This window comes from Lentisalinibacter salinarum, assembly GCF_040706555.1.
GTDB lineage: Bacteria > Pseudomonadota > Gammaproteobacteria > Steroidobacterales > Woeseiaceae > Lentisalinibacter > Lentisalinibacter salinarum.
In genome coordinates, this window is the sequence record NZ_JAPDRH010000001.1 from 1 (window position 1) to 56,990 (window position 56,990).

The following is a 56,990-nucleotide window of genomic DNA, read 5'->3' on the forward strand; positions in this document are numbered from 1 at the left end:
CGACGGTTCCCCTGACGACGGAATGGCAGAGCTACAGCTACAACCTGACGGCGGTGGCCGACATCGGCACTGCCGAGAGTCGCGTGCTGTTCGATATGGGCGGTGTGACCAGCACCGTGAATATCGACGACGTCAGCCTGACCGAGGCGACCGGCGGCGGTGGCGGCGGTGGTGGCGGTGCTATCGGCGAGCTGGCTATCAACGGCGGCTTTGAGACCGGCGATTTCACCGGCTGGGAGACATCCGTGAATGGCGGGACGATCACGACGACGTCCGACAGCTCGGCCGGCAGTTTCGCCGCCAATCTCAATATCACCGCCGCAGGGAATCCGACACTGAAAGCGGCCAATCTGGCAGCGGGGTCCTTGACGCCTGGCCAGCAGGTCACGGTGTCCTTCGACTGGAAGGGCAGCGACGCGAATGGCGGCGTGGTTGATGTCAGGCTTTTCTCGGAGCTGAGTGGTGGCGGCGTCTCTGCGACGGAGATCATTCTCGAGGGCGCCGGGTTCCCGGCGGACTGGACTACCGTTGGGCCGCTGACAATCAATACCGGGCCTGATGTCAGTGGCGGGGTCACATTGCAGTTTACGGCGATCTGCGGAGCCGTTGCCGGATGCGTTTCGGACATCTACATCGACAACGTTTCCATCGTGGCCAACTGATGGCGGGGCAGGCAAAGAAAATGTATCGAGTCGACGTTCATCAAGAACTCAAACATCAAAGAGTAGTCGCTATGGCGAAATCGAGCTTCTTCAACCGTATGGCCGTCGTTGCCAGCTTGCTGGTGACCGTGCTGGTTCTTGCCGCGCCCGACGTGACTCACGCCCAGGCGAATAACGTCGAGACCTACAAGGACGAGAAGGGCTGGAAGCTCAAGGTCGACGGCGAGGACTTCTACGTCAAGGGCGTCGTCTGGGGCTATTCTCCCAGAGGCCAGAACTACAGCTACGGCCTGTTCAACGAATCCGACGACTTCATCCGAAAGGTGCTCGATTACGAGTTCGGCCTGATGAAGAAGATGGGCGTGAACACGATCCGCAGCTTCACGACGATCCCGCCGCGGTGGGTGGAGTACATCTACCGCGAGCACGGCATCATGAGCGTCGTCAATCCGCTGATGGGCCGCTATGGCTACACCGTCAACGGGAAATGGGTGCCATTTACGGATTACTCGGACCCGATCACGCGCGCCACGCTGAAGCGCGACATGCAGGAGTTCGTGCGCCGCTACAAAGACACCCCCGGTGTCCTGATGTTTGCGTTCGGCAACGAGAGCAACTACGGCCTGTCCTGGTCGAGTTTCGAGATCGAAAATCTGCCCGAAGGCGAGCAGAACACGGCCAAGGCGCGCTACCTGTACAGCCTGTTCGAGGAGGTGATCTCCGCCGGCAAATCCATCGCCCCGAATCACCCGTTCAGCATCGTCAACGGCGACATCCAGTACATCGACCTGATCGCCGAGCTGGTGCCGTCCCTCGACATACTGGGCAGCAACGTCTATCGCGGCACCAGTTTTACGGATCTGTGGCAGAGAGTCGACGAGAAGCTCGACCTGCCGGTGGTCTTCTTCGAGTTCGGCAGCGATGCCTTCAATGCACGCACGTTCCAGGAGGATCAGGTCGCGCAGGCCATGATCCTGAAGGAGCAGTGGCAGGAGATGTACCAGCAGGCCTACGGCAACGGTGGGGTCGGTAACTCGATCGGCGGCTACATCTTCGAGTGGCGCGACGAATGGTGGAAGTACCTGCAGACCGAGAATCTCGATATCCAGGATACGAATGCCTCCTGGTCGAACCAGGCTTACCTGTTCGACTGGACGCCGGACGGCAACAACATGAACGAGGAGTGGTTCGGCATCACGGCGCTCGGTACGCCCAATGCGGAAGGCGTCTACAAGGCGGTGCCGCGCATGGCCTACGACGTCATGAAGGAAGTGTTCTCGATGGACCCGTACGAGGCTTCCAGGAGCGACATCAACCGCATGTTCGCCACCATGGACGTGGACTACTACGAGTTGCGGGGTGACGTCCGCAGGGTGAAGGCCGCAGTCGTCGAGTCCGAACGCCGGCTCAGGTTCACCGGCGGCCGCTTCGAGGCGGAGTTCGTCACCCGGGGCGAGGAACAGCCCATCGAGGAGGAAGGTGAGAACGCCCTCGAGTTCAGTGACGGCCAGATGGTATTCCTCGACTTCGCTTTCAACCCGAACTCCAGGCTTGACGGCCAGTTCACCCTGAACGTGCTCGGCGACGTCGCCGACAAGCGGCCTCTCGAATTCACCTACGGCGACCGGGGCCTGGAACGCGAGATCGATGTGGCTACGGAAGAGATCGAGGGCATCCCCGTGTCCCCCGTGCGCATCGACGACGGTCGGCGCATCGAGGTCTACGACTTCAGCGCGCAGTATCGCGGCGATGATTTCGATCTCGAGGCCTTCTATCACACGCCCCGGTTCCACTGGGGCTACGAGGGCGATTTCTTCGGTCTCGTCGCGGAGGCCACCGACATCGCAGGTATCGACGTCTGGGATGCCAGCGCGCCCTCGGGTGTCGAGATAAAGGGCAAGGGCACATGGGAGGGACTCACGGTCCTCGCCGGCCCCGAGGTCTACTGGGGCGCAAACCCGAAGGCCATCCTCAAGTACGACTGGAACCTCGCGGACATGGACTGGACGTTCATCCACTCCGAAGACGTGGCGCGCCGCGGCGAGTCCGTAGGCGGAGCGGGGCAGACCGAACGTCAGTCCCGGCAGACGACGATCTACACGAAGAAGGAGTTCGCGAACGGCTGGGAGCTGGAACTCGGCGGTATCATGTCCGCGACCGAGAAGGTGGGCGAGACCTTCGATCGCTATGCGGCCGGCAACGTCTTTCTGGACGAGGTCGACTGGGATGACACCCTCGGATTCAAGGCCAAGCTGACCTTCCCGCTGCTCGGCACCCGGAGTTTCGTTTCCGCGGAGCATGCCGGCATCGTTGCCGACGCCGGCCAGTATCATACGGTCTACGGCGTTTCGGATCCGAGCAACCTGCCGTATTCCGGCCTGGGCAACAAGCGGGAATACATCGCGGGCATGCAGATGTTCTTCGGCAACCTGATGGTGTTTCCGCGGGTCCTGTATCGCGACAATCTGGTCCACGCCAATCCGCTCGTAGAGCCGGAGATCGTCGACGGCATCCTCTCCCCCGGTACCAACCCGCGTAACCGGGATGCGGATCCGTTTGCGGTCCTCGGCAATCGGGAAGCGCGCTCCGGCGAGATCTACTTCACCTGGGATCCGACCGGAGCGACGCCCTACTACGACTGGGACAACGAGTGGCGGGAAGATGCGCCGTTCGCCATCGACTTCGGCGGTACCTACACCGAGTTTCCGACCCCGACCGATTCCTACCGCTTCTTCTTCGCGCCCACGGAGTCCAACGCGGCGTTCGGCGAGGGCCTGCCCGCCGAGGACGTCTGGACGCTCTCGAGCCGGGTGACGATCAACACGCCGAACCGGACCCGCTACATCGTCAAGGGCATCCGGGGCTTTCAGCAGTCGACCGGCAGCCCGACCGGCGGTACCCGGGACTTCTGGGAACTGCACGGCAAGGTCATCTGGGGCGGCCGCCACATCCTGTCCGGCTACTTCATGAAGGACCGCTGGGGCCCGTACGACTTCTACCGGCAGTTCAACATCACGTTCCCGGAGCAGGCGAAGCTGGATTACTCTTACCTGCTGGGATCGGGATTCGGTGCGATCGCGGACCGGCAGTCCGAAGACCATGCGACGAAGATCGGCGTCCGTGCCCTGTACCGCGCCTTCGACGAGAACTCGGAGGCCGAGGAAGAGTTCCCGGGCAGCGACTACATCTTCAGCGTCAACGTCTACTTCATCTATCAGTTCTAGCGAAGTGCATGCACAGCCGAGGTAATATTGGAATGAGTGAGCTGAATCGACAAACTGCCAGGCCGGCTCGCGGCAAGCACCTGCTCCTTGCGCTGCTCGGTACGGCGGCGCTGGTCTCTGCCGGCTGCAACAGCGAGCGTGACGACGGCGATGGCGAGCTGATCAATACTATTGTCTTGCCGACGGACGTGGTCCTGGACCTCTATTGCGAGGACGTCGGTGTCCATCCGGAGACCTGTGTCCTGAATGACCCGGCGAATCCGTTCGCGACGACGACCATCATCGAGTTCGACGTCAACAATCCCGAGGCCGCCAACAAGTTCGAGTTGTTCAACTCGTTGCCCTTGGGGCCATCGGGTGCGAAGGCGCGCTTCTATTTCTGGGCTACCGCGCTGGCGCAGCGCCCGTCCGGCGAGAACCAGTTCTACACCGCGCTGGCATTGCACGAGTTGTTCGATGCGAACAGCAACTCGCTCGCACAGGACGAGCTGGTTCGCGAGCAGGCGCTCAAGGCCTATCGCTCCCTGCTGGACAATTTCTTCGGTTCGGTCACGGTGTTCGAGTGTTGCCCGGGCGCGAGTCCGGACGGCGAGCCCGTGCCGTTCTCGATACCGCTCAACGAACTCGCGGCGGACGCCCTGTACCGCACCGATGCCACGGGGTTCCGGCGTCTGGTCCCGGGCGATCCTATCCTCGTGCTCGAGCTGCTGCTGGATTGGGGCTATTCGTATCAGCCTGCCACGCCGCCCAACTTCGACAACGGGGTCGTGTCAGTCAACGAGGGCTGACCGGGGCGCGAGGTGCGCGGAAGACTCCTCCTAAAGGCCCTGCTGATCGCGGGGCCTTTTCTTTTCTGGAAGCCCGTCATGGCCGAAGCCGTTCCCGTCGAATTACGCCGGACCGAGCAGGGCTGGGAGCTGCTTCGCGGCGGCGAGCCGTATTTCATCCGCGGCGCCGGCGGCAACCACTCGCTGGAGCTGCTGGCGGCGGCCGGCGCCAATTCGGTGCGCACCTGGGGTGCCGAGGATCTCGAGCCCCTGCTCGACGAGGCGGACGCTCTCGGCCTCACCGTGACCGTCGGCATCTGGCTGGGCCACGAGCGCCACGGCTTCGACTACGGCGACCCGGAGCAGGTGGCCGGGCAGCGTGAGCGTGTGCGCGAGGCCGTGCTCCGCTACAAGGACCATCCGGCCGTCCTGCTCTGGGGGCTGGGCAACGAGATGGAAGGCTTCGACGAGGGCGACAATCCGGCTGTCTGGGCGGCCGTGAACGACGTCGCCGCCATGGTCAAGCGGCTGGACCCTCACCATCCGACCATGACGGTTACCACGTTCGTCCACGGCGAGCGTATCGAATGGGTCCACCACCGCAGCCCCGCCATCGACATTCATGGCGTCAATGCCTACGGCGGCGCGCCGCTGGTGCCGGGGCGGCTGCGCGAGGGCGGCGCGACGAAGCCCTTCATACTGACCGAGTTCGGCCCGGTCGGCCCGTGGGAGATGCCCACCACCGAATGGGGCGCTCCACTGGAGCAGACGAGTGCCGAGAAGGCAGTGAGCTACCGCGAGAGCTGGGAGCGGGGCATCGCGGCGGCTCCCGGACTGGCGGTGGGCGGCTATGCCTTCCTGTGGGGCCACAAGATGGAGGCCACCGGCACCTGGTTCGGCATGTTCCTGGAGGACGGCGCGAAGACGGCCGCCGTGGACGTCATGACCCAAATCTGGTCCGGCGAGCTGCCGGACGGCCTTGCCCCGCGGGCTGCCCCGCTGGAGGTCGCAGGTGTCACCCGCGTGAAACCGGGTGCTACGGTCGAGGTCCGCGCATCCGTCGAGGATCCGGAAGGCGGGGAGATCCGGGCGCGCTGGGAGCTGCGCCCCGATTCGTCCGACTACCTGACCGGTGGCGATTTCCGGCCTGACATGCCGGCGGTCGAAGGCGCCATCGAGGAAGGGGACGTGGATGGTGCGAGCGTGCGCATGCCCGAACAGCCGGGACCCTATCGCCTGTTTCTGTATGCCTACGACGAGGCCGGCCATGCGGCAACGGCAAACGTTCCGCTGCTCGTGGAGGGCGCGACGCGCACGTCGCTGCCGTTCCCGGTGTACGAGGACGGTCTGGAGGGTATGCCCTGGGTACCGTCCGGCTGGATGGGCGATATCGATGACCTGACGCTCGACGGCCGGCACGCCGACGAGGTCCGCGAGGGTGCACACAGCATCCGCCTGCGCTTCGAGAAGCCGTTCGGCTGGGTGGGCGTCGCCTGGCAGGACCCGCCGAACAACTGGGGTGATCAGGAAGGCGGCTACGATCTCCGCGGCGCCGGGGAGCTGGAACTCTGGGCACGGGGAGAGTACGGCGGGGAGAGAGTGAGCTTCGGCGTCGGGCTGCTGGAGGAGGACAAGGCGTACCCCGACTCGGCCATTCGCAAGGTGGACGACATCGTGCTGACCCGGGAGTGGCGTCGCTACACGGTGCCGCTGAAAGGAGCGGACCTCTCGAGCATCAAGACGGGATTCGTGGTGACGCTGGTCGGGCGGGCTACGCCGGTAACGGTCTACCTCGACGGCATCCGCTACGTCCGTTGACGTCGCCCGGGACTACCCCGAGGCCGACGCTCGCGACGGCGCCGGGCCGGTCGACTCGCGGATCTGCAGCGTCGAGGGGATGACCGTGGTCTCCGGATCGGGTTCCGGCTTGCCGAAACGGTTGATCAACTCGAGGGCGGCCTGCTCCGCCATCTTGGCCAACGGCTGGCGGATCGTCGTCAGCGCGGGATAGACCAGCCGGGCGAGCGCGCTGTCGTCGAAGCCCGCCACCGACAGCCTTCCGGGGACGTCGAGCCCCAGCCGGTAGGCCACGCGAATGACGCCCGCCGCCATGTCGTCATTGGCCGCGAAGATCGCGGTGGGCGGATCCTCGAGCGCCAGGAGCTGCTCCGCCGAAACCTCTCCCGATTCGATCGAATTGTCGCCCTGCATGATCAGCTCTTCGGCGTATTCCAGACCGCTCCGGGCGAGGCCGTCCCGGTACCCCGGCAATCTTCTGGCCACCGCCTTGTGGCGGCGGTCGCCGGCGATGAAAGCGATCCTCCGGTGTCCCAGCGAGGCGAGATAGCGGGTCATCTCCGCGCTGATCTCCCGGTCGTCGGTGGCGATGCAGAATTCGTCGTGGCTGCGGCTGCCCGGTGAGAGACGCACGAAGCGGCTGCCCGTGGCGGCGATCGCAGCGACGATGCGCGGCATGTTGGACAGCGGTGCCGCCAGCACGACGCCGTCGGGCTGGGTCTGCTCGATGAGCGAGCCGAGTTCTTTGCGCACGTCCTTGCGCCGGAGGTCGCAGGGATGGATCAGCAGCTCGTAATGGGCGGTCCGGCAGGCACGCAACGCCCCCTCCTGCAGCCGGATGACATAGCCCGCACTGGGAGCCTCGTAGGCGGCGGGGTCGTCATAAACCAGCACGATCAGCCTGGAGCGCTGGCTGGCGAGGCTGCGAGCCGAGAGGTTGGGACGGTAGTTGAGCTGCTCGATCGCCCGGTCGACCCTGTCGCGGGTCGACTGGCGGACGTTGGGTTCGCGGTTGACGACCCGCGATACCGTCTTGATGGAGACGCCGGCCAGTTCGGCGACGTCGTCGATGGTGGCTCTCGGCATCAGGTTGTCGCGGCTCCCGTTGTCGGCCGGCAGTGCGGGTGGGCCGGTCAGCGGCCGACGGCCCTGCCGACGTCTCCGCCGGCGTCGGGGACCAGGTCGGCGAACTGCGTCTGCATGACCAGTTTCGGCGTCCGCTCGACGGTGAACAGGCCCCAGTGCTTCTCCGGCTCCAGCGGATCCGGGGAGCCCTTCCACGGCTCGTCGAAGGCCTCGAAGACGAAGGCCAGGATCTCCTCCTCGGTGGTCCATTCGACCAGCTGCTCGTAGTAGCTGGCCTGCAGTTCCTCGGAGGCGTTGTGCGGCTCGATGCCCCGTCCGTTGGCCGCCGTCGGCCAGCCGGCCTCGGTGATCACCACCGGCTTGCCGGGATAATGATCGGCCACGGAATGGTAGTTCTGTTTCGTGTATTCCAGAGCGTCGTGGATGGAGCGGTACTCCCAGGCGGGATAGGTATGCACGGCGATGAAGTCCAGGGCCTCCGCCAGCGGCTCGAGCTTGTACGTCCACGGCACGTAGTTCTCGCAGAACGTCACAGGCTGCTCGATGCGGCTGCCCACGGTCGTGGCGTACTCGACCAGGCGGTCGACCGGCACCATGTGGTCGGTCCATTCGACGCTGGCCTCGTTGCCGACCGACACCGCGAGGACGCTGTCGCGATACTCCCTGGACAGCGCGACCAGCCGCTCCAGTTCCTGCTCGTTGCCGCGGCGATTGGCGGCGAGCGTCTGGTCGTCGAACTCGGCCCCCCACGGGCAATGGGGATTGCTCATCTCCGCCGCCATGTCGAGGCCGAGCATGACGTGGAAGTCTAGGCCCTCGTCCCGGATGACCTGCAGCACGGTCTCCGCGTGAGGGCTGCAGTCGTAGAGGCGGAGGAATCTCCAGTTACGCTGCAGTATCAGCAGATCCTCGCGGATCTGCTCGTAGGACGGATAGACCCGCTCTATCGGGCTCTGGCCCTCGCGGTAGCCGGAATAGCAGATCGCATTGCCGTGGGCCAGCCGTTGTCCCGACGGGTCGGCCATGAGGATTTTCAGTCTGTCAAACATACTTGGGGTTCCCGTCCTTGTCCCACAGCCCCCAGTAGGCGCCGACGTCGCCCTCCGAGTCCACCTTCCAGGCCTCGTCGAAACTGGAGAACCAGAAGACTTCGATGCCGTCTTCCTCCGCCCAGCGGCAGGTATCGATGAAGTACTTGATGGCGTTCTCGCGGGAGGGCACGGAGCCGCCGGTCGCCGTGCCGATGTTCGGCCAGCCGGTCTCGCTCACGATCACCCGCTTGCCGCCGCTGGTGCGCAGCGCACGCCGGTACATCTCCTTCATGTACAGGAGCGCGTACTCCGCCGGGCAGCCTTCCCAGAAGGGGTAGCAGTTCGCCAGTATCACGTCGCAGGCGGCCGCGAGCCGGGGATGGTCCTCGAACTCGAAGTAGGCGTCGACGTAGCCGACGTCGATCTCCGGCACTGCGGCCTTCACCCGCTCGAGATAGGCGATGAGCTGGTCCTCGGTCAGTTCGCCGCGCAGCAGCACCTCGTTGCCGATGCCCAGGATGTCGGCGTGGCCGGCGCTCGCGATGCCGATGGCGTTGGCCAGTTCGACCTCGTTCTTGTCCAGGTCTCCGTCGAGCCACGCGCCCACCATCGTGCGCAGGCCGAACTCCCGGGCGATCGCCGGGATCCGCTCGTTGCCGTCGGTGCAGGAGAAGGTGCGGATCCACTTCGTATACGGCGCGATGATCGCCAGCCGCTCGCGGATCTGGTCTTCGCCGACCCTGGTCCCGGGGCCCTGCCCCTCGACGTAGGGGCTGAACGACAGGCCGTGGATCTTCTGCTCGAGGATGCCGCGCACGAGCGCCTGCAGTTCGGCCTCCGACCAGTTCGCTACGTTGATTCCGGCCAGAGAGAGTTTTCTCTGATACAGGTTGGACATCGGGTGACCTCTCGAAGCTACAGAACGAGCAGAGTGTTCGGATTCACGGTGACCGTCAGCCGGCGGATCCGGCCGTCGCGACGGAACAGCGACGCGCTGTCCTCGGCCGACAGGCCGTTGGTCTCGTGCGACTGCTCGGTGCCGTCCCGGTAGGTGACGGTCAGGGACGGAGCCGCGCCGTTCGCCAGGCGGTAGACGACAGGGACCTGGCACCACGTGTAAGCCAGGCCGGCGTCGGGGATCGGCACGCTCGACCATGTGCCGTCGACAGCCAGGTAGCGGAGCGTATCGGGCGAGTCGGCGAACTCGCGCCGGCGCAGCAGCCGCGGTTCGAACCGGGCGCAGCCCTCGGCGACACGCACGCCCAGTTCGCCGAAGCGCGCCAGTATCCCCTCCTTCACCTGGCCGGTCATGCCGGGCTGGCGTGCACCGCCGTAGCGCGGCGTGTGCGAATAGGGGTCGGCGGGGAATGCACCGTAGGCCGCCGGCGTCTTGTTGAAGCCGAGCCCCGCCCGCACCCGGTAGTATTCGCTGCCCAGGCGCAGCAGAGCCGCCTCGTCGGCGCCGCCGTCCAGCGCGGAGAAGAAATTCTCCTGCACGGCCAGGAGCAGCTTCGACACCATGTGCCAGTAGATGCAGCCGAGGCCTTCGAAGCCGAACATCGTGCCGGAACGCCCGGTGAAGAACTGGTGGCCGAAAGTCTTCTCGAACAGCGCCCGCAGCGGCTCGCGGGCATCCTCCACCTCCCTGCCCCGGGTGCGCGCCAGGTCGTCCAGTTCCGCGAGCAGATCGCCCTCGTTCGCGAACTCGGCGCTGAAGCGGTAGCAGCCGTCGGCATCCTTCAGGACGATGCGCCGGTCGCCCTCGGCCAGCAGCCGGCCGAGCAGTGGGATGTGTGCGATCTCCTGCTCCGGTATGCGGTTCTTCTCGAGGAACGCGGGCAGCCGGCGGTCCGGATACAGCATGAAGCTGTCCTGGTCCGCGCGATAGACGTCGCTGGCGAACAGCGACTCCAGTATGTCGCAGGCCTCGTCCGGCCCGATCGCTCCCGAGCTGAGCGCGGCGACCTGACCTTCGAGCATCGGATAAAGCGTCTCGATACGGATCCCGTCCGCATCCTGCTCGAGGAGGTTGTAGGCGTGGTAGAGGCCGTCCTCGCGGCGGTTGTTGCCGATGCTGTGGTCGGCCACGGCGAGCACGTCGGCCAGCAGCTGCTCCATCTGACTCATGGGCCTGGTCTCGCTGGCGGACAGGCCTTCCTTGCCGTAGACGGCCTCACGATAGCGGCTCGCCGCCTGTCCGAGTTCCGTCAGGGCCTCGAGGCGCCGTCTGGCGCCGATCGCGCCCTCGTCCAGTGCCGCGCGCAGCCGGCTGAGCGCGGCCGCGGTCTCGTCCAGCCACGTGCAGACTTCCGCGGACAGCTCGCAGCGGCCGTCCTCGTCGCCGAGGAATTCCTGCAGGAAGCTGACATAGCGGCGCAGGTAATAGAGCGTCACCATGGAAAGCCCCTGGCCGACCAGGGCGTTATTCGCGTCGTTCCATTCCGGTCGCTGGGTATTCATCCAGATGCCGCCGTCAACGACCAGGTTGCCGAGTTTGGCGAGCAGCGGCACGATCAGCTTCTCGAGCAGCGTGACCAGGCGGACCTCGCCGTCGCCGTCGAGCACGAGTCGTGCGTCCGCCCCGATCTCAGCCTCCAGCCGCTCGATCTCCGCGGCGAGACGCTCGTCGTAGTCGATGGTGTTCTTGGGGTCCTGCAGCAGCGCCTCGAACGGCCGGATGCGGTAGGGCACGTTGGCGTAGGCGAAGACCGGCTCGTGCAGCAGCCGCGCGAGGCGAGCCGGATGGAAGCGGCTCGAGATCTCCAGCAGCTTCAGCAGGTAGATGATCTGATGGTCGCCCCAGTAGCCGATGTAGCTCCAGGGGTCGTCGGGGTCTTCCACCTCCCAGTCGATGCCGCCCTTCGTGATGCGGTAGGGGTTGTAACCGTCCATGGTGGAGGCGTTCACGAACTTCGCGATCATGTTCTCCACGAATTCCGGATAGCTGACCGCGAGTGCCTCCCAGTTCTGGAAGATGTCGCGCCAGTTGCCCTCGTACCACAGCACCGGGTAACCGTGCCGGTCCCTGAGGCGGATCGAGAAGTGGTTCCAAGGCCGGCTGGGATCGCCATGGCGTCGGCCGAAGGTGATGGGGAGGTACTCGTGGCACAGCCGCTCGAGCTGGCGGTCGTTGCGCTCGCGCACGGCGTCCAGCAGTCCGCGGAACGGCAGCTTGTCGGGCAGCCCGTCCAGCAGCTCGGCATTGCGCTCGTACACGCGTGAATTGAAACTCCGCACCGTCTCGCGGAAGTCGCGGCCGACCACCTCGTACTGGTGCGGGAAGTAGCCGCCGCGCAGCACATTGAACAGGACGTTGGCGTAGTGGTACTCGGTGACGGTCTCCTCCGCGGTCGCCTGCAAGGCGTCGCAGCTGGACATGATGCGGGCCAGCTCGTCCGACCCCCGCCGTACCGAGGCGTCGATCGAGGCTGCGAGACCGGGTCTGTGACCCAGCTGGCGCGAGAGCTCGACCACTTCCGCCTGGCTCTTCTCGACGTCGGCGACGATCTGCCAGGAGCGCGCCTCTCCGGGAGGCAGTTCCAGGGTCTGGTTGACGAAGAACGCTCCGCGTATCCCGCGCCTGTGGTCCTCGGGGCGGACCGCGCCTCCGTGGCGGAATGTCTCCACCTGTTCGGACGACACGAGGATGATCGGATCGTCCAGGCCCAGACAGAAGGCGACGTTGGCCTTGAGCGACTCGCAGGGTTCCGCCCGGTCGGTGATGCCGGAGTACAGCGTGAACAGCCCGAGTCCGGTCTCCGTGTCGAGTTCCGTCCACTTGTAGGCGTCGACGAGATTGCTGGAGTTCGTCTGCGCGAAGCGGGGAGTGCCTGCCGGGAGGATGTTCTGCAGGCCGTCCAGCAGCTCGACGGAGCGCTCGTGGCGGCCCCGATTCGCGAGCTCGCAGCGGCGGACGAAGCCGTGGGTGTCGCTCGTCTCCCAGGTGTAGCGGAAGACGAGTTCCAGGTCGTGGTTGACCTCCTCGAAGCACAGCCGGTTGCCGAGTACGTTCTTGTAGAGGTTGCGGCTGACGGCGAACTTCTCGTCCTGCTCCCGGTTGAAGGGCTCCCAGTGATGCAGCCGCCCGTCGGCCTCCACACGCAGGAAGGTCCGCGGGCCCGTGTGCAGCGTACTCTCGTGGATCTTGTCCACCGTGACGTAGGGGAAGAGCGCCGTGTCAGGCGACACCCGGCCCGCAGTAACGCCGCCCGTGGAGGAGGCGAACAGCCAGTGATCCACGTTCGAAACGACGGTGATGAAGAACGGGCGCATCCGGTCGACGTTGCGGATGGCGTAATGGCGTTCGTTGTCGAAGTCGACGAATTCGCCCTCGGCTTCGAGGCAATCGGTCGGCTCCATCTTCCAGGCAGTACTCAACAGTCTCTCTCCCGTCATTCCACGAGCAGCAGCGATCCGAACAACCCGGCGTCGATCCAGCCGCGGTCTTTCGGTCCGGTAGGCACCGACTCGGAGCCGATGAAGTTCTCCCGCAGCTCGCTGCCGTCGTTGTCGCAATAAGCCAGCATCAGGCCCATCTGCTTGCCCGTCTCGAGTTGCAGGGCTCGGTTGTCGTCGGCACCGTCCACGTAGTCGTCGCCGTAGATGCGGATGGCGACCTCCCAGACGACGCCGTCGGCCGTCTGTCTCCAGCGGCTCTCGACGTGGTGGGAATAGTCGCGCGGCTTGCGGTCCGTGCCGATGTCGATGGCCCGGTTGTCCAGCGAGAGGTGGTAGGCGAAGGCATTGTGGTTGTACTGATGCTCGCCGCCGGAGAAATCCTCGTCGACGAAGATCTCCAGGCAGTCGTCGTCCCAGTACTGCTCGAGCGGGTCACGGTGCGCGTCGAACAACACGTCGTCGCTTATCTCGGCCAGGATGTAGAGGCGCTCCGCCGTCCACACCACCTTGTACCGGCCGCGGAAGTCCTCGGGCGTGTATTCGTCTCCCAGCCACCGGTATTTCAGCTCCTGCCACTGCGCGCGGTCCCAGATCGCCTCGTCCCCGACGCCATCCACGACGGGAGCGGCCGTGGCGCGGGGCGCCCGGTACTCGGTCCTGTCCGCATAATGGGATGCCTCGGCGGCCGCCGTACTGGCCGCGAGGCATGCGCCGGCGATTGTCATGCCGCGCATGATTTGCGTGTTGATCATCTTGATCTCCGCGCGCTGGCGAGCGATCCGGCGTCGGGACGTTGTTCTGTCGTTCTTTCCGGTGCTGCTCGTTCTGCCCGGCCCGGTCGGCCCGGCACTCCCCCGGAGACCCGGGCGCTGCCCGGAGTCACCCCCGCTGGAGCACAGTATAGGGGATTTTGACAGCGCTGTCAGTACCGACGATGCGCTGGCTCAATCTGGCCCGCCAGGACGGGCCAGGGATCGGTGCAGGGGGGAGAGGCGCTAGAATCGGCTGTCGAGAATCCGGGTCTTGATCCGTTCGAACTCCTCGTCGGTGACGTAGCCGGCGTCACGGAGTTCGCCGAGTTCTCTCAGTTGCTCGAGGGTGCGGGATATCCGGTCGTCGTCAGCGGGCGGCAGAGGGGGAGGCGCCGCCGACGGGGCCGCCGCGGTCTCGCTACCAGCTGGCGCGGCACGGGGCGGGGGCTCCTGGCCCGTCCGGCTTGCGGAAGAATCTGCAGCCTGCGCCGGGGTCTCGGCCTCACCGGACTCACGCTCCTGGCGTCGGCGCTCCTCTTCCGCCCGGCGCTGCGCCTCCAGCTGAATACGTTCGTTCGCCAGACGGGCTCTCTCGGTCGCCGTGTCGGTGGACTGCGCGGATCCGTTTGACGCAACCAGTATTGTCAGCGCAATCAGGATGGCCAGCAGGGCCGGCCCGGGCAACGCTGATGTCCGCAATGCTGTCATGATCGCATCCTACCCCCGGATACCCGGGCCTGACTACCGCCGGCCTTGCCGCGCCGTTACCACCCGCTAGGACGATTCCGGCAGCGGGATGAACTCGTCGTCGCCCTCGATCCGGTCGAAGCGGCCCTCGCGCCAGTCGCGCTTCGCCTGCTCGATACGCTCTTTCGAACTCGAGACGAAGTTCCACCAGATGGTGCGCTCGCCCACCGGCTCGCCGCCGATCAGCATCAGGCGGGTGTCGGCGGCCGCTACGAGTTCCGCGGGCGCGCCGGTCCGGAACACGGCCATGAGGCCGGTCCCGTACTCCTCGCCGTCGACGGTGACGCTGCCGGAGACCACGTAGACGGCGCGGTCGGAGAACTCCGGCGGCAGAGCAAGCCGCTCTCCTGCGGGCATCAGGACGTCGGCGTACAGCGTCTTCGAATACGTGCGCACCGGCGATACGGCGCCGAAGGCTTCGCCCAGGATCAGTCGCAGGGTCGCGCCGCCCGCGGAGACTTCCGGCAGTTGGTCCGCCGGCGTGTGTGCGAAGGCGGGCGCGATCTCCTCCATCCCGTCCGGCAGGGCGATCCAGGACTGGATGCCGTGCATCGAGGCTTCCGTGTCCCGGTCGGAGCCGGCGCGCTCCGAATGCACGATGCCCCGGCCCGCGGTCATGAGGTTGACGGCGCCGGGCCGGATCGGCTGGGCGTAACCGAGGCTGTCCCGGTGCATGATCTCGCCGTCGAACAGGTAGGTGATGGTGGCGATGCCGATGTGCGGATGGGGCCGGACCTCGATGCCCTCGCCGGGCGGGAAGACCGCGGGGCCCATCTCGTCGAAGAAGATGAACGGGCCCACCATGCGCCGCTCCGAGGCGGGCAGGACTCGCCGGACGCTGAAGCCGCCCAGATCCCGGGGCCGTGGCGCGATCCGTAGCGTCACGGGACCTTGAGTCCGGGAGCAGACGGGGTCGAATGCCGGTTGCGTACTCATGTCGGGGTCTCCCGGAGCCGAGCGAGCTTCTATGGTGCCATGCCTCGGCCGGCCCGTCCGCAAAGGCCCGTATTAGCGCGGACCGTGCCTCGTGCTACCGTGCGTGAAAAGCGAGACGGAGGGCACGCCGTGACAGAGACCAAACTGCCGGAAGCGCTGCAGGCCATCAAGGACCGGGGCTACGTCGTCTGGAAGACCGACCCGCCGGCGGCGCTCGCCGCCAGGTTCATGAACAGCCCCATCGAAGTGGCGGAGATCCGCCACGTCCGCGTCTGGGGTCTGCAGGTGGATGACGAACGGGAGTTGCCCGGCCACGAACGCACCTCCATCCCGGACGAGGAGCTCTGGCAGGTGGAACTGGTCGCCGACGACGGCTCCAAGTACGAGGTGAGCGCGGCGACGGTGGAACCGGCGCCACCAGACACTCAATAGACGTTCGTGACCGCCTGGTTGTAGTTGACGGTGTCGATGCCGATACCTCCGCTCGCCGAGAAGGTCAGGCCCATGAAGTCGAGCGGGTAATAGCTGAACCAGGCGCCGCTGCCGACGTCGCCGACGCCGACGGGGATGGAGACGCTGGCGCCGCGGGCGTAGCCGCCGATGCCGCCGGCCGGCGCACTCCAGAGGCCGAGGGTGCCCGTGAATCCGACCGACACCGAGGCGCCGGTGGAGACGACCGTCGACATGTAGAAGCGGTAGTCGCCGTCCCAGTCCATGGCCAGTCCGGCTTCCTGGGCCGCGCCCGCGATCGCCTTGACCTCGGGAGCGCCGCCGAAGGTCAGCGTCTCGAAGCCGGACGCGCGGGACTGGTCGCGCAGGCGGGCGAAGCCCGGTGTCCGCATGATGATGCTGACGGCCCTGGGCCCGTCCTTGTCGAGGATCGCCCGCCGCAGGTCCCGGTTGCCGGCGAGTTCCAGCACGAACTGGCCGGCAACGACCTGCAGCGCCTGGTGCGCCTCCCGGCGCTCCTTCGCGAGCCGGACGACATCGTTCTTGCCGGCACCCGCCCCGCATACTCGGTCATAGGGCGGTCCCACCTGCTGCAGCGCCTTCGGAGGCGCGGCCTGCAGACTCAGGCCCGCGTCGCAGTAGAACTCCGTCCTGCAGCTCTGACCCGGGTTGAACGCGCCGAGAAAGGCGACCTTGCTCGAGCCCTCGGGGCAGGCGTAGCACCTGCCCTTGCTCTCGAAGGTGTCGGCCGGGCAGCCATAGGCCGAACGGACGAAGGTGGCGCTCACCTCCCGCTTGTCGAAGCCGAGCCCGCGCTCCTTGCAGGCCTTCGGTTTGTGGATCGGCGTCAGGGTGCGCTTGTAGCCATTCGGGCAGCGCCAGCACTCGCCCCCGTTATGGGGTGTGAAATACAGCTGCTTGCCCTTGCAGCCCCAGTTCTCAGCGTCCTTGACGAAGACGGCGTCGACCTTTTTCTCCTCGCCGCAGGGTTCCGCGCCGTCTTCACCGCACATGAGGTCCGGCGGGCCGAAGGAGTCGTTCATCGTGCTGTTGCGGCTGCGGGCCCAGGAGGAAGGGCCCGCCGTCTGTGCCGTCCCGGCCGGCGGCGCAGCCGGCTGGTAGACGGGCTGTTGAGCTGGCGGCGCGGCGGGTGGCGCGGGAGGCGGTGGATAGGGTTGCGCCTGCGGTTGATACGCCTGCTGTGGCGGAGCGGGCTGGTATGCGGGGGGTGCGGGCTGATAGGTGCCGGGGGCAGGACCCTGCGGAGCCGCAATTCCTGCCGCGGTCATCTCCTGGGCATACCACTGCGGGTTGTCCAGCTGCACGGGGATCAGCTTGTACTGGACCGGCATCAGCGCCGTCGTCACGGATACCGCGAGGCTTCGGTCCGGCTGCACGGTCGCCGTCAGCTGTCCCATCAAAGGCAGGTCGCTGCCCGTGTACTTGCCCGGCGCGGCCGGCGCGATATCGCGGAGCACCACCATGCCCGGCTCCACCTTCAGCACGAACATGTGCAGCCAGGGGTCGACGGCGTAGGCGCGGCCCCCCTCGATGCGGATCTTCTTGCGGATGGTATTCACCAGCCAGGTGCCGTCCAGCGGCATGGGCTGCGTGGCCGGTACCTGATCCGCGGTGGGCAGGAACGCCGGAATCTGCGGGATCTGCGGGGTCTGCGCCAGCACCGGCGCCGTCAGGGCTGCGAACAGCATGGCGGCGCACAAGCCGGTATTACGGGCCTTGCGGGGCGGGCGGCGGAGCAGTCGGTCTCCGCGAGGCGGCAGGAACGCCATCGTTGCCATGGTCTCTCTCCGTTTCATGGATCTCATGCCCCTAAGCAGGGGATGGCCGGAGAAACGATAAAGAGACCGGCTGTCAGTCGGGTTTTTTCTTTTCGCTCATGTACTTGCGCAGCCAGGCCCGAGCCAGACGCAGGTCCCGCCGGCTGGTCGGCTCGGAGACCCCCACCACCCGGGCGGCCTGCTCGTGGGTCAGGCCGCCGAAGTAGTGCAGCTCCAGAATGCGGGCCATGCGCTCGTCGAAACCGGCGAGCTTGGACAGGGCTTCGTCGAGGTCGAGCAGATCCTCGTCCGCGTCGCTGCCCACCGCGGACTCGTCGAGGGTGACGCGCAGGACATCGCCGCCGCGCTTGGCGGCGTTGCGGGCATTCGCGTGATTGACCAGCAGGCGGCGCATCATGCGTGCCGCCAGCGCGTAGAAGTGCGTCCGGTCCTGCCAGTCGGTATCCACGCCGATCAGCTTCTCGTAGGCCTCGTGCACGAGGGCCGTCGGCTGCAGCGTATGGCCCGCCGACTCGCTGCCGAACAGGCGCTGGGCTATCCGCCGCAGTTCCCCGTAGACCAGCGGCGTCAGCGACTCCAGGGCGGCCGCGTCACCATCGGCCCAGTCACGCAGGAGTTGCGTGATTTCTCCGGCATCGGGCGGCGAAGGCTCAGACACGGCGCGATCCGGGCTGCGTCAGGGCGAGAGGATGACGCCGAGGGCGTCGGGTTCGCGGCCGGTGGTCCAGCGCCGGACCACGCGCCACTCCCTCGTGTCGATCACGGCCACCTCGTCACCGCCGCTGACGGCCACGTAGGCGTATTTGCCGTCCGGGTGGATCTCCACGCCGATCGGCAGAGCCGCGCGGCCGAGCAAGGTGTCGCGGTACTCGGCGTTGGGTTCAGCCACCGTGAGCGTGGTCACCAGGTCGCGCTCCTCCACGTCGAAGACGGAGACGGTACCCGCCCGGGCATTCGTCACGAGGGCGTTGCGGCCATCGGGTGTGATGGCGATGCGGATCGGCACCCCGGCCGATTCGAGGGTGGCCAGTTTATCGAGGGAGACGGCATCGACGATGCTGATCGTGTCGGCGGCTCGATTGGTGACCCACACCTCGTTGCCCGCGCGGGCCACTGCTACGCCCTCGGCGCCGTCGCCGGTGCGGATGGAACCGGTCACCTTGCCCTTCGAGAGATCCACGCGCTCCAGCGTCCCCGCGGCGATATTCGTAACCCAGGCCAGTGAGCCGTCGGGAGAGACGGCCACCATATGAGCCGTGCCGGCGCCCACCGGGATGCGTTCGAGCACCTCACCGGCGCCGATGTCGACCACCAGCAGTTCAGCGGCTCCCTCGGCCGTGACCGCCAGCCGGTCATCATCGAGGAATGCCATGCCGTGGGGGCGGGTGTTCGTCCCGAGATCCACCACGCGCACCACCTCGCCGAGCCGAGAGTCGTACACGGTCAGGCTGTCGCCCGGTGCGTCCCGACGACCGTAATTGCTCACGACCGCGTGACGCCCGTCCGGGGAAACCTCGATCTCGTGCGGGCCCTCGCCGGAGTCGAACCAGGCTAGCCTCTCGCCGGACCCCGCATCGAGGACCCACACCGTGTCCGCGCTCTTGTTGCCCACCAGTAAAACGTCGGTCGCACCGGCCGCAGGCAACAGCAACGCGAGTGCAGGCCAGAGCAGGCTCCTGATTCTTTGCATCGCGCTCACTCCAGCGTCAGCAGATGGCGGCCGTAGGCAGCCACGTCGTCCCAGTCCGTGTAGTCGATGACGGCACTGCGGTCGGTGGGTCCGCCCGTGAACTTCATGATCATCTGGATCGCGATGGTGTCCAGCGGGCCCCAGGAGGGGTAATCCACCTTGCCGGCCAGTACCTTGAGATCCCGCGGCTGCCAGGGCGAGCGTTCGAGGAACTTCTGCATGTAGCGGTTGCCTTCCACCGTCGCTTTCTCCGGTGTGCGGGCCGTGACCGACACGTTGAAGAAGCTGTGCGGTTTGGCTTCGAGCGCTTCCTTGTGTCCCCGGATGAAATCGAACACCTCGTCGTCATAGCTGCCGTAGTAGACGGGGGCGCCAAGCGCCAGCACGTCGGGTGTGTCGAGATCCGCTCCCTCGTGGAGGGCCTCGACCAGGTCCATCATCGCGGCCGTGCCGCCTGCCTCGGCGATCGCATCGCACATCCGGCGCGCGATCCGCGCCGTGTGGCCGCTGCGGCTCCTGTAGAGGACCAGTACCGATGTCATCCGCTGAACTCCTGAACGCTGCAACGCCTGTATCGCAGCATACCGGTGCGCCCGCCTATTCCCAAGAGTGCCGCCTCGTGAGCGCTGTCCCGTTCGTCGCGGGAATAATCCGAACGTCTTTCCGGTCCGAATAAGTAGACACTCCGTAAATGAGACCCGTACATGAATCGACGCAAACTGCTGACCGGCCTGCTCTGCGCCACGGGCGCTGCGGCCGCGGCTCGCCTGCTTCCCGGCCGCCTGCATGCAGCGGAAGAGACGGGGGGCAAGGCGGACGACGAGTTCCCGCCCGTGAACATCACCCGCGAGCAATGGCAGGAGATACTGCCCGCGGACCGCTACCGCATCCTCTTCCGCGAGGGCACTGAGGCGGCGGGGTCGAGCCCGCTGGACAAGGTCTACGACCCCGGCACCTACATCTGCGCGGCGTGCTTTCTGCCGCTGTTCGCGAGTGAGGACAAGTTCGACAGCGGCACGGGCTGGCCCAGCTTCACGCAGCCCATCGAGGGCCGGGTCGGCACCAAACTGGACTTCAGGCTGATCCTGCCCCGCACCGAGTATCACTGCATCCGCTGCGGCGGCCACCAGGGACACGTGTTCGACGACGGTCCGCCGCCGACCGGCCAGCGCTGGTGCAACAACGGCCTCGCCCTGCGCTTCGTCCCGGAAGGCGAGGCCCTGCCCGAGTTGAGGACTTCCGCATGAGAAACCGTATCGCCGCATTCGCACTGGCGCTGGCGCTCGGGCCGATGCTGGCCGGGCCGCTGGCCGCGGCAGAGGCGGTCGCCACTTTCGCGGGCGGCTGCTTCTGGTGCATGGAGCCGCCCTACGACAAGCTGGAAGGGGTGAAATCGACCGTGTCCGGCTTCATGGGCGGCCACGTGAAGGACCCGAGCTACCAACAGGTGGTCCGTGGCGGCACCGGGCACGCCGAGGTGGTGCAGGTCACCTACGACCCCGAGGTGGTGAGCTACGAGACGCTGCTGGCGGTGTACTGGCGCAATGTCGATCCCTTCGACGGCGGCGGGCAGTTCTGCGACCGCGGAGCGTCCTACCGGCCGGAGATCTTCTGGCACACGGCGGCACAGAGAGAGACGGCGGCGGCATCGAAGTCCGAGCTGCAGGAGCGCTTCGACCAGGAAATCGCCGTCGCGGTGACCGAAGCCGGAGAGTTCTACCCGGCCGAGGATTACCACCAGAATTACTACGAGAAAAACCCCGTGCGCTACAAGTTCTACCGCTGGAACTGCGGGCGCGACCAGCGTCTGGAAGAGGTGTGGGGCGAACAGGCCGGCGGCGGCACGGGTTAGGCCGCCTTTTCGCTGATCTCGCGCAGTATCCCGATGGTGCCCTCCCGGTCCAGCATCCGCGGCACCGGGTAGGCCTCGCACTCCTTCAGCGCCAGCGCGCAGAGATAGTCGTAATCCTCGGGCCGGATCTTCTCCGATTTCTCGGGCAGGCCGACTGCCCTCTTCAGCTCCCGAACCGCGGCGATGAAGGCCCGTGCGTTCGCTTCCCCGCCGGCGCCTTCTTCGGCTACCCCGGCCAGTTCGGCGAGTTCGGCCAGCCGCGGCCGGGTCTCGTCGAAGGTGAATTCCAGCACGTGGGGCAGCACCAGCGAATTGGCAAGGCCGTGCGGGATGCCGTACCTGCCGCCCAGCTGATGAGCGATGGCATGCACGTTGCCGACGTTCACCTGGTTGATGGCGATGCCGGCATAGTAGGCGGCCAGCGACATGCCCTCACGCGCCTCCCGGTTGCTGCCGTCCCGGTACGCCGTCTCCAGGTGGCGGAAGATCAGCTTCACCGCGGCCGCGGCGTTCTGGCGGGCCGTGCCACGGTCCCAGGTGCAGATGTAGGCCTCGACGGCGTGGGTGAGCGCATCCAGACCCGTGGCGGCGGTAATCGGGCCGGGCAGACCCATGAGCAGATCCGGGTCCAGTGCCACGGCGGCCGGCAGCAGCTGTCGGGCACTGATCACCGCCTTCTCGTGTGTCTCGTCGTCGGAGAGGACGGAACCGATGGTGGCCTCCGATCCGGTGCCCGAGGTGGTGGGGATGGCGTAGATGGGGGGCACCTCGTGCCTGATCTTGGCGAAGCCCACCCACTCGTGCGGATCCCGGTCGCTGGATGCGGCGGCCGCGATGATCTTGGCCGCATCCATGGACGAGCCGCCGCCGACGGCCACGACTGCTTCAGCGCCGTGTTCCCGCCACGCCGCGACGCCGGCCGCCACTTGCCCGAACGTCGGGTCCGGCTCGACGCCGTCGAACACGGCGTGGTCGACGCCGGCCTCGGCGAGCGCGGCCGTGACCGGGTCGACCAGACCGAGTTCGCGCAGCGGCCTGTCGGTCACCACCAGCACCCGGCGGACGCCCATCTGGCCGATGTAGCGGCATAGCTGTGCAGCGCTGCCGCTGCCGCTGAACGCCATGTAGCTGGCGCCGGGCAGAAAGGTCGCGACGGTCTTCATCAGCCTGAGGATCAGAGCGTGTCTGGCTTTACGCGGCAATATCGGCACGGCGACTTCCCTCCTCTCGCTTCCTGCCCCCGATTATCGCACTCCCGGCTTCTTTCGTGGCCCCGTGAAAGCCGCAGCTCACATCAGCAGCCAGGCTGCCGTCACGCCGAGCACTGCCACGAGGGTGCCCGTAACGGACCAGGCCATGAGCCGGTCCTCCGCCGACGCCGCGAGCGACTCCCAGCGCGCATTGGCCCGCAGCCCCGCGCGGGGTGCCCTGTCACGGGCCGAGGCCGCGGCTGCGCCGAGACGCAGCGATGCGCTACGCGCCCGATCACCGGCTGCAAGCAGCAGACGCTCCAGCGCGATGCCCAGGTCGCCCGGCGGCAGGGCAGGCAGCGCGAAGAGGCGTCCCGTCCGCTGCAGGTAGTGCGCCGCGGCGGCCAGCAGTGCGGTGACCAGCAGGGGCTGCACCGCGCCCCACTGGGCGCGTCGGGCCAGCGCGGCGACGCGCAGGTCCGCGTCGCCGACCATCCACGGCAGGCTCAGCGCGGCGGCGAACAACAGCAGCCAGGGCGTCAGCAGCCCGGCGGCCGGCCCGCCTCCGGCGCCGGCCGGCCAGGCGAGCCTCAGGAATCGGAGCATCAGAAGCGCCGTGAGTACCGAGCTCAGCGCGAGCAGCCAGGGCAGGTGGTCGTGCCAGGGGCCGATGATGCCCGCAGCGCCCGCCTTGATGCCGGTCTTCGCCAGCAGTCCGGCGGTGAGCGGGGCGGCACTGAGCGAAAGGGCGGCCGTGGTGAGGACGAACCGGCCCAGCACGGCCACGCGCCCGCGCGCCGTCTTCATCACGGCGATACCGAGGAACAGCGTTCCCTTGGCAAGGCAGTGATGCACCATGAACACCAGTAGCGCGGTGCCAAGCAGGGGCCACCGATCGGGTGTGCCGAGGCCGAGGCCCACCGGCACCATCATGAGCCCCATCTGGCTCATGCTGGAGTAGGCGAGGACCGTCTTCGCCTCGCGCTGGGGCAGGCCCGCGAAGACGCCCCAGGCGGCGGTCATCAGGCCGGCCGCGGCCAGCGCCGAACCCCACGCGGGCAGCGCCGCCTCGCCGAGGGGCAGCAGCCGAATCCAGGCGAGCAGCCCCGCCTTGATCATGGCGCCGGAGAGTACGGCGCTCGCCGGCGTCGGCGCGACCGGGTGCGCCAGTGGCAGCCAGTAGTGCGCGCCGACCAGGCCGGCCTTCACGCCGAAACCGGCGATCAGGAGGCCGATGGCCGTTCCATGCTCGCCGGCCGCCAGGGTCGCGCGCAGCGTCGCGAATCCGGTGTCGCCCAGCCCGGCCGTGAGCATGAGCCCGACGATCACGCAGACTTCGCCGAGCACCGCCAGCGCGATGTAGTAACGACCCGCGTGGCGGGCCCGGTCGCTGCCGTCGTGCACGATCAGGCCGTAGGCGCCGAAGGTCATGACGGTAAAGCCGAGATAGAAGGCGATGGCATCCAGCGCCAGCAGCAACAGGAAGTTGCCCGCCATGGTCACGAGGAAGAAGGCGAAGAACGTATGCCGTCGCGGATCGTCCGCCAGCACGGATGACGCGGCCAGGCCCGCCGCGAGCCAGAGGCCGGTCATCGCGGGCAGCAGCGCCGCGCCGACGGCATCGATACCGAGCCTGCCGCCGAACAGCAGCCAGTGGTACTCCGAGCTGCCACTGCCGCCGAGCAGCGCGACCAGCAGCAGCGGCAGCGGTGCCCAGGGCGCCAGCCGCCCGGCCAGCGGCCGCGTCCTGGCCGGCGCCAGCGCCAGGCTGTGTGCGAGCGGCCAGCAGACGCCCGCAAGGACGGCGGCCGCGGCGACCGGGGCCGCGCCGGTCATGAGGCCAGCAGGGCCGCCGCGGCGATGGCGACGAGCAGCATCAGCAGCCCTGTCGCGGGCCACTGGCGCAGCATGAGTTCCAGGCGGGCGAGCCGTTCGGCCCAGGCGTCGCCCCGCCACAGCGCGGTCACGACCGCCTGCAGCCGGTCGCGCTCACGGGGCAGGCGGCCGAGACAGAACTCCCGGAGTGCCGGCGCCGCGCCGCGGGCCGTGGCAACGATGCTTTCTCTCGTCCGTTGCAGCCTGCCCGCCCCGGCGGGCCGGTTACGCGCGCGTACCGGCAGCAGGCCCAGCGTGATGCCGGCCGGAGCCGGCCAGAACGAATCGAATCCGGCCCCGCCCGCGCGCCACAGGAACCAGAGTCCCGCCACGGCGAGACCGCCGAGGGCCAGGGCCACGGCAGCGGCCTCGGCCGAGTCCGGGCCGGGTTTCCGCTCGCCGGTCCGTCGCAGCGCCATGGTGAGCAGCATGGTGGACGAGCCCGCGACCAGTGCGGTCAGGAAGCCGATGACGGCCGGCCGGTCCGCCGTAGCCAGTACCGCCGCATGGGCGGCCGCGAGGCCGTGGACGGCGAGCACGAGGGTTATCGACGCACTCCGCGCCCGGCCGCCGTGCTGCAGGCCGATCACCGGTACCGCGGCGCAGCAGGCCGCGAGCGACACGACGGTCCATGCCGAGACGGTGGTACCTGCAATCGCCGGCGTCGTAGCGAGCAGCAGCGCCGCCGTCATGGCGACGGCGTAGCCGAGTGTGCGGCGAGGCCCGGAGGCTCGCACGGCAGCGAATGCCGACCAGAGCCCGCCCGCCAGACCGAGCACGAGGATTATCGCAGCGATGTCCGGGTCCACGACGGCGCCCGCGGGATGCAGCAATTGCCGGCCCCCGATGAAGGCGGCGCCGGCGGGGACGCCGGCCAGCAGGATCGCGGTGGGCGCGCTGGCGCCGGAAAGCGCCGCCGGCAGCCAGCCATGGGCCGGTGGCATGCCGCTGCGCAGCAGCAGGGCGAGCCCGACAAGCATTACGAGGCCCGTTGTCATTCCCTGTGTCATTCCCTGGCTCATGCCCGCGCCCGGGTGAGCCGTGCCGTGCAGCAGCGCCTCGAATATCAACAGGTCGCTCGCGACCAGCAGTGTCACCAGCAGCCGCCCGCGCCATTGACGGTGCGCCTCGCTGGCGACGATGCCGTACAGGCCGAAGCCCGTCGCCAGCATGGCGGCGAACACCAGCGGCCCGCCGCGGGCAACCGCCAGAGTGACCGCGGCGGACAGGCCGAGCAGCAGCATCATCGGCGCGGGCCCGTCGGGCTGACCGCGCGCGAGCAGCGCTGCCGCCAGCCACAGGGCGCCGAACAGCAGCAGGGCGGGGCGGGAGGCACCATCCAGCGCGAGTGCCGTCCGGCCGCGGACCAGGAGATGGGTGGTCTCGAGATCCTGGGAAGTCGCCAGCAGCGCAACGGCGATGGTGAAGAACGCCGCCAGGGCGACCACCCAGCACCCGGCCTGCCGATCGCCGCGGCGGCTGAGGCCGAACCAGAGGACGGCGAGCAGCGGCAGCAGCGGCAATGCGACGAGGATGCTCATTCGCCGTACTTCCTCGAGGCGATGAACTGTACCCAGTCGAGGGGCGTGCCCGGCATGGTGGCGAACAGGCCCCAGACCAGCGCCGCCGCGACCGTGGCCAGCGGCGGCAGCAGCAGCACCAGCGGCGACTCCAGGCTGCCCGGCCCGGCGGCGCGGATACGTTCGTCCCGCGGCTCGTCGAACCAGGCCGTGCGCACGATGGGCAGGAAATAGGCCGCGTTCAGGATGCTGCTGCCGGCGAGCACGAACAGCACCCAGTCCTGCCCCACCTCGAGACCGCCGAGGCCGAGGTACCACTTGCTGACGAACCCGGCCATGGGCGGCATGCCGATCATGCCGAACGCGGCCAGCGTGAACGCGGCCGTGGTCCAGGGCATACGCCTGCCGATGCCGGCCAGCTCGCTCACCCGGTGCAGCCCGGCCGACTCCGCGTAGTTGCCGGCACAGAAGAACAGGGTGATCTTCATGAAGCCCTGGTGCACGAGATGCACCAGCCCGCCGATGGTGGCGATCGGACCGGCGATGGCGACCCCCAGAGTGATGTAGGAGACCTGGCTCACGGTGGAGAAGGCCAGCCGGCGCTTCAGGTTGTCCTGGAACAGCGCGCGCGTCGAACCGTAGAGGATGGTGAACGCCGCCAGCACGGCGAGCGGCAGCGTGACGCCCAGCTCGGCCGCGTACTCGACGCCGAAGACGTCGTAGACGATGCGCACGATGCCGAAGGCGCCGGCCTTGACCACGGCCACGGCGTGCAGCAGGGCGCTGACCGGGGCCGGCGCCACCATTGCCCGGGGCAGCCAGGCATGCAGCGGCACCAGCGCCGCCTTCACGCCGACGCCGAGGATGAGCACGGCGAACACGGCCCGCAGCACACCCGGGTCGATTCCCAGGCCCGCCACGAAGCCGCGATCCACGAACTCCAGCGTGCCGGTCAGGGCGTAGAGCCATACCGTCCCGGTCAGCAGCAGCACGCCGCCGAGCAGGGTGTAGGCCAGGTAGATGCGCCCGGCCCGGCGGGCTACCTCCGTCTCGCGGTGGACCACCAGCGGGTAGGTCGTGAGCGTCAGCGCTTCGTAGAAGACCAGGAAGGTGAGCAGATTGCCGGCCATGGCCAGGCCCACGGTGGCGGTCACGCAGAGGCTGAAGTAGCCGAAGAAGCGGCTGCGGTGCGGCGAGCCCTCCAGGTAGCCGATGGCATACACCGTGGTCGCCAGCCAGAGCACGGCGGAGAGGTTCACGAACAGCAGCGACAGGGCGTCGGCATGCAGGACGAAGTCGAGCCCGGGCACCAGCGGAATGCGCACCTCGAACACGACGCCGTGGAAGACGCCCACCATCATCAGGACCAGCAGCAGGATCTTCACCACGGCGCCGCCCAGGTTCAGCGTGGTGCGCAGCACCACCGCCCGCTCCGGCAGCGTGAAGATGATGAGGCCCGGTATCAGTGAACTGGCCAGGATGGCGAGGGGCAGCCAGGCACTCACCGTCACGGCAGCACCCCCTCCAGCAGCGACAGCGCCCACGGGGCGATGAACCCCAGCGAGACGGCGGCGAGTGCGAGAGCCAGCGAGGTCCATTCCATGGTGCGCGGGACAGCATGCTCCTCACGGGCGTGGGAAGACTCCGTGAAGGCGTAACCGAGCACGCGGAAGACGTAGGCCGCAGTCAGCAGGCCGCCGACGACAATGACCAGCGCCCAGTGCCACAGACCCTGCTCCAGCGCCGACTGCAGCAGCATCCACTTGCCCACGAAGCCGCCCGTGGGAGGCAGGCCGGCGAGGCTGATGCCGGCCAGGGCGAAGGCGGCCGTGGTGAGCGGCATGCGGTCCACCACCCGGTCCAGGCCGTCGATGTCGTCGTGACCCTGCTCCATCATGATGCTGCCGGCGGCGAGGAACATCGCGCCCTTTGCGCAGGCGTGGGAGACGGCGAGATAGATCGAGCCGCCCCAGGCGAGTGCCGGGTCCGATGCCGCCAGCGGGAAGGCCAGGAACAGGTAGCCGAGCTGTGCCGCCGTGGAGTAGGCCACCAGCAGCTTCAGCCGGCGCTGCCTCAGCGCCTGGAACGAGCCCCAGAATACGGCGACGGCGCCGAGCGACCCCAGCAGCAGCGCCAGCCCCTCGTCCGCGGGCTGGAAGGTGAACCACAGCCGCAGCAGCACGTAGAACGACGCCTTGACCACGAGGGCCGAGAGCAACGCACTGACCGGGGCCCTCGCGCTGCCGTGGGCCGGCGGCAGCCAGACGTGGAACGGGAACAGCCCCGTCTTCAGCAGCATGCCGGCCACCATCGCGCCGAGCGGGATGCCGAGCTGCAGGCCGTCGTCGGCACGGGCCGCCAGCAGCGTGAGGTCCAGGGTGCCGTAGGCGCGGTACAGGAGCGCGATACCGACCAGGAAGGCCATGGAGCCGCACAGGCTCACCAGCAGGTAGCGCATGGCGCCGAGCAGCGCCGGGCCGCTGCCGGCCAGTGCGACCAGGGCCACCGCTGACAGCCCCAGCAGTTCGAGGGTGACGTACAGATTGAAGATGTCGTTCGTCTGGAACAGCGCGTTCAGCGCCGCCCACAGGAACAGCCACAGCGGCCAGAAGCCGCGCGCCTTGTCCGGCGTGGCCGCCAGATAAGGCCGGGCGTAGACGCTGACCGCGGTGCCCACCACGGCCGCCATGGCCAGCATGATGGCCGACAGCCCGTCGGTGTGGAGGTCCACGCCGATCGGTGCGCCCCAGCCGCCCATGGCATGGGTGCGGGGGCCGAACGCCGCCACCTGCCACACGAGTGCCAGGGAGACGGCGGCCGTCGCGAGGCCGAACGCGAAGCCGGTAGTCACCGCCCGCCGCGGCCACAGGAAAGCGAGCAGTGCGCCGGCAAGCGGCACGGCGACGGCCCAGATCGTCCACGGCGTGTCGATCATGAAGGCCTGCATGTCGGTCTACCGCAGCGGCCCGTCGGTCGGCGCCGGCTCGCGGTCTTCCGGCAGCAGGGCGCGGCCCGTGGACTTGGCGATCCGCAGCACCAGTGCGAGACCCAGGGCCGTGGCGGAGATACTGACCACGATCCCCGTGATCACCATCGCCTGGGGCACCGGGTCGACGCCGGCGTGCCCGATGGCGCCGGCGCCCACGAGCAGCAGGAATGCGCCGCTGCTCATCAGGTTCAGGGCCAGTATCTTGCGGATCAGGTGGTCGCGCAGCACCACGGCCCAGCTGCCGATCAGGAATACTCCCAGCCCTCCGACCGCGAACAGCAGGCCGCTATCCATCGCTGTCACCCGGGCGTCCGCCGATGAAGAGTCCCGTCAGTATCAGGGCGATAGCCACGGTCGCCGCCATCTCGATGAGCAGCAGCAGGGCACCGCCGAGGGGCTCCGGATATTCGAGGAACCGCCCGCCCGCCGCCATCACGCCGAGCGCCACGGCAAGGAAGACCCCCAGTCCGGCGACGGCGCCCGCCCGCATGGGCTGTTCGGGCAGGCGCGGGCCGCGGCGCCGCTCGGAGAGGACGTAGAGCACGGCCGCCGTCGCCAGCACGGCGCCCGCCTGGAAGGCGCCGCCCGGCCCGTCTGCACCCACCCACAGGAGATAGCCGCAGATCATGGGGAACAGCGGCGCGATTACCCGGGTCAGGCCGATCAGCACCGGACTCGGGTTGGTGGGCAGCGTGCGATGCGCCCGCCCGAGTGACCAGACGCCGGCCAGCGCCGCCGTCAGCACGGCCATCTCGAGCAGGGTGTCGTAGCCGCGGAAGTCGAGCAGCACGGCTGTCACCGGATTCGGCGCCGCGGCTCGCGGCAGCGCCGCATGGATGGCGTCGCCGAGGCCGGGTGCAACCGGCGTCGTCATGAGCGCCAGGCTCACGCCGGCCGCCACCGCCAGGAGCGCGAGCCCCAGTACCGATCGCAGCAGACGGCGTTGCCACCGGTCAGCCCGCATCGGCGTCTCCCTGTGCACTGGCGTCCGGCTCCTGCCCGGCATCCTCTTCCGGCTCGTCCTCACCGTCGGGCGTACCGGAGCCGGGCGGGAGCGCGCCCCAGGTGGCGAGCAGCAGGGCGCCGGTCAGACCCGCTCCTATCGCCGCTTCGGCGAGCCCCACGTCGGGCGCGCCGAGACGGATCCAGACGAGAGACAGCACCATGCCGAAGGCGATGAACAGCACGATGCCGCGGAACAGATCCCGGCTCCATAGGGCGGCCCAGGCCACCCAGAGCAGCACCAGGACGAGCACGAGGTCCAGCACGAGCCCCGCGTTCACGGCGCCGTCCAGGGGCGGATACCCCGGCGCAGACCGGAGCGCGCGATCAGGTGGGAGGCGGTGGCGCCCGCGAGCAGCACCAGTGCCCAGATCACCAGCAGCTTGCCGACGGTGGCGAGCGAATCGGCGCGCAGCGCCAGCCCGAGCACGGTCAGGCCGAGGCCCACGTTGTCCGCCTTGGTCAGGGCGTGAAGCCGGCTGTAGAAATCCGGGAACCGCAGCATGCCCACGGTGCCGGCGAAGAAGAAGGCCGCGCCGGCCGCGAGCAGCAGGATGCTGGCGAACTCCATGGCACGCTCGATTGCGAATTCAGTCGGGGACATCCTCGGCCCTCCGGCTCCAGACGCGCTGCACGAAAGCGACGGCGGCCACGGCCGCCAGCAGGGCGAAGACCAGCGCCACGTCGCGCAGCGCGGGTTGCTGCGTGCCGTCGGCGAGCAGCAGCAGGGTCGCCACTGCCGTCGTGCCGAACAGCTGCGCGGCGAGCATGCGGTCCGCCGCGGTAGGCCCGCGCATCACCCGCCACAGTCCGGCTGCCAGGTTCAGCAGCAGGAAGGCGGCGATGACGAGCGGCACATTCATGCCGACGGCTCCAGCGGCACGGCGAACACGGCGGCGATGCGCGGCTCGAGGTCGGCCACCATGCGGTGCAGGTCCTGACGGGCGTCCAGCGCGTGGACGGTCAGTCGGTTGCCCTCGAGGTCTGCGCTTAGGGTGCCCGGCAGCATGCTGATCACGTTGGCGAGCGCGATGCGCGACGCCCCCTCGGGCAGCCGCAGTTCGTGCCGGACCGTGCCGGGGTAGAGCGGCATGTCCGGATGCAGCGCGCGCACGGCCACGTCCACGGCCCCGGCGAGGGACTGGCGAGCGAACCAGGGCAGGAACCGGAGCAGCCCGGTCAGGGACAGCAGGGGGCCCTGCCAGAGCCGCAGGCTCAGGAGGGTGGCTGCGGCCACCGCGGGCGCACCCACTGTCCAGCTGGCGGCGCTGCCGCCGCCGAGCAAGACCCACAGCAGGCAGAAGAACGCCGCGCGCCGAGTCCCGCGCAGCCAGCGGTTGCCGCCGGCGATGCGCACTGCGGGACTCGGACGCTCGGGCATCGATGTTCCCTCGTATCCCCCCGAAAAGTCTATCGTTCCCCCAATGCGCCGGACAGCGCGGTTTACCGCAAGTTTCTAGGGTCTGTTAGCGCGGACAGAGGGCAGAAAAAGACCCGGTCCGCGGTCTCCCGCGGCCGGGTCGTTCGCCGGATCATGGCGGCGGGGGATCGTGCGGCGGAAGACGGGCATCGCCCGCTCTCCCGCAGCGCCGGATGCCCGGATATCAGTTCATGGTCTGGACTTCGGCGCGGATTACCGCATTGGTGTCCAGTTTCTTGGCGGGTTCGAGGGAGATCTCCTTCGCCTCGATCCGCATGCAGTCGCCGCTCTCGATCATCGCGCTGCTGTCGTCGTACTTCACCTTCAGCGGTACCAGATGGCGGCTGTCGCCGGTGCAGATGCGAACGATGTGCTCTTCCTTGTAGTCGAGGACCTTTTTGCTGTCGTCCTCGAAGAAGTAGTACTCGTCCGGCGCGGTGTACATCCAGGCCCGGTACTCGAGGATGGATTCGTAGTTCTCCGCCTCGGCCTGCGCCGGCGCAGGAGCGGCGGTGAACGTCGCAGCCATACCGATCAGGACTGCAATTGCGGTCGCGTATCTCATGCTTCCTCCTTGTTGCGTCGGTTTCTCTCTCCCGGAATGAAGCAAGAACCGTACCGGTCCGCCGCGAAGCGCCTGCGCCGGGGCCTGCGGCACGACGCGGACGGTGGGGAAGGCCGCAGGCGGAGCCGCCGGGGCGAAAATGCTGCAGGCGTCTGCTGCAGAATCTGCAGCTGCCCGGCGCCGGACCGCTGTCAGTGAGTCTCGTCCAGGAGAGAGCCTTCGGAGACGGGACGGCCAAGGCTGAACTGCAGCTGCCAGCGGCCGTCGTCCGCGAAGCCGAGCGACAACAGCACGGGACCGACGGGCGTGCGCCCGGCCAGGGAGCCGGCCAGACCGTACAGCGTCTCCTCGTCGACGCCGTCCACGCGGCCTTCCGGACGGCCGGCATGCAGACGCAGACCCGCGTACAGCGCCTGACCGAATACCGGCGAGATCTCCGCGACCCGCCAGTAGTAGCTGGCGCCGGCGAACCAGTAGCCGCTGCCCCGCAGCTCCCCCGGCCGCAGGCCCGGGAAGGTGCGGATGCCGCCGAGCCGGAACTGGCGGTTCGGCGGCAGCTCGCCGGACAGGCCGGCGCCACCGCCGAGCGTCAGGCTGAGCGAGTCGCCGCGCCAGTCGAAGGCCCGGCTGTAGACGCCCTCCACCAGTTCGTAGGCTTGTTCGCCGCCGAGCCAGTCGCCGGAATGGAGGTAGCGCAGGTTGACGTAGGTGCCCCGGGTGGGCAGTGCCACGGCGTCCCGGGTGTCGTAGATGCCGCCGAGCACGATCGCCGAATCGCCGAGATCGTCGATCTCCGGCAGGAACGAGAGGCCCGTGTCGATGTCCACGTCCAACTGGCCGTGGCGCAGCCCGGCGCGCAGCTGCGCGCGGGTGCCGAGATTCACGCCGAAGTCGAGCTGGCCCCACGTCTCCGTCAGCTGGTAGGTGGCGATGCGGTCCTCGCCCAGGAACACGTCCTGCAGGTCGCTCTCGATGCGGCCGATGGCCTGGAGGAAGAAACGCTGCCGGATGTCCAGCGGCTGATGGAAGTCCGTCTGCAGCAGACTCTGCTGGCCAACCTGCAGCGCGCTGTGCCACTCGCCGCCCCGCCGGTTCAGCCAGGTGCGGGTATAGTCGGCCCGCACCAGACCCTGAAGATCGTCCGGCTCGTTGGCGGTCAGGCCCAGATCGAAGCGCAGATAATCGGGACCCCAGGATTTCTCCATCGGGCTGATGGTCAGCACCCGGGCACCCGGCGGGCCGTTCACCTCGTAGCTCACCCGTTCGAAGTCGTCGAGGGCGAATATCCGGTCCGTGTCCTCGGCGATCTGGTCCATCGTCACCTTTACGCCGGCGGTGGCGTGCTGCAGCTGCGCACGGACGTAGCTCGCGTTCACGCGCTCCAGACCTTCGATCCGGACCTCCGCCAGTTGCAGTGTCCGGCTGCCGCCGTTGCCGATCGATTCCCGCCAGTGCGCGTACTGTGCCTCCGTGACCGCGTAGCGCCGGAGCGATTCCCGCATGCGTTCGGCCGCAGCCCTGCCCGCATCGATGGCCTCCGGCACCCGGTGGAAGTCCGCGGCCGTGATGTCTCCGATCGGCACCTCGATGCCGACGTCCCGCCCCGTCAGGCTCGCGATCTGCTGGTTCTGGTTGGCGACCACTGCCACGTCCAGGGCGCGTCCCAGCAGCGAGATCGCCGAGCCGAGTTCGTCCGGCTCCGGCTGGGGCGTCGACAGCCAGACGGCGATCACCACGTCGGCGCAGAAGTCGCGGGCGATGTCCACCGGCAGATTGCGCATCATGCCGCCGTCGGCCAGCACCTGCCCGTCCCGACTGACCGGAGCGAAGACTCCCGGCACCGCCATGCTCGCGCGCAGAGCGAGCGACAGGTCGCCGCTGCCGAGCACCACCATCTCGCCCGCCACCATGTCGGTGGCGATGGCACGGAACGGGATGGAGAGATCGTCGAAGTCCGTCGTGAGCCTGCCCGAGGAGACCAGCTTACGGATCATCTCCTCGATGTTCTGTGTGCGCAGCAGGCCGCCGGGCGTCGTGAGTCCGCGGCGGCTGACGCCGATCTCGAGGGAGTTGGTGTAGCTGCGCGTCGCCAGCTTCTCCTGGATGGGCGTGCGCCGGCGCAGCCCCTTGCCGCCGACGGTCCGCGACCAGTCGGTGCCCCGCACGATGCTCTCGATGCGCGCCGGCGGCATGCCGGCGGCGAGCGGCGCCCCCACCAGCGCGCCCATGCTGGTGCCGACGATGCAGTCCACCGGGATGCGCAACTCGTCCAGCACGCGCAGCACGCCGATGTGGGCCGCGCCCTTCGCGCCGCCGCCGCCGAGCACCAGCCCGATGCGGGGGCGTCCGGCCGGCAGCGCGTCGTCAGCCGTCGCCGCCGGCTCTGCCGCGGACACGCCCGATGGCAGCGCCGCGACGATAATCACGGCAATTGCCATGGCGGTCGCCATTCCGCTTGTCCTGACCGCCGCCGCAATCGTCGCCGCCGGGACGCGCAAGACGCGAAATACGTTGTGATTCGGCTTCCTCATCGCTACCGGATACGAACCATGCAGGGGCAATCCGATATCGTAGCATCGGGCCGGGACGGTCAGAGCGGACCGCGTGATATGCGGATACCGGCCGCCGGCCCGAACCGGCAGAATAGGCGCCGATGCAGATCGGGAGTCCAGTATGAGAATAGCGGTACTCGGCTCGGGCGCCGGCGGCACGGCCGTCGCCTTCGATTGCGCCTCGCACGGTCACGAGGTGCGCCTGTTCGACTTTCCCCGTTTCGCGGAGAACATCGCCGCCATCGCAGCGGCGGGCACCATCGTCGCGGACGGCGATATCGCCGGAAGCGCGCCCGTGGCTTATGCGGGTCACGACATCGACGAGGCGCTGGACGACGCCGATCTGGTCTACGTCGTCGGCCCTGCCTATTCCACCGAGCCCTTCGGCGAGGCGGTGCGCGGCAGGCTCACTGCCGGGCAGACGGTGATCGTCTCACCGAGTTCCTGCGGCGGTGCGCTCGCCTTCCGCCGGTCGGCCCGCCTCGGCCGTGGGCGTGATGCCGTGCGTCTCGCCGAGACCTCGACGCTGCCGTACGCGGTACGCCTCGTGAGCCCCGGCAGCATCCGGGTGTTCCTGAAGCTGCGCGCGGGCAATCTGCTGGCGGCGCTGCCGGGTTCGGAGACGGCTGCCGTGCTGGAGGGCATCGCCGACGTCTATCCGGGCATGGAGCCCGCCCGCAACGTGCTGCAGACGAGCCTGCAGAACGCCAACCCGGTCATCCATCCGGCGGTGACGCTGGCCAATGCTGCGCGCATCGAGGGCACCGGCGGCGATTTCCTGTTCTACGAGGAAGGCGTCACCGACTCGGTCGGCCGACTGATCGCCGCGCTGGACGGCGAACGCATCGCGATCGGCCGTGCGCTGGGGCTGGACATCCGCCCGGATCCGGAGATGGGCGTACGCCAGGGCTACATGCAGGAGGCCAACTACGGCTCCGGCTACCGCGAGGCGCCGGGCTTCCGCGGCATCGGCGCGCAGCCCGCGCTGGACCACCGCTACCTGAACGAGGACGTGGGCTACGGGCTCGTGTTCATGGCTCGCCTGGGTGATCAGGCGGGCGTCGCGACACCGATGATGAATGCCGTCATCCGGCTCGCTTCCGTACTCATGGCCCACGACTACGCCGCCGAGGGCAGGCGCACGCCGGAGACGCTCGGTATAGGCGCACTCGGCCCCGACGAGCTGGAGAAACGGCTGGGCTAGGCGGGCGTCCCGCGCCGGCATCGGGTTTCTTCCGGACGCCGGCACGGATCACGCACGGGATCACTTAGGGCGCCTGCCAGTCCGGCAGACGTCCCGGCGTCCAGGGTGCGCCCACGCCTTCCAGCCGGCTTTCGATGGCCCTCAGCTCGTCCCGCACCCCACGCAGCTCGGACAGGGCGTCCGAGAACTCCCGTGCCGCGATGTCGTACGACGTCTCGTACTGCGCCGGCACCGGGAACTGGGTCCACACCTGTGAGGTGTAGATGGTGTTCACCCGGGTCGCCACCGGCATGGCTGCCGGCTCGTTGCGCGAGGCCACGGTGGTGTCGCCGGTGAGGGCGACCGCCACGTCGGCCAGGCGGTTGGACAGCCGCACCAGTTCCTCGAAGTCGGCCGGCGACCGGCCGGGCGTCTCCAGCAATGCGGCCTGCAGATGGTCGATGCGCGCGCGGTATTCCTCCACTGCCTGCACCGCTCCCTTGACCGCCCGCTGCAGCTCGGCGGCCTTCAGCTGGAAGGCCTGCAGGGCGCGGCGGTCGTCGGTGATCTCGGGGCTGTTCTCCAGCGGTTTCACCGTGAATGCCTCGGGCAGGCCGACCGTGGTGAGCTCGCCATCGACGAGCCGCGCCAGCTGCACGCTGTACTGGCCGGGCAACGCCAGCGGCCCCACCGGCTCGGACTCCCAGTACATGCGCTGCTCCGGCTCGCCGAGGACGATCGGGTCCGGCGGCGGCAGGCGCAGGTCCCAGGCCGAGCGGTGGAAGCCCTCCTCCGTCTCGCCGCTGACCTGGCGCACGAGCCGGCCCTCGGCGTCGCGTACCAGCAGGAGCAGCTGCGGCTCCTCCTCCCGGTCCTCGGCGCGCAGCACCTCCCAGTCCGGGTAGGGCGTGTCGCCGCCCTCGATCTCCACCTCGATCTCCCGGCGCCGGCGCTCCTTGCGCGCCGGCAGCAGGGGCTCTTCCAGGTAGTAGCTGAACATGGCGCCGTAGGGCGGGTTCGGCGCGGCGTAGAAGCCGCTGCCCATGGACCCTTTCCCCCGGTCGTCCCAGATGTAGCCCTCGATGTAGAGCCACGGGTCACGGACGGGGAACAGCTCCGTGTCGCCGAGTTCGTCGGCCGGGGTCCGGAGCGGCGTGTAGTCGTCCAGGATCCAGATGCCGCGGCCGAACGTGCCCACCACGAGGTCGTTCTCCCGGCGCTGGATTTCCAGGTCGCGCACCGCGATCGTGGGGAAGTCGCCGCCCGTGAGTTCGTGCCAGCTCTCGCCGCCGTCCTGGGTGAAGTACAGGCCGAACTCGGTGCCGACGAACAGCAGGTCCGGGTTGACGTGGTCCTCGGCGATGGTGTGGGCGGAGCCCCGGGCCGGCAGGTCGCCGGTGATCGGCCGCCAGCTGCGGCCCCGGTCCGCGGTCTTCAGCACGTAGGGCTTGTAGTCGCCGCGCTTGTGGTTGTCGAACACGGCGTAGGCCACGTCCGGGTCGTGCACCGAGGCGACCACGTCCTCGATCAGGGACATGTCCGGCACGCCCGGGAAGCTGGTCGTGCGTCTCCACGTCTCGCCGCCGTCGCTGGTGACGTTCATGACGCCGTCGTCCGTGCCCACGTAGATGACGCCCTCCAGCACCGGACTCTCGCTGAGGCCGATGGCCGCGCCGTAGATGGAGGTGGAGTCGTTCTTGGCGATGGTGTCCACGCTCCAGACCCGGCCCATCACCTCCAGCTTGTTGCGGTCGAGCCCGCGGGTGAGGTCCGGACTCACTTTCTCCCAGCTGTCGCCCCGGTCGTCCGAGCGGAACAGGTACTCCGCCGCGTAGTACAGCCGGTGCGGGTCGTGGGGGCTCACCAGCAGCGGCGTGTTCCAGTTCCACTTGTAGTTCTTCTCGCCGCTCTCCGGCAGCGGCGTGATGGCGATGCGCTCGCGGGTGCGGCGGTCGTAGCGCACCAGGCCGCCGTACTGGTACTGGGCGTAGATGATATTCGGATCGTTGGGATCGAACTGGGGCTTGTAGCCGTCGCCGCCGAGCACGAAGGTCCAGTCGGAGTTGGTGATGCCGTGGACGACCGTCGTACGCGAGGGCGCGCACAGCGAGTTGTTGTCCTGGGTGCCGCCGCAGACGTTGTAGAACGGCTCGGCGTTATCCGGCTGGATGCGGTAGAACTGGGTCACCGGCAGGTTGCGCACGTGGCGCCAGGTGGTGCCCCCGTCCCAGGTCTCGTAGATGCCGCCGTCGCCGCCGATGTAGAAGTGATCCGTGTTGTCCGGATCGATCCAGAGGGCGTGGTCGTCGACATGGCGGAACTCCATGCCGAGCTGGCGCCAGGTCCTGCCGCCGTCTTCGGAGACGTGGGTGACGGTGTCCAGCGCGTAGACCCTGTCGGCGTCCAGCGGGTCGATGACCAGCTCGTTGTAGTACTGGGGGCTGGTGGTCATGTGGTCCGAGCGCTTCTCCCAGCTGTTGCCGAAGTCGGTGGAACGGTAGACACCCTGCTCCTCCTCGTTCGCCTCGATGATGGCGTAGAGAATGTCCGGCGCCGACGGCGCCGTGGAGATGCCGATCTTGCCCATGTTGTCCTCGGGCAGGCCGGCGGTGATCTCTGTCCAGGTCTCGCCGCCGTCGGTGGTCTTGTGGATGCCGCTGCCGGGGCCGCCGTTGATCAGCGTCCAGACGTGGCGCCGGCGCTGGTAGCTCGCGGCCACGATCGTGTCCGGGTCGGCGGGGTCGACGACGAACTCGTTCACGCCGGTGTGCTCGTCGATGGCCAGGATGCGGGCCCAGGTCTCGCCGCCGTCGGTGCTGCGGTACAGGCCGCGGTCGCCGCCGTCGCTCCACAGCGGTCCATGGGCGGCGACGAGCACGAAGTCGCTGTCGTCCGGGTGGATCCAGATGTGGCCGATGTGGCCGGAGTCCTTCAGACCTTCGTGGGTCCAGGTGTTACCGCCGTCGATGGACTTGTAGACACCGTCGCCGTAGCCGACGCTGCGCTGGGCCTTGTTCTCGCCGGTCCCGATCCACACCGTATCCGGGTCCTGCGGGTCGCGGGCGATCACGCCGACGGCGTAGGCGCCGTAGTCGTCGAATACCGGCGTCCAGGTCGTCGTGTCATCGGTGGTCTTCCACAGGTTGCCCGATGCCACCGCGGCCAGAAACTCCTGGGGCTTGTCCGGGTGGAAAGACAGATCCGCGATGCGGCCCGAGCTGATCGCGGGTCCGATGGTCCTCAGCGGCATGGAGGCGAGCGGATGCGCTTGCTCCTCGTCGGCGGCTTGCGTTCCCGGCGGCGCGACGAGTGCGGCGGCGAGAGCCAGGACGAAGACGGTGGCAGATCGGCGTGAGCGGGAGATTCGGGGATGCATCGGGTTTTACTCCTTTGCGAACGCGGCGTGCGGCGGCCGCTGGCGCGGCCGTGCGTCGAAAAGGCGGGAGTATAACCGCCGCGCGGCTCAGCGGCCGGCGGAGCGCTTGCGGCGGAGTTCGAGCGGATGGGGGACGCGGCGGCGTCCGTCCACCAGGTGCATCAGCGCCAGCCAGGGGTGGCGCCACATCATGCGCGGCCCCGAATAGCGCATCACCGTGCGGGCGAACTCCCGCGGCTCGCGCTTGTAGCAGTGGATCGGGCAGTTGGCGCAGGTGGGCTTGTCCGCGCCGTAGGGGCATTTCTGCAGCCGCCGTGCCGCATAGGCGAGGAAGTCCGTGCATTCGGCGCAGGGCGTGCCGCTCTCGTGGCGGTCTTCCGCACGACTGCCCGATTGATGATGGTCGCGGCAGTACAGGGCGACCATGTGGCGCATGGTCTTCTGCTCCCGGTACAGGCGGCCGCGCAGCGGTGTCTGTTCGTGGTGTGTCATGGCAGTCGCTTCCCCATGGCGTGTGATGATGACAGTCGTGGCGTCCGTGCCCGATCCGTAGTTGCCACTATCGTTGACCGCCGACCGGCGACCGCCGACTTCGTCCGCCCTGATACTGGTGCCACGGAGTGGCTTCGGAGGCGATTGCAGATAAGACAGCTTCGACCGGCCCCGGCCCGCAACTTGAGCGGCGTGCCGCCGGCGCGTAGCCTGCGGTGACGGATCAAAGCGCAGGAACACCGACAAGGGGACCGATATGAGCAGCGGAGCCAGGAAGACCCTGATCGCCGTCGCCGCCATCGTCGTCGTGATCGCGGCGGGGCTCGTCTATATCTACACGCAGCTGGATACGATCGTCGCCGGTCTGATCGAGGAGCAGGGCTCGGCGGCGACGGAGACGCCCGTCCGGGTCAGCGGCGTGTCCATCAATCTCGGCGAGGCCCGGGCAGAGATCGCCGGGCTTACCGTCGGCAATCCGGAGGGTTACGGCGGCGACGCGATGTCGCTGGGCCGTTTCCTGATCCGCATCGATCCGGCCACCGTCACGGAGGACACCATCGTGCTGAAGGAGGTCACGGTCTCCGGCGCCACGGTGAACCTGATCCAGCGGGCGACCGGCAGCAACCTGCGCGATCTGATGAAGAACCTGGAATCCGCCGGCGGTGAGGAGCAGCAGGCCGCGGACGACGGCCCCGGCCGCAAGCTGATCATCGAACGATTCGTGCTGGAGGATGCCAGCGCCTCCGTGTCGCTGCCGGATCTCGACGAACGACGCTCCGTCGACATACCGCGCATCCAGCTGACCGACATCGGCCGTGCGTCGGGCGGCGCCACCGGCACCGAGGTGGCGCGCCAGGTGCTGGAGCCGGTGATCGAGCGTGTGCTGCAGTCGGCCGCGACGGAATCCCTGAAGGACCGGGCCAAAGAGAAGCTGGATCAGTTCAAGGAAGGGCTGATGAATAAATTGGGCGGCGACGACGAGGAATCCGGCTGACCCGGCGGGCCCGACCCACGTTCCCGGCCGCAGGCCGGATCAGGCGGTGCTGACTTCCGGCAATACGTACAGGGCCACCGCCAGGAAGTGGCAAACCCCGCCGGCGAGCACGAACAGGTGCCAGATGGCGTGATGGTAGGGGATGCGTTTGGCGGCATAGAAGGCGGCACCGAGGGTATAACTGAGGCCGCCGGCTACCAGCCAGGCGATGCCGCCGGCCGCTACCGTATCGAGCACCGCGGGCGTGGCGAGCAGCACCAGCCAGCCCATGGCCAGGTAACCGGCGAGTGACAGCCGCGGGAAACGGTCGCGGAACCAGAGCTTGGTGATGATCCCGGCCGTCGCCAGCGTCCAGATCGTGCCGAACAGCCACCAGCCCACGCTGTCGCGCATCGCTACCAGCAGGAACGGCGTATATGTGCCGGCGATCAGCAGATAGATCGCGCAGTGGTCGAGCGTGCGGAACAGGTTGCGGGCCCGCGTCGCATACAGGGCGTGATAAAGGGTGGAAGCGAGGAACAGGGCCACCAGACTGGCGCCGTAGACGGCGCTGGCGACGATGCGCCACGGGTCGGCGATCACCGCCGAGACGTAGAGCATCCAGGTGAGTCCCGCGATGCTGAGCAGGGCTCCCACGCCGTGGGTGACCGCGTGGGCGATCTCTTCGGCGAGGGTGTATCGGCGCACGGTGGCATCCATGTCAGGCGTCCGGGTCATACGTACGTGCACGGTGACACAGGCTGAGCGCCGGCGCCAGAGCGATGTGGGGGCGGATCGGGTTCAGATCAGGCCCCGCCTCTTCATGACGGCGTGTATCAGGGCGGTGGCGAGCACCGCCGCGGCCAGCAGGCCGATGGCGATGCCGGCGTTGTTCAGCGACATCGGCGCGAACAGCATGACGGCGCCGAGCCCGAGCATCATCATGCCGGACATCAGCTTCAGCAGCCTGCCCTCGCTCTCGCCCAGCTTGCGGGAGCCGAACTTCATCACGAACAGCCCCACGATCGCGAGCAACGGGATCACGTAAATCACGTTGTAGAAGAGGAGATACATGTAGAACACGAAGCTGTCCGCCTCGCGCAGGGTCAGGATGCGGGTATAGACCATGGGCAGCCCGGCGGTGCACAGGAGTTCGTAACTGTTCACGACGATGGCCAGTACGGCCGTGCCCGTCAGCATCGCCAGCACGCTCGGTGCGGCGACCAGGTTGCGCATCCGCTGATACATGCCCGGCTTCTTCGAGTCCGGGATGGACAGCGAGGGGCCCGACTTGAACCAGAAGTAGTCCTTGATATTGACGGCCGCCAGCGTCACGGCGATGAGGCCGGCGATCACGGTGACGATGCGCAGCTCGCCGATCCAGAGGAACACGTTCAGCCAGGCCGCCATGAATACGAAGTAGATGGCGCCGGAGAAGAGGACGAACGTGCCGCCCACCAGCAGCATGCGCGCCCGGCTGCGCGCGTGAACCATCAGGCTCAGCAGGAACAGCAGCACGAAGAAGGCGCAGGGGTTGAAGGCGTCGAGGCCGGCGATGATGGCGGTCAGGATGGGCAGACCCCAGTTGGACGGGTCGATGGTGCCCACGAGAGGGAGCTGCAGACCGCTCACCTCCGCGGGCTGGGGCATCGCCGCCTCCTCGGCGGGCGCGAGGTAGCTGTCCGGATCCGCCCGGCAGGCGCGCAGCTCCTCCAGCAGACGGGCACCGGTGGTCTCCGCCTTGTCGTAACCGGTGCGCAGCGTGCCGCAGAACAGGAAGCCGGGGACGCTGCGGGCCTTCTCGCCGACGCTCGCGGCGATGTCCCGGTACAGCAGGCCGTTCTCCCGGTTCTTGGAGACCTCGTAACGGCGCAGGTCTATCCACTCCATCTCGCCCAGGCCGGCGACGAAGGGCTTCGCCTCCTGGCAGTGGGGGCAGCTGTCCGAATAGAAGTAATAGAGCACGAGGCCCGGCTGGCCGTCCGGGCCGTCGGTGAGCCATTCCACGTCCGTGGAGGCGGACGCGGGCGCGCAGAACATAGCTGTGAGCAGCGCGACGACGCGCGCCAGGCGGACTGGGGACATGGAACCTCCGGAGGGTCAGACCGCGAGAATTTACTGTCGGTTCCCCCTGCCGGCAATCGTGGTAATCCCCAGCACCGGCGGCGGTCAGCGCCGCTCGGCCGGAACGCCCGCCGCCTGGACTCCCGCGCCTCATCAGGTAACCTTCGCCGGATGAATTCCGACACCCCCGACTGCCGACTCGAGAACTCCTATGCCCGTCTGCCCGGGCACTTCTACGCTCGCGTGGCGCCTGCTCCCGTGCCCACGCCCGTGTTGCTGGCCTGGAACGGGCCGCTGGCCGCCGAACTGGGGCTGGAGGGACTCGGCGGCGACGAGGAGCGCCTGGCGAGGCTGTTCGGCGGCAACGAGCTGCCGCCGGGCGCGGAGCCGATCGCGCTGGCCTACGCCGGCCATCAATTCGGCCGGTTCGTGCCGCAGCTCGGCGACGGCCGGGCGGTGCTGCTGGGCGAGCGCGTGGACGCCTCGGGCCGGCGCCGCGACATCCAGCTGAAGGGCTCCGGCCGCACCCCGTTCTCCCGCATGGGCGACGGCAAGTCCTCGCTGGGTCCGGTGATCCGGGAGTACGTGGTCAGCGAGGCGATGCATACGCTCGGCGTACCCACCACCCGGGCGCTGGCGGCGGTGGCCACGGGCGAGCGGGTGTTCCGGGAGGAGGCCCTGCCCGGCGGGGTCTTCACCCGGGTCGCGGCCAGCCACGTCCGGGTGGGCACCTTCGAGTACTTCGCCGCCCGCGGCGACGCCGACGCGGTGCGGGTCCTGGCCGACTATGCCATCGATCGTCACTACCCCAGGGCCCGCGAAACCGACGAGCCCCTGCGCGCGTTCTACCGTGGTGTCGTCGAGGTCCAGGCGCGGCTCGTGGCCCACTGGATGGCCCTCGGCTTCATCCACGGCGTCATGAATACCGACAACACCGCCGTATCCGGCGAGACGCTGGATTACGGCCCCTGCGCGTTCATGGACGAGTTCCACTACGACAAGGTGTTCAGCTCCATCGACCACTACGGCCGCTATGCCTATGGCCAGCAGGGGACCATCGCGCAGTGGAACCTGGCGCGGCTCGCCGACTGCCTGCTGCTCGCTGGCGGCGACAAGGCGGCCTTCGAGGAGGAGCTGGCCCGCTTCCCCGGGCTGTTCGAGGACGAGTGGCTGGGCCGGATGGCGCGCAAGCTCGGCTTCACAACGACCGAGCCCGATGATGCCGACGCTATTGCCGACCTGGTAGGCGACTGGCTCGCCCACCTGCAGCGCGAGGGACTCGATTACACGCTGAGCTTCCGCGAACTGGCCGCCCGCGCCGGTGCGAGCGACGAGCCACGTTTCGGGGAATTCGAGCTGCGCTGGCGGGAACGGCTGGCGCGCCGACCCGAGACGGCAGACGAGGTGCGGGCGCTGATGGAGGCGGAGAACCCGCTCTACATCCCCCGCAACCACCAGGTGGAGCGGGCCATCCGCGCGGCCATCGGCGGCGACCTGTCGGTCTTCCGGGAACTGCGGGCGGTGCTCGAGCGGCCCTTCGAGGAACAGCCCGGCCGTTCCGACTATGCCGCGCCTCCGGCCTCGGACGAGCGCGTGGTCCGCACCTTCTGCGGTACCTGAGCCGGAAAATGATGAGCGAGGAACGATGATAGAGCGGCTCGAATCCATCCATCCGCTGGCGCCGCCGGCCCTCGGGCTCGCATTGCTGCTGGTCGTCGCCTTGGTGGTCGACCTGGTGGCCAAGCGCGTGCTGGTCAATGCGGCGCGGCGCCTCGCCGCCCGCTCACGGGTCACCTGGGACGACGCGCTGGTGGCACACAATGTGTTCGGCCGGCTGGCGCAGGTGCTGCCGGCGCTGGTCGTCTTCCTGGCCATCCCCTTCATACCGGACCTGCCCGAGACCGTGGTGCGCCTCGCGCGCAACGTGGCCACCGGCTACATGGTGCTGATGCTCACCATGACGCTGACGTCGCTGCTGAGCGCCGGCAACACCATCTACTCGGCGCTGCCGGTCGCGAAAGAACGTCCGCTGAAGGGCTTCGTGCAGCTGGTGCAGATCGTGGTCTGGGTGCTGGGCGGCGTGCTGATCGTCGCCGCCGTGCTCGACCGCTCGCCGCTGCTGCTGATCAGCGGCTTCGGCGCGATGACCGCCATCCTGCTGCTGGTCTTCAAGGACACCATTCTCTCGCTGGTGGCGAGCGTCCAGCTCACCGCCCAGGATATGGTGCGGGTGGGCGACTGGGTCACGATGCCCCAGTTCGGCGCCGACGGCGACGTCATCGACGTGCAGCTGCATACCGTGAAGGTGCAGAACTTCGACAAGACCATAACCACCATCCCCACCCATCGGCTGATCACCGACTCGTTCCAGAACTGGCGGGGCATGAGCGAGTCCGGCGGCCGGCGCATCAAGCGCTCGCTGTATTTCGACGTCTCCTCCATCCGCTTCCAGAGCGACGAGGAGATCGAGCACTTCAGGCGCTTCGTCCTGCTCGCCGACTACGTCGACGCCAAGCGGCGTGAGCTGGAGGAGTACAACGCACGGCTGCAGGGGGAGGTGGCCGCGGACGTGAATCGCCGGCGGCTGACCAACATCGGCACCTTCCGCGCCTACGCGTTCAATTACCTGAAAAACCACCCGCGCATCCGCCAGGATCTGACGCTGATCGTGCGCCAGCTGCCCGCAGGTCCCGACGGTCTGCCGCTGGAGATCTATTGCTTCACGGGCACGACGGCCTGGGCGGAATACGAGGGCATCCAGTCGGACATCTTCGATCACCTCATCGCCATCGTGCCCGAGTTCGGGCTGCGGCTGTTCCAGCAGCCGGCGGGCGCCGACCTGGCGGCGCTGCGCTCGGACGACTGACGGCCCTTCGGGCCGGGCGCAGCGGGCGCCTCAGCCTCTGGGGATGCGTACGGCCGTCGCCACGATGTGGTACTCGGGGCCGGCGGCGGGCCCGCCGCGCGGCGGCTCGCCCAGATCCTTGCGGTAGTGCTCCGCCTGGGCTTCCGTGATTTCGCGCCGCTCGAAGGTGCCGTTCAGCAGCACCTCCTTGCCGGCCGAGTCGGTCGGGATGAAGAAGCCGTAATCCTTGAAGGTGATGCGCGCCGTCGCGTCGCCGTCACGGGCGATGAAGAAGCAGCCCTTTTTGCGACACACCTTCGCGATCCGGGTGGTCAGCGTGATCTCGCGGCCGACGTACTCGTCGCCGGCGCCGACGAGCTCGCCCAGCGCAATCGCCGACTCCGCGGAGACGACCGGTGCGCCGAACTCCTCGTAGTCGTCCGTCACGGTGACGGGTTCCGACAGGCGTACGGCGCCCTCGTCGCCGGCCACCGCGAGCGCGAGCGGAGCGAAGGCGAGGCAGAGCAGGGATCGGGCAAGTCGTGTCATGGTGGGTCTCCTTCCGTGGTCCGACGGATTCTATCGCCACGGCGCCCCGCACGGGAAGTTCCGGGTCACGCTATCATGAGACGAGGCAGAGAGGAGAAGCAAGATGATGAACGGAGATATGGTCGGCGGCGGTTACCTGATGATGCTGGTGTGGGCCGCCATCGTGGTCGTCCCTTTCTGGCGCATCTGCCAGAAGGCGGGTTACCCGGGCGCGCTGGGCCTGCTGATTATCGTTCCGCTGGCGAATATCGTTTTCCTCTACTATCTCGCGTTCGCGGCCTGGCCGGCGCACAAGGCTGCCCCGCCGAGCGGGGGCCCCGTCTGAGCCAGACGAACCAGGTGCCGACTGCGGCCGCGGCGCCCGGCGTTCAGGGCAGGTAGACGGCCTCGAAGACCGCGATGTTCGTCCCGGTCCGGTCAAATAATTCGAGCACCTGCCCGTTGATACGCCAGGTGTGCGTGTCGGCCAGTACGCTCTTCAGTTTCGTCTCCCGGGCATCCAGCGGCGGCGGACAGGCCATCAGCGTGGAGGCGCCGCCGGTGAATGTCAGCCGGTCTCCCTCCACGTCCCAGGTGCCGATGAGCTGATTGCAGCCGACGGTGGCGGCGTAGCGACTCTCGCCGCCGCGCAGGATCAGATGGGGTTCACGTCGGTCGTCGACCACGGGCACGGGCTCGCCTTCCAGCTTCACGATGCGCCAGTACGTATTCGGCAGGGCGGCCTCGCTCATGGCTCTCTCGCAGTTCTGTGACGGAAACAGGCCGATGAAGCGCCGGACCACCACGGTGGGTATCAGACGCTCGCCCTCCATTGCCGGCCGCTCCGTGATCGCTCCCTCCAGCGCCGCCAGGATCGGAGCGCCCGGCCGCATGTCCGCCGCGAGATAGGCGCGCTCCAGTTCGATATAGGCGCCTTCCATGGCCACGGGGTAGGAGCGTCCGGTAAGGCATTCCTCGAAGCGCGGCGCGTCCGCCAGGTAGGTGAACATGCCGCGCAGCGGCAGCTCGAGTTCCAGGCGTTCGAGCTTGCCCGCGCTCGTGAGCTCGTAGGGCAGGTCGGATTCGATGGGGCGGCCCTCCACGTCGAGCTGACGCAGCGTACGCGGATCCTCCACCGAGAACTGCAGCGGAATCTCGTGGCCGCCGTAGAGCAGGATGGCGTTCCTGGCCGGGTCCTTGCGCCAGCGGCCGACATCGGACTCCCCGAAGTCCCGGTCGAGCCACTCCCGGTGCAGGTGGAAGACACCGTCCGGCCAGAGGTTCAGTCGGTAACGGATGCCCGGGCAGTCGGCGCAGGGCAGGGTGCCCGCGAAGGTGGCCGGAAGCTCGAGCCCGGCGGCGAGTTCGCCCGCCGGAGTCGCTGTGCGCGTTGAGTCCGGCATTTCCGCCGCGGCCGCCCCGTCCGTCGATGTGGGCACGCCGGCATCCGATCTGCCGGTCACGGTCGTACAAGCCGTCGCGCCGAAGGCGAGGAACGCGAATACGACGATCCTGGTCATGGCGGTCTCCCGCATTGTCCGCATGTTGTTCACACGGCCGGGTCCGCGGAGCGTGCCGCCTGCCGAGCTTCCGTTCCGCTCCGGTCAGTCCTGAGGTTCGATGGCGTCCTGTGGATTGAGGATGTAGGCGCCTTCCTCATCGTGGATCTCACGACCGGTTACCGGCGGGTTGAATGCGCACACGAGCTTGAGTTCCTCGATCGCCTTCAGCGTGTGCTTGTCGTGCTTGTCCAGAGCGTAGAGCGTGCCGGGCTCGATCGTGAACTTCTCGCCGGTATCCCGGTTCGTCAGCTCCCCCTTGCCCTTGTAGCAGTAAACGGCCTCCAGGTGGTGCTTGTACCACATGTCGAACTCGAGCCCCGGCGGGAAGGTGGTCTCGTGGAAGGAGAAGCCCATGCCGTCCTTCGCCAGGAGGAAGCGCACGCTGGTCCACCCGGCGGGGCTCTTCACCTCCTGATCAGTACCTTCGAGGTCCTTCAGACGCACGATTTTCATGTTGTCTCCTTTCTGTTCCTGAGCGGTTTCCGCGCCGGCAGATCGCCGTTATGGTGGCGCGAAGCGGCTTTCTATCCTGTCACACGCGAGCCCGGTCTTCAAAAGAGCTTGCCGGGATTGGTCGCAATCTGGACGCCAAAATCAGCCATTTAGCGGATATGTTAGGGTAATAGACCCCCTTTGGCAGCATGGAGGATTCGTGGAAAAGAACCCGGAAAAAGGCTATGTGGCCCTGCTCGGCTGGAGCCTGGGCGCCGTCGAGGCCGCAGACCGCTTCGACCGCCGTTATGTGGTCGTCGCGCCCGACTGGGCCGAGGACTACTGCAAGAAGAACGACATCCCCTACATTCCCTGGAATTTCGAACGGCTGAACGATCGCTCGCTGGAGATCGCCGAGCGCCTGAAGGAGGAGGGCGTGGACGTGGCCATCCCCCTGTTCGAGGAGACAGTGGAGTGGGCCGGCGCCATCAACTCGGTGCTGATGGGCAGTCCGCGGCTGCATGGCCAGGCCGTGCTGTTCCGGGACAAGGCGCTGATGAAGCGACGCGCCCAGCTGGGCGGAATCCGCGTGGGCATCTTCGAAGAAGCCCATGACAAGGATGACGTCGTGCGTTTCCTGCGCCGGGTGAATCAGACGCTGCTGAAGCTGGACGGCGACCCCGACGACCCCATCCACCTGAAGGCCTTCGACAAGGCCGGCTGTCTGGGACACCGGGTCATCCGGACACCGGAGGAAGTGGACGCTATCCCGGAAACCGAGTTCCCGCTGCTGATGGAGAGCCATCTGGACGGCTGGGAGTTCGCGGTGGAGGCATGGGTACACGACGGCAAGATCCGCTTCCTGAACATCTCCGAGTACGTGACGCTCGGCTACTCCGTGTTCGTGCCGGCGACGCCGGAACTCGAGAGCTGGCGCGCCGCCATCACCGAGCAGATCGAGAAGCTGATCAAGACCTTCGATATCAAGTTCGGCCAGATCCATCCGGAGTACTTCGTGACCAGCGACGGCACCATGTACTTCGGCGAGGTCGCCTACCGGCCGCCGGGGTTCAAGGCCTTCGAGTTGATCGAACGGGCCTACGGTTTCAACGCCTACCAGGCCTCCATCCTGGTCTTCGACCCGAAGAGCACCGAGGAGGAGATCCAGGCGTTTTTCCCGAAACCGGTCGAGGACGCGAAGGGCTATGCCGGCTGCTTCGGTGTCTATCCGCGCCGCCGTGTCGTGAGCAAGCTCGAGATCCCGCGGGAAACCGAGGAGCACCCCTACTTCGACTATCACGAGCTGACGCAGCCGATGGAGGAGACGGTCACGAAGCGGACCGCATTCGGCACCCACTGGGGACTGGTGTTCTTCTTCGGCGACGACCCGCACAAGCTGCGGGATCTGCTGAAACACCAGGAGGAGCTGGACTTCTACGTCTGAGCGTCCCCGTCAGCGTCCGGCCGCTTGCCGGTGGAAGGCCGCGGCGGCATCGACTGCGGCGATGCCGGGGTCCTCTTCCAGCGTGTTCAGCGTGTCGGGCAGCGTCCCGGCCAGGGCTGCGACGGTGGCGTGAGCGCTCGCGGCCAGCGCGTCGGCATTGTAACCGCCTTCCAGGCACAGGATCAGACGCCCGCCTGCGTGGCGGTCGGAGATGCCGCAGAGCCCGGCCGTGATCGCGGCGAAACCGCCCTCGTCCATCGCGAAGGTCTGATCGTGCCAGTGCGCGTCGAAGCCGGCCGAGACCAGCACCAGGTCCGGGCGGAAGGTCTCTGCCGCCGGCACGATGATCGTCTCCATCGCCCGCAGCATCGCGGCATTCCCGCTGCCGGGGGGTAGCGGGATATTGACGGTGGCGGCCCGGCCGGCGCCCTCTCCGGTTTCCTCCAGGGCGCCGGTGCCGGGGTAGAAGGGCGCCGCGCAGTGGGTGTCGACGAACAGGACATCGCCATCCGCATAGAAGATGTCCTGGGTGCCGTTGCCATGGTGCAGGTCCCAGTCGAATATCAGGATGCGCTGCATTCCCAGCGCGCGGGCATGGGCGGCCGCGACGGCGACGTTGTTGTAGAGACAGAACCCCATGGCGCGGGCCGCGCTCGCGTGATGTCCGGGCGGCCGCGTGACGCAGAAGGCACGCGTCGCCTCGCCCCGGGCCACACATTCGACGGCCGTGATGCCCGCGCCGGCGGCCAGCTTGGCCGCCATGACGCTGCCCGGCGAGACGGCAGTGGTGTCCCGGTCCAGCCAGCAGGCGCGGCCGATCAGGCTCTCGATAAATGCGACGTGTTCGTGGGTATGCACGCGTTCGAGTTCCGGCGGCTCCGCGGGCTCGGTGGTCAGCCAGCGGGTGCCCGGGACGGGCTGCTCGCCCAGCCGCCCGGCGACGGCGGTGATCCGTTGCGGGCGCTCCGGATGCACGTAGCCCTCGTCGAAGTCCTTGTCCGGGTACTGCGCGGCGAGCAGCGCCTTGACGGCACTCGTCCAGTCCGGGCGTTCCGGGTCCCACCCCGTCGGGTCGTGGGCCAGCATGCGCTCGTCGTAGACGAGCAACACGTCACCCGCCTCAGCCGTGGCCACGGCTGATCCAGTCCCGCTCCCCGGCCCAGCTTTCGGCGATGCCGTCCAGTATCGCCGTTACCGTCTGCGCCGGCACGCTGTCTTCTTCGCCGAGCTCGCTGCGCTTGTAGTGGAACACGTAGAGGCGCATAAGGAACTGCTCGAAGGGCAGCGACGACTCGCCTTCCCATTCGCCGTTGTTGGATGTGGACGTCACGATGCCGTGACCCCAGTTCTGGCCCTTGTCCCGGTTCGGATTGAAGAAGTAGACGCGCCAGGCGCCGGCGGGATCCCGCGCCACCCGCTGGATGGATACGGCGTGCCAGCCGACGAACTCGCCGCTGGCGCTCACCGAGACCACGCCGCAGGGCTGTGCGTACACCAGATCCCTGCCGCCGTTGTATTCGGGGTGGTAGGCCGCGTGGAAGCGGCGGACGAAACCCTCGGCATCCTGGATGGCCTCGGTCGCGGGATCCACCAGCGAGGCGAAGCCGCGGTAGACCCACCAGCCGTGGAACTCCGGGTTGACCCACCTGTGCCCGTCTCCCGGCCGGCCGATCGTGCGCCGGCTCATCTCCATGTAGATCCGGTCGAGATGCGGCGTAAGCACCAGAGAGACGGCGTCGAGCTCCGTGTGCAGCTCCCCGGCCAGGCCGGCGGGCAGGTCGGCGGAACGGATCGTGCCGCCCTCGAAGTGCATCACCACCTCGTTCTCGCCGGCGGCGCGCGCGATCATCTCCAGCAGGTAGCCGACGTCGTTCAGCGACCAGAGGCTGATGGCCCGCGCCGCCTGGCAGGTCGGATTGTGGCCCTGGTCGACGCCCCGTGGCTGGCCGATCACGCTCAGCGTCGCCGCGAGCAGGAGCGCGTTCGCGGGAGGGGGATCCTCAAGCTGGCTCGCGGAGCGCAACAGTTCTGCCACTTCCGGGTCTATCGTGAGGACGGTCAGGTGTTGCAGCCCCGGCGCCACGGGCTGGAAGAACAGGATGCCCCGGTTCAGCAGTCGCGACAGCCCGTAGATGCACCGCGCCGTATCCGGCAACACCGCGTGCGCGATGACGAGGCCGATCAGTTGCCGGTACTCGGCGAGGCTGGTCCGGCCGATGCGGTTCAGCGCCAGAGCGTCCACGAGGAGATCGTCGCTGCTGCCCGACAGGTGGCGCAGCAGCACCGCATGATGTCGGCTCACGAGGCCGGTGCGGTTCATCCGTCCGCCGAAAGCGCCGGCCTCGGCCGCCAGCGACCCCTCGTCCAGGCCGGCGAGGGCGAGCGCATACTCCTCCGGGTCGGGATGCCGGCGGGCCAGTTCCGACGGACCTCGCAGGGCCTCGATCAGCCAGCGGGTGAACCGGATCGACGGCGACTCGTCCTCTGCCGCCGGCTCCGGCAGCACGTGCTCGGCGGTACGAAGCATCTCCTCGGCGCGCTGCACCATTATCGGCCGCTGCAGGAGTATGCGCTCGCACTCGGCCACCAGCGCATCGAGGATGCCGTCCATGCCCAGGTGCTCGAGCAGGAAGCCGTAGAACCGCTGCAGCCGTTCCGTCATCAGGCTGTCCTGACGGGTAAACTCCGTCGCCTCCGGGAACGGGAAATCCAGGTTCCGCGCCAGCACGTCCTCCAGGAAAGCGCGCGCGTCCGCCGGGCTGAGCGCCGGATGCGCCACCCGGCCGGTGGCGATGGCGAGAAAGCGCAGCTCGCTGAGGCACTCCAGCGCCGGGAAGTCGCCGCCGGCCGTCAGCGTATCGCGCACCAGGGAGGGCTGGAGCTTCTCCGGCTCGTCCCAGTCGCCCCCCATGAACAACCCCGCGCTGTCGAAGCGCGGCGCGTAGCCGTACAGCGCCTCGATGCCCTCTGCGGTGTTCAGGAGCTTGCGGGCGATGGATAAAAGTCGCTGCTGGTGCAGTGCCTTGCCGAAGGGGCGGGCCTGCTCGAGTTTCTCCAGCGTGCGCTCGAATTCCTCCGCCGCCGGAGCATAAAGCGCCGGATCTGCCGGAGTCTGTGGCGAGGATGTGCTCAATCTGTGTTCAGACCTTTCGATTTCCAGGAGGAGACCCTAACATGCGGGGCGGAAAGCGGCGCTGTGCCTCCGAGTCTCAGGCACCCGGGGGCGGCCGGCAATCTCTCGTCGGTACGCCGTCAATGTCCCGTCAATCTCGCAGGAGCGAATCGATGCGCTTGCCCGGCTTCATTCCCGAAGAACTCCGCCAGCTGGCCCGCTTCGTGCCCACGACGGGCTGGGATGCCATCGAGTGGCGGCCGATGCTCTCCGCCATGCGCCAGGTGAGCTGGCAGTTCATGACCGGGCGTGGCGTACGCAAGCTCCGCCGCGCCACCGCTGAGACGGTCTCCGCGGTGACCCTGACGGACGACCGCTACGACGCGGAGCCCCTCCAGGACATTCAGGACCCGGACCGGCTGCAGGCGCTGGGCGACGATATCCTGCATCTGTACTTCGGGCAGTGGCTGGTGGACGACGGCCTGTTCCTGGATCTGCGCCCGGCGCGCTTCGGCGCTCGCGACAACGAGCTGCTGTACGAGCCCAACGGCCTGTGGATACAGCTGCGGAGCGAGTTCCGCGAGGGCATGGTGGCGCTGTACCGTTCTTTCTACAGCGACGACGAATCCGCCTTCGAAGACGCGCTCAGGCAGATGGGCATGCTGAAGCCGGAGCTGTCCCAGTCCGCGGAATCCGAGCTGAAGGAGCTGCTGCATGCGCACTTCGGCGTCGACCAGAGCGCCCAGGTGTTTCGCATCGACGACTTCAAGGAGTCCTTCGACGAGTTGTTCGCGTTCTTCATCGCCAATGACTACAAGCTGCACAGCGACTTCGTTTTCGTCGGCTTCTACCTGATCACGCTCTATCTCACGCTGGAGCAGGGCGGCCAGCCCCACGATACCCGGCGCATCTGCTCCGACGTGATGCTCTAGGCGCCGCGGCGGGCCCCCGGCCCTGCCGGCCCTCGCCGAGCCTCCCGTCATCAGTCGCCGGCCGGCTCGCCCGCCGGCTCGTCCCGAGCGACGTGGAGCGGCGGCGGCGTGCCCTGCTTGGGCTCGCCGAAGTACAGCGTGGTGTGCGGGAACGGAATCTCGATGTTGCGCTCGTCAAAGCGCTTCTTCATGCGCCGGTTGAATTCCCGGCCGATTGCCCACTGGCGGATCGGCTTGGTCTTCATGCGCGCCTTGATGATCACGGCGCTGTCGGCGAACTGGTCCACGCCCAGGATCTCCAGCGGCTCCATGATGTCCGGGCCGTATTTTTCATCCTGCTGCATCTCGTCGCTGAGCTCCCTCAGCACATCGCAGACCTCGTCCGTGTCCTCCCGGTAGGCCACGCCGATCTCGAACAGGTAATAAGAGAACTCCTTGGTGAAGTTCTTAATGGTGGTCACGTCGCTGTAGGGCACCAGGTGCACGTTGCCGGCCAGGTCCCGCAGCTGGATGACCCGGATGCGCATCTCCTCCACCACGCCGGCATGCCCCGCTACCTCGACGACGTCGCCCACGGTGGCGCCGTCCTCCAGCAGGATTGTCACGCCGGTGATCAGATCCTTCACCAGCGTCTGGGCGCCGAAGCCGATGGCGAGACCGAGGATGCCCGCGCCGGCCAGCAGCGGGCCGATGTTCACGCCCAGTTCCGAGAGCAGCAGCAGTGCGGCCAGCACGCCGATGGTGGCCTGCAGCACGCTGCGCAGCAGCGGCACGAGGGTGTCCAGCCTGCGCGCGGAGCGCTCCCGGTCGAGGCTGCGGGTGGCCACGCGCAGCAGCCGCTGTATCACCAGGTCGGCGGCATTCCAGAGCACGGCGGTGACGATCAGGATCAGCCCGATGGCGACCGAAGTCTCGGCGAGCCGCGAACCGATATCGGTGGCCAGCAGTCCGCCGATGCCGGCGCCCCAGGTCTCGGCGATCAGGATCACCGCGGCAACGCCGATGATCAGCGTCAGCAGGCGCGTGAGGGTACCGGGCAGCTCGATCCGTTCTCCCCCGACGGCTTCCCGACGCTGCTCGTCCCCGGCCCGCTCGGTATCCGCTTCCTCGCCGGTGGCCGACGATGTTGCGGCTTCCCCGTCAGGCCGTCGGCCGGGGCCGGGGCCGGTCAGCCGGGCATAGAGCTTGCGCATGAGCACGAGCAGCAGCCAGCGCAGCAGGAACGCCCCGATCAGGATCGCGGCGCTCACGGTACCGGAGATCAGCGCGCGACGGGGCTCGATGGCCAGCACGCGGTCCCGGACGTCGGCGAAGATCGAGCCCGCCACGTCGACGATGCTCGCCGGCTCGGGCAGCGGCCCTTCCGACTGCTGCTTCTGTGCCTCGATCAGGACTTTCAGCTGATCGATGAGTTCTTCCCGGGCCTGCGGATCCTCGAGGGTCCTGACGAACTCCTCGATGTCCTCGGTGTCGGCGGTGACTCCGTCTTCGGGCGGTTGCGCTACCGAGGGCGACTGGGCCACCGCCGCGGCAGCGGCAAGAAGTGCCCAGAGGGCGAGGAAACCCGCCAGGAATCGTGACATACCGGCTTCTCCTGTTGTGCATCCCTACACCCTTGCCCTGCCGCGGCGGCCGTGTCAATCGCTTGCGGGCGCCGTCTGGTATACAAACAGTGCATTAGTGATGCGTAATATGCTGATAAAACGATTAAAAACAGAAAACTGGTATACCGATTCCTAAATAGCATGAAATTCCGTTATAAAAGCTAGTATTAGGAAAATTACCTACCTTTGGGCGTGATCAACCGTATTCATTTTTTTGCCGCATTGCACAACACTTCCATCCGAAGAAATACGGAATCCGACCTTAGCGGGGGCGGCCAATCATAGTCCCGATGTTTGTCGGGCGGCTCCTCCGGGTCTGCGACCTCAGCGAGAGTCGGTCCGGGTTCTTCTCGATGAGGGTCTGGCTGCTTCGCGCCGATACAGCCGCCCGGGTGATGAGCCGACAGGAGGCAAGAAGAATGAACGCATTGATACCGGCGAAAGCCCGGTTACTGGCCGTACTTTCCATGCTCATGCTGGCGTTCGCGATGACGGGCTGTGAGGGCGACGATGGAGCCCCCGGCGCCGACGGAGCGGACGGGGCTGACGGAGCGGACGGCATCAGCTGCTGGGATCTGAACGAGAACGGGGTGGCCGATCCGGACGAGGACCTCAACGGCGACGGCGTGGTGGACGCCACGGATTGTAATGCGCTTGCGAGCGATGCCTATGCACCCGTCCAACTGCACAAGGGCTATTTCGCCGAGAACCCGTACGAAGGCACGGAGTCCTGCCTGAACTGCCACGGCACGATCGGCGACGATATGCTCGAGAGTGCCCACTTCAAGTGGGAGGGCGTCACCACGACCATGGCTGGCGTCGAGGGACTCACGTTCGGCAAGAACCAGATCATCAACAACTTCTGTGTCGCCGTGCCTAGTAACGAGGGACGCTGCACCCAGTGCCATACCGGTTACGGCTACGCCGACAATACCTACGATTTCGGTAATCCCGAAAACGTGGACTGCCTCGTATGCCATGACCAGACGGGTGACTATGCCAAGGCGCCGACCACCGCCGGGCTGCCTGTCGAGACACTGCCGGATGGGACGCCGCTCGACCTGAACAAGGTGGCCCAGAGTGTCGCGGAGAACGGCGGCGTGCCCACGATCGACAACTGCATCGATTGCCATGCGAAAGCCGGCGGCGGCGACAACGTCAAGCACGGTGACCTTGCCATGGCGCTCGCGGACACCACCCGCGAGTTCGACGTGCACATGGGCACGGACGGCGGGAATCTCGAGTGCACGGCCTGCCACACCGTGAAGAAGAATGCGGACGGCGAAGCCATCGACCATGGCATCGGCGGCATGGTGTACCACTCCACGGACGAGGGCAGCATCAAGGACTGCACCGACTGCCACGGCGACCGGTTCAACATTCATGCGGGTACTGACGTCCAGAACATCGTCGAAACCCATACCGCGCTGGCCTGCCAGGTCTGCCATATTCCGACGTTCGCGCGCGACAAGACGACGAAGACCGAGTGGTACTGGGAGGATGCCGGCGACCTCGAGCGTGGTGTGGAGACCGATCCGGTGACCGGTGACCCCGTCTACGACCCGAAGAAGGGCTCGTTCGTCTGGGAGAACAACGTGCGGCCGACCCTGAAATACTACGACGGCAAGTGGACCAAGACGCTGATCGGCGCAAACGATCAGTACACCTCCCTGCCGGCAGTGCTGGCCGAGCCCACGGCCGACTACACGATACCCGACGCGATGATTTATCCGTTCAAGAAGATGATCGGCAACCAGCCTGCGGATGCGAATAACAACACGATTCTCGTGCCGCATCTGTTCGGTCCCAGTGGCGGTCCGAACGCCTACTGGAAGGTCTACGACTGGAATCTCGCCCTGGCTGAAGGCGCTGCCTACGCCGGCCAGACCTACACGGGCGAGTTCGAGTTCATCGATACGGTCATGTACCTGACGGTGAACCACGAAATCGCCCCCGGCGAAGCCTCTCTCGGCTACAACGGCAATTGCGTGGACTGCCACGGCGGCAACAAGTACGACTGGACCGAACTCGGCTGGACCAAGGACCCGGTCGAAGGCGGAACCCGCCCGTAGGAGGTGCCGGACCGAACTTTCGGAACTTTTGCAACTTATGGCGTATCGCCGGGACATCCCCCCGCCC

49 protein-coding genes are annotated in these 56,990 nt (G+C 67.7%); 15 read left to right on the top strand and 34 right to left on the bottom strand.

The genetic code is table 11. The annotated features are described in order from the left end of the window. The 4 genes from ACJMKZ_RS00005 to ACJMKZ_RS00020 all read left to right on the top strand — a co-directional run. A partial coding sequence (locus ACJMKZ_RS00005) for a carbohydrate binding domain-containing protein (protein ID WP_405230996.1) occupies positions 1–662 on the top strand: 662 nt, incomplete at its 5' end. 71 nt (positions 663–733) lie between these two features. After that, complete coding sequence (locus ACJMKZ_RS00010; RefSeq protein WP_405230998.1) at positions 734–3,886, top strand: glycoside hydrolase 5 family protein; 3,153 nt, start codon at positions 734–736, stop codon at positions 3,884–3,886. A 32-nt stretch (positions 3,887–3,918) separates the two neighbouring features. Beyond that, complete coding sequence (locus ACJMKZ_RS00015; protein ID WP_405230999.1) at positions 3,919–4,674, top strand: hypothetical protein; 756 nt, start codon at positions 3,919–3,921, stop codon at positions 4,672–4,674. A gap of 78 nt (positions 4,675–4,752) precedes the next feature. Beyond that, the gene (locus ACJMKZ_RS00020; protein WP_405231001.1) at positions 4,753–6,471 is read left to right on the top strand and encodes a glycoside hydrolase family 2 TIM barrel-domain containing protein; all 1,719 of its coding nucleotides are present in this window, start codon (positions 4,753–4,755) and stop codon (positions 6,469–6,471) included. Between the two features lie 12 nt (positions 6,472–6,483). On the opposite strand, the gene ACJMKZ_RS00025 is transcribed toward ACJMKZ_RS00020, so the two are convergent. The 7 genes from ACJMKZ_RS00025 to ACJMKZ_RS00055 all read right to left on the bottom strand — a co-directional run bounded on the left by ACJMKZ_RS00025 (position 6,484) and on the right by ACJMKZ_RS00055 (position 15,400). Further along, on the bottom strand, positions 6,484–7,536 hold the full coding sequence (locus ACJMKZ_RS00025; RefSeq protein WP_405231003.1) for a LacI family DNA-binding transcriptional regulator: 1,053 nt from the start codon (positions 7,534–7,536) through the stop codon (positions 6,484–6,486). A 47-nt stretch (positions 7,537–7,583) separates the two neighbouring features. Continuing rightward, a complete protein-coding gene (locus ACJMKZ_RS00030) occupies positions 7,584–8,585 on the bottom strand; it encodes a glycoside hydrolase family 17 protein (protein WP_405231005.1) in 1,002 nt (333 codons plus the stop codon). Beyond that, positions 8,578–9,465 (bottom strand): glycoside hydrolase family 17 protein, encoded by an 888-nt coding sequence (locus ACJMKZ_RS00035; RefSeq protein ID WP_405231006.1) that lies wholly within the window; start codon positions 9,463–9,465, stop codon positions 8,578–8,580. Before ACJMKZ_RS00035 ends, ACJMKZ_RS00030 begins: the two co-directional genes overlap by 8 nt. Positions 9,466–9,482: 17 nt before the next feature. After that, complete coding sequence (locus ACJMKZ_RS00040; protein ID WP_405231008.1) at positions 9,483–12,944, bottom strand: hypothetical protein; 3,462 nt, start codon at positions 12,942–12,944, stop codon at positions 9,483–9,485. 14 nt (positions 12,945–12,958) lie between these two features. Beyond that, a complete protein-coding gene (locus ACJMKZ_RS00045; RefSeq protein ID WP_405231010.1) occupies positions 12,959–13,717 on the bottom strand; it encodes a sugar-binding protein in 759 nt (252 codons plus the stop codon). Positions 13,718–13,960: 243 nt separating this feature from the next. Beyond that, on the bottom strand, positions 13,961–14,425 hold the full coding sequence (locus ACJMKZ_RS00050; RefSeq protein WP_405231012.1) for an SHOCT domain-containing protein: 465 nt from the start codon (positions 14,423–14,425) through the stop codon (positions 13,961–13,963). A gap of 66 nt (positions 14,426–14,491) precedes the next feature. After that, positions 14,492–15,400: a pirin family protein gene (locus ACJMKZ_RS00055; protein WP_405231014.1), complete on the bottom strand. Its 909-nt coding sequence runs from the start codon at positions 15,398–15,400 to the stop codon at positions 14,492–14,494. A gap of 129 nt (positions 15,401–15,529) precedes the next feature. On the opposite strand from ACJMKZ_RS00055, the gene ACJMKZ_RS00060 reads away from it, so the two are divergent. Continuing rightward, positions 15,530–15,832 (top strand): hypothetical protein, encoded by a 303-nt coding sequence (locus ACJMKZ_RS00060; RefSeq protein WP_405231016.1) that lies wholly within the window; start codon positions 15,530–15,532, stop codon positions 15,830–15,832. Here the strand turns inward: ACJMKZ_RS00060 and ACJMKZ_RS00065 are convergent. The 4 genes from ACJMKZ_RS00065 to hemG all read right to left on the bottom strand — a co-directional run bounded on the left by ACJMKZ_RS00065 (position 15,826) and on the right by hemG (position 19,881). Further along, positions 15,826–17,649: a hypothetical protein gene (locus ACJMKZ_RS00065; protein ID WP_405231018.1), complete on the bottom strand. Its 1,824-nt coding sequence runs from the start codon at positions 17,647–17,649 to the stop codon at positions 15,826–15,828. The two genes, ACJMKZ_RS00060 and ACJMKZ_RS00065, sit on opposite strands and share 7 nt — an antisense overlap. 73 nt (positions 17,650–17,722) lie before the next feature. Continuing rightward, positions 17,723–18,307: an ECF-type sigma factor gene (locus tag ACJMKZ_RS00070; protein ID WP_405231019.1), complete on the bottom strand. Its 585-nt coding sequence runs from the start codon at positions 18,305–18,307 to the stop codon at positions 17,723–17,725. Between the two features lie 18 nt (positions 18,308–18,325). Then, positions 18,326–19,339, bottom strand: a complete 1,014-nt coding sequence (locus tag ACJMKZ_RS00075) for a YncE family protein (RefSeq protein ID WP_405231021.1) — start codon at positions 19,337–19,339, stop codon at positions 18,326–18,328. A gap of 5 nt (positions 19,340–19,344) precedes the next feature. Continuing rightward, positions 19,345–19,881: a menaquinone-dependent protoporphyrinogen IX dehydrogenase gene (hemG, locus tag ACJMKZ_RS00080; RefSeq protein WP_405231022.1), complete on the bottom strand. Its 537-nt coding sequence runs from the start codon at positions 19,879–19,881 to the stop codon at positions 19,345–19,347. A 162-nt stretch (positions 19,882–20,043) separates the two neighbouring features. On the opposite strand from hemG, the gene msrB reads away from it, so the two are divergent. Together msrB and msrA are read left to right on the top strand one after the other, a co-directional pair. Continuing rightward, positions 20,044–20,586, top strand: coding sequence for a peptide-methionine (R)-S-oxide reductase MsrB (msrB, locus tag ACJMKZ_RS00085; protein ID WP_405231024.1), 543 nt, complete (start codon positions 20,044–20,046; stop codon positions 20,584–20,586). Beyond that, the gene (gene msrA / locus ACJMKZ_RS00090; protein WP_405231025.1) at positions 20,583–21,191 is read left to right on the top strand and encodes a peptide-methionine (S)-S-oxide reductase MsrA; all 609 of its coding nucleotides are present in this window, start codon (positions 20,583–20,585) and stop codon (positions 21,189–21,191) included. The genes msrB and msrA overlap by 4 nt, the downstream gene beginning before the upstream one ends. On the opposite strand, the gene ACJMKZ_RS00095 is transcribed toward msrA, so the two are convergent. The 13 genes from ACJMKZ_RS00095 to ACJMKZ_RS00155 form a co-directional block, all read right to left on the bottom strand. After that, positions 21,188–22,354, bottom strand: coding sequence for an iron-containing alcohol dehydrogenase (locus ACJMKZ_RS00095; protein ID WP_405231027.1), 1,167 nt, complete (start codon positions 22,352–22,354; stop codon positions 21,188–21,190). The genes msrA and ACJMKZ_RS00095 overlap by 4 nt on opposite strands. A 126-nt stretch (positions 22,355–22,480) precedes the next feature. Then, complete coding sequence (locus tag ACJMKZ_RS00100) at positions 22,481–24,217, bottom strand: complex I subunit 5 family protein (RefSeq protein WP_405231029.1); 1,737 nt, start codon at positions 24,215–24,217, stop codon at positions 22,481–22,483. Continuing rightward, positions 24,214–25,797 (bottom strand): proton-conducting transporter transmembrane domain-containing protein, encoded by a 1,584-nt coding sequence (locus tag ACJMKZ_RS00105; protein WP_405231030.1) that lies wholly within the window; start codon positions 25,795–25,797, stop codon positions 24,214–24,216. Before ACJMKZ_RS00105 ends, ACJMKZ_RS00100 begins: the two co-directional genes overlap by 4 nt. Next, positions 25,794–27,287, bottom strand: a complete 1,494-nt coding sequence (locus tag ACJMKZ_RS00110; RefSeq protein ID WP_405231032.1) for a complex I subunit 5 family protein — start codon at positions 27,285–27,287, stop codon at positions 25,794–25,796. The genes ACJMKZ_RS00105 and ACJMKZ_RS00110 overlap by 4 nt, the downstream gene beginning before the upstream one ends. Then, positions 27,284–28,723 carry a complex I subunit 5 family protein gene (locus ACJMKZ_RS00115; RefSeq protein ID WP_405231034.1) on the bottom strand — a complete coding sequence of 480 codons (1,440 nt, stop codon included), beginning with the start codon at positions 28,721–28,723 and terminating at the stop codon, positions 27,284–27,286. Before ACJMKZ_RS00115 ends, ACJMKZ_RS00110 begins: the two co-directional genes overlap by 4 nt. Positions 28,724–28,729: 6 nt before the next feature. After that, positions 28,730–29,059 carry a sodium:proton antiporter gene (locus ACJMKZ_RS00120; RefSeq protein WP_405231036.1) on the bottom strand — a complete coding sequence of 110 codons (330 nt, stop codon included), beginning with the start codon at positions 29,057–29,059 and terminating at the stop codon, positions 28,730–28,732. Continuing rightward, entirely contained in the window at positions 29,052–29,729 is a 678-nt protein-coding gene (gene mbhE, locus ACJMKZ_RS00125; protein WP_405231038.1) for a hydrogen gas-evolving membrane-bound hydrogenase subunit E, read from the bottom strand. Before mbhE ends, ACJMKZ_RS00120 begins: the two co-directional genes overlap by 8 nt. Continuing rightward, on the bottom strand, positions 29,719–30,048 hold the full coding sequence (locus tag ACJMKZ_RS00130; protein ID WP_405231040.1) for a Na(+)/H(+) antiporter subunit B: 330 nt from the start codon (positions 30,046–30,048) through the stop codon (positions 29,719–29,721). Before ACJMKZ_RS00130 ends, mbhE begins: the two co-directional genes overlap by 11 nt. After that, positions 30,045–30,371 carry a monovalent cation/H(+) antiporter subunit G gene (mnhG, locus tag ACJMKZ_RS00135; protein ID WP_405231042.1) on the bottom strand — a complete coding sequence of 109 codons (327 nt, stop codon included), beginning with the start codon at positions 30,369–30,371 and terminating at the stop codon, positions 30,045–30,047. Before mnhG ends, ACJMKZ_RS00130 begins: the two co-directional genes overlap by 4 nt. Next, the gene (locus tag ACJMKZ_RS00140; protein WP_405231044.1) at positions 30,358–30,630 is read right to left on the bottom strand and encodes a monovalent cation/H+ antiporter complex subunit F; all 273 of its coding nucleotides are present in this window, start codon (positions 30,628–30,630) and stop codon (positions 30,358–30,360) included. The genes mnhG and ACJMKZ_RS00140 overlap by 14 nt, the downstream gene beginning before the upstream one ends. Beyond that, positions 30,627–31,148 (bottom strand): Na+/H+ antiporter subunit E, encoded by a 522-nt coding sequence (locus ACJMKZ_RS00145; RefSeq protein ID WP_405231046.1) that lies wholly within the window; start codon positions 31,146–31,148, stop codon positions 30,627–30,629. Before ACJMKZ_RS00145 ends, ACJMKZ_RS00140 begins: the two co-directional genes overlap by 4 nt. Before the next feature lie 223 nt (positions 31,149–31,371). Further along, a complete protein-coding gene (locus ACJMKZ_RS00150; protein ID WP_405231047.1) occupies positions 31,372–31,752 on the bottom strand; it encodes a hypothetical protein in 381 nt (126 codons plus the stop codon). 191 nt (positions 31,753–31,943) lie between these two features. Next, positions 31,944–34,202, bottom strand: a complete 2,259-nt coding sequence (locus ACJMKZ_RS00155) for a patatin-like phospholipase family protein (RefSeq protein WP_405231049.1) — start codon at positions 34,200–34,202, stop codon at positions 31,944–31,946. A gap of 223 nt (positions 34,203–34,425) precedes the next feature. Here ACJMKZ_RS00155 and ACJMKZ_RS00160 point away from each other — a divergent pair, with 223 nt between their 5' ends. Further along, a complete protein-coding gene (locus ACJMKZ_RS00160) occupies positions 34,426–35,508 on the top strand; it encodes an NAD/NADP octopine/nopaline dehydrogenase family protein (RefSeq protein ID WP_405231051.1) in 1,083 nt (360 codons plus the stop codon). A 64-nt stretch (positions 35,509–35,572) separates the two neighbouring features. Here ACJMKZ_RS00160 and ACJMKZ_RS00165 read toward each other — a convergent pair whose 3' ends face one another. Together ACJMKZ_RS00165 and ACJMKZ_RS00170 are read right to left on the bottom strand one after the other, a co-directional pair. Next, complete coding sequence (locus tag ACJMKZ_RS00165; RefSeq protein ID WP_405231052.1) at positions 35,573–38,863, bottom strand: WD40/YVTN/BNR-like repeat-containing protein; 3,291 nt, start codon at positions 38,861–38,863, stop codon at positions 35,573–35,575. Between the two features lie 87 nt (positions 38,864–38,950). Then, positions 38,951–39,355: a nitrous oxide-stimulated promoter family protein gene (locus tag ACJMKZ_RS00170; protein WP_405231054.1), complete on the bottom strand. Its 405-nt coding sequence runs from the start codon at positions 39,353–39,355 to the stop codon at positions 38,951–38,953. Between the two features lie 256 nt (positions 39,356–39,611). Between ACJMKZ_RS00170 and ACJMKZ_RS00175 the strand changes: the two genes are divergently transcribed. After that, positions 39,612–40,349: a DUF748 domain-containing protein gene (locus ACJMKZ_RS00175; RefSeq protein ID WP_405231056.1), complete on the top strand. Its 738-nt coding sequence runs from the start codon at positions 39,612–39,614 to the stop codon at positions 40,347–40,349. A gap of 39 nt (positions 40,350–40,388) precedes the next feature. Here the strand turns inward: ACJMKZ_RS00175 and trhA are convergent, their stop codons facing one another. Continuing rightward, entirely contained in the window at positions 40,389–41,048 is a 660-nt protein-coding gene (trhA, locus tag ACJMKZ_RS00180; protein ID WP_405231058.1) for a PAQR family membrane homeostasis protein TrhA, read from the bottom strand. Positions 41,049–41,129: 81 nt separating this feature from the next. After that, positions 41,130–42,413 carry a thioredoxin family protein gene (locus ACJMKZ_RS00185; protein ID WP_405231060.1) on the bottom strand — a complete coding sequence of 428 codons (1,284 nt, stop codon included), beginning with the start codon at positions 42,411–42,413 and terminating at the stop codon, positions 41,130–41,132. Positions 42,414–42,563: 150 nt separating this feature from the next. On the opposite strand from ACJMKZ_RS00185, the gene ACJMKZ_RS00190 reads away from it, so the two are divergent. After that, positions 42,564–44,012, top strand: coding sequence for a protein adenylyltransferase SelO (locus tag ACJMKZ_RS00190; protein WP_405231061.1), 1,449 nt, complete (start codon positions 42,564–42,566; stop codon positions 44,010–44,012). A gap of 25 nt (positions 44,013–44,037) precedes the next feature. Then, on the top strand, positions 44,038–45,258 hold the full coding sequence (locus tag ACJMKZ_RS00195; RefSeq protein WP_405231063.1) for a mechanosensitive ion channel family protein: 1,221 nt from the start codon (positions 44,038–44,040) through the stop codon (positions 45,256–45,258). A 30-nt stretch (positions 45,259–45,288) separates the two neighbouring features. On the opposite strand, the gene ACJMKZ_RS00200 is transcribed toward ACJMKZ_RS00195, so the two are convergent. Next, positions 45,289–45,786, bottom strand: coding sequence for a DUF4920 domain-containing protein (locus tag ACJMKZ_RS00200; RefSeq protein WP_405231065.1), 498 nt, complete (start codon positions 45,784–45,786; stop codon positions 45,289–45,291). Positions 45,787–45,889: 103 nt separating this feature from the next. On the opposite strand from ACJMKZ_RS00200, the gene ACJMKZ_RS00205 reads away from it, so the two are divergent. Then, positions 45,890–46,111 carry a hypothetical protein gene (locus ACJMKZ_RS00205; protein ID WP_405231067.1) on the top strand — a complete coding sequence of 74 codons (222 nt, stop codon included), beginning with the start codon at positions 45,890–45,892 and terminating at the stop codon, positions 46,109–46,111. Positions 46,112–46,154: 43 nt separating this feature from the next. Here the strand turns inward: ACJMKZ_RS00205 and ACJMKZ_RS00210 are convergent, their stop codons facing one another. Together ACJMKZ_RS00210 and ACJMKZ_RS00215 are read right to left on the bottom strand one after the other, a co-directional pair. Continuing rightward, positions 46,155–47,285, bottom strand: a complete 1,131-nt coding sequence (locus tag ACJMKZ_RS00210) for an META domain-containing protein (RefSeq protein ID WP_405231069.1) — start codon at positions 47,283–47,285, stop codon at positions 46,155–46,157. A gap of 84 nt (positions 47,286–47,369) precedes the next feature. After that, a complete protein-coding gene (locus ACJMKZ_RS00215) occupies positions 47,370–47,780 on the bottom strand; it encodes an ectoine synthase (RefSeq protein WP_405226280.1) in 411 nt (136 codons plus the stop codon). 199 nt (positions 47,781–47,979) lie between these two features. On the opposite strand from ACJMKZ_RS00215, the gene ACJMKZ_RS00220 reads away from it, so the two are divergent. Then, positions 47,980–49,203: an ATP-grasp domain-containing protein gene (locus tag ACJMKZ_RS00220; protein ID WP_405231071.1), complete on the top strand. Its 1,224-nt coding sequence runs from the start codon at positions 47,980–47,982 to the stop codon at positions 49,201–49,203. Positions 49,204–49,212: 9 nt separating this feature from the next. On the opposite strand, the gene ACJMKZ_RS00225 is transcribed toward ACJMKZ_RS00220, so the two are convergent. Together ACJMKZ_RS00225 and ACJMKZ_RS00230 are read right to left on the bottom strand one after the other, a co-directional pair. Then, positions 49,213–50,337, bottom strand: a complete 1,125-nt coding sequence (locus ACJMKZ_RS00225) for a histone deacetylase family protein (RefSeq protein WP_405231072.1) — start codon at positions 50,335–50,337, stop codon at positions 49,213–49,215. Further along, positions 50,324–52,336: a hypothetical protein gene (locus ACJMKZ_RS00230; RefSeq protein WP_405231074.1), complete on the bottom strand. Its 2,013-nt coding sequence runs from the start codon at positions 52,334–52,336 to the stop codon at positions 50,324–50,326. Before ACJMKZ_RS00230 ends, ACJMKZ_RS00225 begins: the two co-directional genes overlap by 14 nt. A gap of 152 nt (positions 52,337–52,488) precedes the next feature. Between ACJMKZ_RS00230 and ACJMKZ_RS00235 the strand changes: the two genes are divergently transcribed. Then, complete coding sequence (locus ACJMKZ_RS00235) at positions 52,489–53,247, top strand: hypothetical protein (protein WP_405231076.1); 759 nt, start codon at positions 52,489–52,491, stop codon at positions 53,245–53,247. A 50-nt stretch (positions 53,248–53,297) separates the two neighbouring features. Here the strand turns inward: ACJMKZ_RS00235 and ACJMKZ_RS00240 are convergent, their stop codons facing one another. Beyond that, positions 53,298–54,830 (bottom strand): mechanosensitive ion channel family protein, encoded by a 1,533-nt coding sequence (locus ACJMKZ_RS00240; RefSeq protein ID WP_405231077.1) that lies wholly within the window; start codon positions 54,828–54,830, stop codon positions 53,298–53,300. Between the two features lie 440 nt (positions 54,831–55,270). Here ACJMKZ_RS00240 and ACJMKZ_RS00245 point away from each other — a divergent pair, with 440 nt between their 5' ends. Beyond that, positions 55,271–56,923, top strand: coding sequence for a tetrathionate reductase family octaheme c-type cytochrome (locus ACJMKZ_RS00245; protein WP_405231079.1), 1,653 nt, complete (start codon positions 55,271–55,273; stop codon positions 56,921–56,923). The last annotated feature ends 67 nt before the right edge of the window (positions 56,924–56,990 follow it).

Coding starts and splice junctions, on each gene's coding strand:
- ACJMKZ_RS00185 (WP_405231060.1), bottom strand. CDS start 42,413: ATGTCCCCAGTCCGCCTGGCGCGCGTCGTCGCGCTGCTCACAGCTATG.
- ACJMKZ_RS00035 (WP_405231006.1), bottom strand. CDS start 9,465: ATGTCCAACCTGTATCAGAGAAAACTCTCTCTGGCCGGAATCAACGTA.
- hemG (WP_405231022.1), bottom strand. CDS start 19,881: ATGACATCGGTACTGGTCCTCTACAGGAGCCGCAGCGGCCACACGGCG.
- mnhG (WP_405231042.1), bottom strand. CDS start 30,371: ATGTCCCCGACTGAATTCGCAATCGAGCGTGCCATGGAGTTCGCCAGC.
- ACJMKZ_RS00010 (WP_405230998.1), top strand. CDS start 734: ATGGCGAAATCGAGCTTCTTCAACCGTATGGCCGTCGTTGCCAGCTTG.
- trhA (WP_405231058.1), bottom strand. CDS start 41,048: ATGGATGCCACCGTGCGCCGATACACCCTCGCCGAAGAGATCGCCCAC.
- ACJMKZ_RS00030 (WP_405231005.1), bottom strand. CDS start 8,585: ATGTTTGACAGACTGAAAATCCTCATGGCCGACCCGTCGGGACAACGG.
- ACJMKZ_RS00160 (WP_405231051.1), top strand. CDS start 34,426: ATGAGAATAGCGGTACTCGGCTCGGGCGCCGGCGGCACGGCCGTCGCC.
- ACJMKZ_RS00240 (WP_405231077.1), bottom strand. CDS start 54,830: ATGTCACGATTCCTGGCGGGTTTCCTCGCCCTCTGGGCACTTCTTGCC.
- msrB (WP_405231024.1), top strand. CDS start 20,044: ATGAATCGACGCAAACTGCTGACCGGCCTGCTCTGCGCCACGGGCGCT.
- ACJMKZ_RS00215 (WP_405226280.1), bottom strand. CDS start 47,780: ATGAAAATCGTGCGTCTGAAGGACCTCGAAGGTACTGATCAGGAGGTG.
- ACJMKZ_RS00075 (WP_405231021.1), bottom strand. CDS start 19,339: ATGCAAAGAATCAGGAGCCTGCTCTGGCCTGCACTCGCGTTGCTGTTG.
- ACJMKZ_RS00095 (WP_405231027.1), bottom strand. CDS start 22,354: ATGAAGACCGTCGCGACCTTTCTGCCCGGCGCCAGCTACATGGCGTTC.
- ACJMKZ_RS00200 (WP_405231065.1), bottom strand. CDS start 45,786: ATGACACGACTTGCCCGATCCCTGCTCTGCCTCGCCTTCGCTCCGCTC.
- ACJMKZ_RS00205 (WP_405231067.1), top strand. CDS start 45,890: ATGATGAACGGAGATATGGTCGGCGGCGGTTACCTGATGATGCTGGTG.
- ACJMKZ_RS00145 (WP_405231046.1), bottom strand. CDS start 31,148: ATGCCCGAGCGTCCGAGTCCCGCAGTGCGCATCGCCGGCGGCAACCGC.
- ACJMKZ_RS00195 (WP_405231063.1), top strand. CDS start 44,038: ATGATAGAGCGGCTCGAATCCATCCATCCGCTGGCGCCGCCGGCCCTC.
- ACJMKZ_RS00190 (WP_405231061.1), top strand. CDS start 42,564: ATGAATTCCGACACCCCCGACTGCCGACTCGAGAACTCCTATGCCCGT.
- ACJMKZ_RS00065 (WP_405231018.1), bottom strand. CDS start 17,649: ATGGCAACGATGGCGTTCCTGCCGCCTCGCGGAGACCGACTGCTCCGC.
- ACJMKZ_RS00140 (WP_405231044.1), bottom strand. CDS start 30,630: ATGAATGTGCCGCTCGTCATCGCCGCCTTCCTGCTGCTGAACCTGGCA.
- ACJMKZ_RS00170 (WP_405231054.1), bottom strand. CDS start 39,355: ATGACACACCACGAACAGACACCGCTGCGCGGCCGCCTGTACCGGGAG.
- ACJMKZ_RS00120 (WP_405231036.1), bottom strand. CDS start 29,059: ATGGATAGCGGCCTGCTGTTCGCGGTCGGAGGGCTGGGAGTATTCCTG.
- mbhE (WP_405231038.1), bottom strand. CDS start 29,729: ATGCGGGCTGACCGGTGGCAACGCCGTCTGCTGCGATCGGTACTGGGG.
- ACJMKZ_RS00025 (WP_405231003.1), bottom strand. CDS start 7,536: ATGCCGAGAGCCACCATCGACGACGTCGCCGAACTGGCCGGCGTCTCC.
- ACJMKZ_RS00050 (WP_405231012.1), bottom strand. CDS start 14,425: ATGACAGCATTGCGGACATCAGCGTTGCCCGGGCCGGCCCTGCTGGCC.
- ACJMKZ_RS00100 (WP_405231029.1), bottom strand. CDS start 24,217: ATGACCGGCGCGGCCCCGGTCGCCGCGGCCGCCGTCCTTGCGGGCGTC.
- ACJMKZ_RS00165 (WP_405231052.1), bottom strand. CDS start 38,863: ATGCATCCCCGAATCTCCCGCTCACGCCGATCTGCCACCGTCTTCGTC.
- ACJMKZ_RS00235 (WP_405231076.1), top strand. CDS start 52,489: ATGCGCTTGCCCGGCTTCATTCCCGAAGAACTCCGCCAGCTGGCCCGC.
- ACJMKZ_RS00150 (WP_405231047.1), bottom strand. CDS start 31,752: ATGAGATACGCGACCGCAATTGCAGTCCTGATCGGTATGGCTGCGACG.
- ACJMKZ_RS00105 (WP_405231030.1), bottom strand. CDS start 25,797: ATGAGCATCCTCGTCGCATTGCCGCTGCTGCCGCTGCTCGCCGTCCTC.
- ACJMKZ_RS00210 (WP_405231069.1), bottom strand. CDS start 47,285: ATGACCAGGATCGTCGTATTCGCGTTCCTCGCCTTCGGCGCGACGGCT.
- ACJMKZ_RS00045 (WP_405231010.1), bottom strand. CDS start 13,717: ATGATCAACACGCAAATCATGCGCGGCATGACAATCGCCGGCGCATGC.
- ACJMKZ_RS00055 (WP_405231014.1), bottom strand. CDS start 15,400: ATGAGTACGCAACCGGCATTCGACCCCGTCTGCTCCCGGACTCAAGGT.
- msrA (WP_405231025.1), top strand. CDS start 20,583: ATGAGAAACCGTATCGCCGCATTCGCACTGGCGCTGGCGCTCGGGCCG.
- ACJMKZ_RS00020 (WP_405231001.1), top strand. CDS start 4,753: ATGGCCGAAGCCGTTCCCGTCGAATTACGCCGGACCGAGCAGGGCTGG.
- ACJMKZ_RS00115 (WP_405231034.1), bottom strand. CDS start 28,723: ATGCAGGCCTTCATGATCGACACGCCGTGGACGATCTGGGCCGTCGCC.
- ACJMKZ_RS00015 (WP_405230999.1), top strand. CDS start 3,919: ATGAGTGAGCTGAATCGACAAACTGCCAGGCCGGCTCGCGGCAAGCAC.
- ACJMKZ_RS00175 (WP_405231056.1), top strand. CDS start 39,612: ATGAGCAGCGGAGCCAGGAAGACCCTGATCGCCGTCGCCGCCATCGTC.
- ACJMKZ_RS00155 (WP_405231049.1), bottom strand. CDS start 34,202: ATGGCGACCGCCATGGCAATTGCCGTGATTATCGTCGCGGCGCTGCCA.
- ACJMKZ_RS00245 (WP_405231079.1), top strand. CDS start 55,271: ATGAACGCATTGATACCGGCGAAAGCCCGGTTACTGGCCGTACTTTCC.